Origin of the sequence: Tomitella biformata AHU 1821 (assembly GCF_000524475.1) — a bacterium.
GTDB classification, from domain to species: domain Bacteria; phylum Actinomycetota; class Actinomycetes; order Mycobacteriales; family Mycobacteriaceae; genus Tomitella; species Tomitella biformata.
Window position 1 is genome coordinate 113,416 of the sequence record NZ_BAVQ01000080.1, and the last position, 57,671, is coordinate 171,086.

Sequence of the window (57,671 nt, forward strand, 5' to 3'; positions counted from 1 at the left end):
GCCGACCCTGGCCCACCACATCGCCAATCGCGCCGAGCTCGAATGGCGGGCCGGCGAGATCCTCCAGTCCATCGCGGCGGGAGCCCTGCACGTCCGCGTCGGCGCCGCCTACCCGTTAGAGCAGGCGAGCCAGGCGCACATCGACCTGGAAGGCCGACGCACGACTGGCTCGATAGTCCTGGTGCCGCGGTGATCTAGAACAGCGGTGATCTAGAGCAGGTCCGCCACCGTCGTCATATTCAGCACGGAGTCCAGCGCCAGCGCCAGGAAGAGCGCGGCGAGGTAGTTGTTGGACATGATGAACAGCTTCAGCGGCTTGACCTCGGCGCCGTTGCGCACGCCGATGTGTAGCCGAATCGCCATGGTGAGGAACCAGGCGCCGATCAGCACCGAGCTGATCGCGTAGATCAACCCGGTGGCGGGGATCAGGGCGAAGGACGTGACGACCATCGCGATCGTGTAGAGCACGATCCGGTGCGTCACCACCTGCGGCTCGGCCACCACGGGCAGCATCGGCACGCCGGCGGCCTTGTAGTCGTCGCGGTACTTCATGCCCAGCGCCCAGGTGTGCGGCGGCGTCCAGAAGAAGATGATCAGGAACATGACCACGGCCGGCCAGCCGATGGTCCCGGTGACCGCGGACCAGCCGATCATCACGGGCATGCAGCCCGCGGCCCCGCCCCACACGACGTTCTGAGAAGTCCTGCGCTTCAGCAGCTTGGTGTACACCAGCACATAGAAGGCGATCGTGATGACGATCAGGATGCCGGAGAGCCAGTTCACCATCAGGCTCAGCCACAGGAACGACGCCACCCCGGTGACGAGCCCGAAGATCAGGGCCTGCTTGGTGGACACGGCGTCGCTGACCAGCGGCCGGTTGAGGGTCCGCTTCATGACCTTGTCGATGTCGGCGTCGATCACGCAGTTGAGCGTGTTGGCGCTCGCCGCACCGAGCCAGCCACCGAACAGCGTGCTCAGAACCAGCAGCGCCAACGCGCCAGCGCTCTTCGGATCGGCAAGGGTGCGGTTGGCCAGCAGCATCGCGGGGATCGTCGCCACCAACAGCAGCTCGATCACGCGGGGTTTGGTGAGCGCGAGGTAGGCGCCCGCGGTCTTCCCGACTCGGCCCAGCAGTCCCAGCTCAGCCTTCGGGGTCGGCTCGGCTGACGGTTCAGCCGAGTCCCCTGTGACCACCGCCTGCCCACCCAGACCATGCCCACTCACTCCGTGCCCACCCAGACCATGACCGTGCGCCTGCTCCACAATCCGCACCAATTCTCCTAGCGAAACTCGGCCGTGACGCACACTTCCGGCGCCAACGAATACGTCGCGATCACGCCGCGGGCAATACACCCGCAGGTTGCCCTGCCACCCAGACTGGATGGCAAAAGGCCAACGACTGACACAACTACTACAGAGCATGGTAGTGGTTTCCGCCGCCAATCGAAACCGGCCTGGCGGTTGGAGCGCTAGATCACAGGGCCTGACGATGCGCCGCCCGCAGACTGAACAGGAAATATGGGGCGCTGTTCTCACGTTCCGGCCCGCGACCACTAGGCTGAGAATACAGCCGTGTTGCCGTCAGCGCACTTGCCGTCAGCGCGCTGGACGCCCCTGCACTTCAGCACCCGAGAGCTCAGGAGATTTCCGCCAGTGTCGGTCACAGACGAGATTCGCTCCCTCACAGTCCCCGCCCTGCCCGACGATTGGTCCGCGCTGGACGCAAAAGCCGTCGACACCTCCCGCGTTTTGGCAATTGACGCTGTTCAGAAGGTCGGCAACGGCCATCCGGGCACCGCGATGAGCCTGGCGCCGCTGGCCTACTCGCTCTATCAGCGGATCATGCGCCATGATCCCAGCGACGCCGCGTGGGTCGGCCGCGACCGCTTCGTGTTGTCCTGCGGGCACTCCAGCCTGACGCAGTACGTGCAGCTGTTCCTGTCCGGCTACGGCCTGGAGCTCGCCGACCTCGAGGCGCTGCGCACCTGGGGCAGCCTCACCCCCGGCCACCCCGAGCACGGGCACACCACCGGCGTCGAGATCACCACCGGCCCGCTGGGCCAGGGCCTCGCATCCGCCGTCGGCATGGCCATGGCGGCCCGCCGCGAGCGTGGACTCTTCGACCCCGAGTCCCCCGCCGGCGACAGCCCCTTCGACCACCACGTCTATGTCATCGCGTCCGATGGCGACTTCCAGGAGGGTGTCACCGCTGAGGCGTCGTCGCTCGCGGGCCACCAGGAGCTCGGCAACCTCATCGTCTTCTACGACGACAATGAGATCTCTATCGAGGACGACACCAACATCGCGTTCAGCGAGGATGTCGGCAAGCGCTATGAGGCGTACGGCTGGCACGTGCAGCGCGTCGTCGGCGGCGAGAACGTCGTCGGCCTGCTCGCGGCCGCCGAGGCAGCCCGCGCGGTCACCGACAAGCCGTCGATCATCATCGTGCGCACCATCATCGGCTACCCGGCTCCGAACAAGATGAACAGCGGCGGCATCCACGGGGCGGCGCTCGGCGCCGACGAGGTCGCGGCCACCAAGGAGATCCTCGGCTTCGACCCGGCGAAGAGCTTCGACGTCGACGCGGAGGTGCTGGCCCACGCCCGCCAGACCCGCGACCGCGGGCAGGCCGCCCACGCGCAGTGGCAGGTCGGCTTCGACGCCTGGGCCGCGCGCGAGCCCGAGCGCAAGGCGCTCTTCGACCGCCTGCAGGCCGGCGAGTTCCCCGCCGGCTGGACCGACGGGCTGCCCAGCTGGGACGCCGACGAGTCCGGAGTCGCGACCCGAAAGGCCTCCGAGAAGGTCCTCGCCGCGCTCGCGCCGATCATGCCCGAGCTGTGGGGCGGTTCCGCCGACCTCGCCGGCTCCAACAACACCACGATGCCGAACGCCGACTCCTTCGGCCCGCCGTCGTCCACCACCCGCGAGTACACGACGCACCCGTACGGCCGCACGTTGCACTTCGGCGTCCGCGAGCATGCGATGGGCTCGATCCTCAACGGCATCGCGCTGCACGGGCCCACCCGCCCGTACGGCGGCACGTTCATGGTCTTCAGCGACTACATGCGCCCGGCCGTCCGGCTCGCCGCGCTGATGAACCTGCCCGTCACCTACGTGTGGACGCACGACTCCATCGGCCTGGGCGAGGACGGCCCGACGCACCAGCCCATCGAGCACCTCGCGGCGCTGCGTGCGATCCCGAACCTCTCGGTGCTGCGCCCCGGCGACGCGAATGAGACCACCCACGCCTGGCGCACCGCGCTCGAGCACAAGACCGGCCCCGCGGCCCTCGCATTGACCCGGCAGAACATCCCGGTCCTCGAGGGCACCAAGGAACGCGCCGCGGCGGGCGTCGAGCGGGGCGGTTACACCCTGGTGGACGGCACTGGCCGAGGCACCGCGGCGGAGGCGCCGCAGGTCATCTTGATCGGCACCGGCTCCGAGCTCCAGCTGGCGGTCGGAGCCGCGAAGCTGCTCGAGGCCGACGGCATCGCGACCCGTGTCGTCTCCATGCCGTGCCTTGACTGGTTCGAGCAGCAGGACAAGACGTACCGCGACTCGGTGCTCCCCCCAGCCGTCCGCGCCCGGGTCAGCGTCGAGGCCGGCATCGCGATGCCGTGGCACCGCCACATCGGCAACGCGGGTATCGCGGTCTCGCTGGAGCACTTCGGCGCGTCCGCCGACTACCAGACGCTATTCCGCGAGTTCGGTGTCACCATCGAGGCGGTCGTGGCCGCGGCCCACAGCTCCATCGATAACGCCAAGGCCTGACCACCACAGCTTAAGGAGTACTGCAATGACCACCAATGCGAATCTAGCGGCGCTGAGCGCGGCGGGGGTGTCCGTCTGGCTGGACGACCTCTCCCGCACGCGCATCACCAGTGGGAACCTGGCCGAGCTGGCCGCCACCCGCAGCGTCGTCGGCGTCACGACCAACCCGACGATCTTCGCCGGGGCCCTCACCAAGGGGACGGAGTACGACGCGCAGGTCGCCGAGATCGCCCACCGCGGCGGCGACGCGCACGAGGCGATCCGGCTGATCACCACCGATGATGTCCGCAGCGCCTGCGACGTGCTGCGCCCGCAGTACGAGGCCAGCGGCGGCGTCGACGGCCGCGTGTCGATCGAGGTCGACCCGACGCTGTCCGGCGACACCGCGCAGACGAGCGCCCAGGCCGTCGACCTGTGGCAGACCGTCGACCGGCCGAACCTGTTCATCAAGATCCCGGCGACGGTCCCGAGCCTGCCGGCGATCACGGCGACCATCGCCGAGGGCATCAGCGTGAACGTGACGCTGATCTTCTCGGTCGACCGCCACCGCAAGGTCATCGAGGCCTACCTGGCGGGTCTCGAGAAGGCTGCCGCCGCTGGCCACAAGCTGTCGAAGATCTACTCCGTCGCATCGTTCTTCGTCTCGCGCGTCGACTCGGAGATCGACGCACGGCTGACGGAGATCGGCACCGACGCGGCTCTCGCGCTCAAGGGCAAGGCAGGCTTGGCCAACGCGCGTCTGGCCTACGCCGCCTACGTCGAGGTCTTCGGCGGCGGCGGTGTGGAGCCGAGCGAGCGCTGGCAGGAGCTGGCGGCGAAGGGCGCGAACGTGCAGCGCCCCCTGTGGGCCTCGACGGGCGTCAAGGACCCCGCATACCCCGACACGCTCTACATCACCGAGCTCGTCGCGCCGCACACGGTGAACACCATGCCGGAGAAGACGATGGAGGCTGTCGCCGACCACGGTGTGGTCACCGGCGACACGATCAGCGGCACCGCCGCGGCCTCACAGCAGGTCTTCGACAGCTTGGTGGAGGCCGGCATCGACCTCGGCGACGTTTTCGCGGTGCTCGAGACCGAGGGCGTCGAGAAGTTCGAGGTCTCGTGGTCTGAGCTGGCGGACGCCATCACCGCCCAGCTCGCCGCAGCGCAGGCCGACTCCACTCGAACGGCGGACTGAACAGTGCCGACCGCCGCGACTGGCGGCCAGCGCGGCGTGTCGGGATATTCCCAGAAGACTGCCCGCAAGCCCTCTGGGAACCCCTTGCGGGACCCCCGGGACAAGCGGCTCCCGAGGATTGCCGGGCCTTGCAGCCTGGTGATCTTCGGGGCCACGGGCGACCTCGCCCGCAAGAAGCTGCTGCCCGCCATCTTCGACCTCGCCGCGGCGGGCCTGCTGCCGCCCAGCTTCGGCCTGGTCGGCTTCGCCCGCCGAGACTGGACCGATGAGCAGTTCCGAGAGTTCGTCCTCGACTCGGTGAAGGGCCACACCCGCACCCCGTTCCGGGCCGCCGTGTGGGAGCGGTTGGCCGAGGGCATCCGCTTCGTGCAGGGCTCGTTCGACGAGAGTCCCGCCTTCGACCGGCTCGCGACCACGCTCGCCGAGCTGGACCGGGAGCGCGGCACCGCCGGCAACCACGCGTTCTATCTGGCCATCCCCCCAGACTCCTTCCCCACCGTGTGCACCCGGCTCCACGAGCACGGCCTGGCCGAGCAACTGCGCAAACGCTGGCGCCGCGTGGTCATCGAGAAGCCCTTCGGCCACGACTTGGAGAGCGCCCAGGAGCTCAACAGCGCCGTGAACGAGGTCTTCCCGGAGGACAACGTCTTCCGCATCGACCATTACCTCGGCAAGGAGACGGTCCAGAACATCCTGGCTCTGCGCTTCGCGAACCAGCTCTTCGACCCGATCTGGAACGCCCACTACGTGGACCATGTGCAGATCACCATGGCGGAGGACATCGGGCTCGGCGGTCGCGCCGGCTACTACGACGGGATCGGCGCCGCGCGCGACGTCATCCAGAACCACCTCCTCCAGCTGCTGGCGCTGACTGCCATGGAGGAGCCGATCAGCTTCGAGCCCAGCGAGATCCAGTCCGAAAAGGTCAAGGTGCTCTCGGCCACGCGGCTCGCAGAGCCGATCGCCGAGACCAGCGCCCGCGGGCAGTACACCGACGGCTGGCAGGGCTCCGAGCACGTGTGCGGGCTGCAGGACGAGGAGGGGTTCGTCACCGGCTCCACCACGGAGACCTTCGCGGCAATCACCCTCGAGGTGGACACCCGCCGCTGGGCGGGAGTGCCGTTCTACCTGCGCACCGGCAAGCGCCTGGGCCGACGGGTCACCGAGATCGCCGTCGTGTTCAAACGCGCACCGCACCTGCCGTTCGACGCGACCATGACCGAGGAGTTGGGGCAGAACGCGCTTGTCATCAGGATCCAGCCCGACGAGGGCATCACCATGCGATTCGGCTCCAAGGTGCCGGGCTCGAGCATGCAGGTGCGCGATGTCAACATGGACTTCAGCTACGGGCAGGCCTTCACCGTGTCCTCGCCCGAGGCATATGAGCGGCTGATCCTCGACGTGATGCTCGGTGAGCCCTCCCTGTTCCCATCCAACGCAGAGGTCGAGCTCTCCTGGGCCATCCTGGACCCCGCGCTGCGCGAGTGGGCCGAGGCCGGCACTCCGGACCCGTATGAATCCGGCACCTGGGGTCCCGCCTCCGCGGACCAACTGTTGGCTCGCAGCGGCCGGGAATGGCGGCGACCATGATCATCGACCTGCCCGACACCTCCACCGCCATCGTGATCCGGCGCCTCTATGAGATCCGCGAGGCTGGCGGCGCCGTGACGCTCGGCCGCGTGCTCACTCTCGTTGTGGGAGTCGACGACGGCTGGTCCACGGAGGAGTCCATCGAGGCCGCCAACGAGGCCAGCCGCGAGCACCCGTGCCGCGTCATCGTGGTGACCATGTCTCCTCCCGACGCTGCGCCGTCCCGCTTGGACGCCCAGATCCGGGTGGGCGCAGACGCCGGGGCCTCCGAGGTCATTCTGCTGCACCTGAGCGGACCGCTGGCCGAGCACAGCGACAGCGTCGTGCTGCCCTTCCTGCTGCCGGACACCCCGGTGGTGACCTGGTGGCCGGGCACCGGCCCCGACCGGCCGGCGGATGCCCCACTCGGCCGGCTGGCCAAGCGGCGCATCACCGGACCTACCCTCGGCGATCCCCGCGCGGTCCTGCGGCGCCGCCAGATCGGCTATAGCGCCGGCGACACGGACCTTGCCTGGTCCAACGTGACGCAGTGGCGGGCCCTGCTGGCCTCCGCCATCGAGCATCCCCGCTTCGGTCCGATCGATAGCGCCGTGGTCAGTGGCCCCGTCACCGACGCGTCCACGGAGTTGGTCGCCGGCTGGCTCGCCGCCACGCTCCGCGTCCCCGTGACCCGGAGGGTGGGGACCGAGCGAATCGAGCTGACGGCCGCCGGCGAATCGGTGGCGATCGCCCGGCTCAGCGACCACCTCGCGGTGCTCTCGCGGCCAGGCGAGCATGACAGCCGGGTGGCCCTGGGCCGCCGGGCCATCTGGGATTGCCTCGCGGAGGAGATGCGCCGCCTGGACCCAGACGAAATTTACGAAAATGCGCTAGCCGGTCTGTCGCAGGTCCTCTACGAGGAAGCCCCCGATGGGGACAGTCACGACGGGCCCTTGGAGACGAGGGATCTCACACCATGACCCACACCGAATTACTCCGCTTCCCCGATCAGGGAGCGCTCGTCGCCGACGCCGCGCAGCGGCTGACGACGGCCATCGCGGAGGCCCAGGACCAGCGCGGGATCGCCCGCATCGTGCTGACTGGGGGCGGCGCGGGCATCGCGCTCCTGGCGGCGCTGCGCGAGTCCGCCGCGGACATCGACTGGCAGCACATCGAGTTCTATTGGGGAGACGAGCGCTTCCTGCCTCCGTCCGACCCCGAGCGCAACGAGGTCCAAGCCCGCAAGGCGCTGCTCAACCATGTGCCTGTCGACCATATGAAGGTGCACCCGATGCCCACCGACTCTGGCCAGTTCGCCGGTGACGTGGACGCGGCCGCCGAGTTCTACCGGCTGCACCTGCCCACCGCGGTGGACTCGGAGGGCGTCCTCTCGCCCCTCTTCGACGTGCATCTCCTGGGCATGGGCGGGGAGGGCCACGTGAATTCGATCTTCCCCGACTCCCCCGCCGTGCATGAGGCCGAGGCGACCGTGGTGCCCGTCCGCAATTGCCCGAAGCCCCCGCCGACGCGCATCACCATGACCTTGCCCCTGGTCCGCCGCAGCGCGCAGGTGTGGCTGCTGGTCGCCGGCGCGGAGAAGGCCGTGGCGGCCGCCGCCGCGATCAACGGCGCGAGCCCCGTCGACATCCCGTCGGCCGGCGCGCTCGGCGTGGAGCAGACCCTGTGGTTCCTGGACGAGGCGGCGGCAGCGGACCTCTGACGCAGAACGCCCCCGTTTTATTGGTTCGCCGCGCTTACAAGTGCGGTAAACCAATAAAACGGGGGCGAACTCGTTTATGCGGGCTGCTACTGGTACTTGACCACGAGGCCGATGCCCACGATCGCGATGAACCAGATCACGGCGGTCAGGACGGTGAACCGGTTGAGGTTCTTCTCAGCCACAGTCGAGCCAGACAGGTTCGAGGCCATGCCGCCGCCGAACAGCGTGGACAGGCCACCGCCCTTGGCGCGGTGCAGCAGGACAAGCGCGATCATCAGCAAACTGGTGACAACGACCAGGATTTGGAGAAACAGTTCCATGGCGGTTCTGTGCTGCCCTTCTAGCTGTGGGTGGTGGTCTGGACATGCTACCGCGTGCCGGCCCGCAGGCCGACACGCAGCACCAACATCACGGCAGCGGGCCGCCGGCCGCAATCGCGGACAGAGTCGCGAACTCATCGGCCTTGAGGGATGCCCCGCCGACGAGCGCGCCGTCGACATCCGTCTGCGCCACGATCTCGGCCACGTTCTTCGAGCTGACCGAGCCGCCATAGAGAATCCGAATCCCGGCGGCAACCTCCGCGTTCGCGATCTCGCCGATCACCTCGCGGATGGCCGCGCACACCTCCTGCGCGTCGTCGGGGGTGGCCACGCGACCGGTGCCAATGGCCCAGACTGGCTCATAGGCGATGACGCTGGCCGCGATCTGCTCCGCACTCAGGCCCGCGAGCGAGCCGCGGATCTGCGCGACGCAGTGCGCGACGTGCGCACCCTTCTCGCGGACCTCGAGGCCCTCCCCGACGCAGACGATCGGCGTCATCGAGTGCTCCAGCGCGACGGCGGCCTTCTTGGCCACCAGCGCGTCATCCTCGCCGTGCATCTCGCGACGCTCGGAGTGGCCGACAATCACATAGGTGCAGCCGAGCTTCGCCAGCATCGCGCCGTTGATCTCGCCGGTGTACGCGCCGGACGCGTGCGCCGAGACGTCCTGGGCGCCATAGGTGAGCAAGAGCTTGTCGCCCTCGATCAACGTCTGGACGCTGCGGATGTCCGTGAACGGCGGGATCACCGCAACGTCCACCTTCTCGAAATACTTGTCCGGCAGGGAGAAGGAGACCTTCTGCACCAGTGCGATGGCCTCAAAGTGGTTGAGGTTCATCTTCCAGTTGCCGGCGATCAGCGGCTTTCGCGCCATGAGACGTGCCTACCCTTCAGTCGATTCGGAGGCCGAGGCCTCCAGGACGGCCAAGCCGGGCAATTCCTTGCCCTCCAGGTACTCCAGGGATGCGCCGCCGCCGGTGGAGATGTGGCTGAAGCCGTCCTCCGGCAGGCCGAGCGCGCGCACGGCCGCCGCGGAGTCGCCGCCGCCGACAACGCTGAACGCGCCCTTGGCGGTGGCCTCCACGATCGCCTCCGCGACGCCGCGGGTGCCCGCCTCGAAGGCCGCGAACTCGAACACGCCCATCGGGCCGTTCCAGAACACGGTCTTCGCCGCCTTGAGCACCGCCGCGAACCGGTCGACGGACTTTGGGCCGATATCCAGACCCATCCAGCCGTCGGGAATCTGGCTGGCGCTGACGGTCTGGGTGTTCGCGTCGGCGGCGAAGCCGTCCGCGACCACGATGTCCGCCGGCAGGTGGATCACGTCGGCGTACCGCTCGAGGAGGTCCTTGCAGGTGTCGATCATCTCCTCCTGCAGCAGCGAGGTGCCCACCCCGAGGCCCTGTGCGGCGAGGAACGTGAAGCACATGCCGCCGCCGATGACGAGGGTGTCGACCTTCGGCGCGAGCGCCTCGATCACCGCCAGCTTGTCGGAGACCTTGGAGCCGCCGAGCACGACGGCGTTGGGCCGGTCCGTGTCGCTGGTCAGGCGCAGCAGCACCTCGACCTCGTCGGCGACCAGGCCGCCGGCGTAGCACGGGAGCAGCTTCGCGATGTCGTAGACCGAGGCTTGCGCGCGGTGCACGACCCCGAAGCCGTCGGACACGAACGCGCCGTCCTCGCCGGTCAGCGTCGCCAGTTCGCGGGCGAGCCCGGTGCGCTCCGCATCGTCCTTGCTGGTCTCGCGGGGGTCGAAGCGGATGTTCTCGAGGAGCATCACGTCACCCTCTGTGAGGCCCTCGGCGCGCGCCTGCGCGTCGATGCCGACCACGTCGGAGGCGAGCTGGACGTAGCGGTCCAACTCCTCGCCCAGCGCCGCCGCGACGGGCTCGAGGGAGAGCGCGGAGTCGACCTTGCCGCCGGGGCGACCCAGGTGCGCCATGACGATCACCTTCGCGCCGGCGTCGGCCAACGCGGCAATCGTCGGGGCGGAGGCGATGATCCGACCGCGGTCGGTGATCGAGGAACCTGTAAGCGGCACATTGAGGTCGGAGCGCACCAGAACGGTGCGCCCCGACACTCCGGCCGCCAGCAGGTCCTGCAGCGTCTGCACAGCCATATCTATTTCAGACCTGTCTTACTCAGAGGGACTTGCCGACGAGGTCGGTCAGGTCGACGAGACGGTTCGAGTAGCCCCACTCGTTGTCGTACCAGCTCACGATCTTGATCTGGTCGCCGATGACCTTGGTCAGGGGCGCGTCGTAGACGCTGGAGTGCGGGTCCGTGACGATGTCCGAGGACACGATCGGGTCCGTGTTGTACTTCAGGATGCCCTTCATGGGGCCCTCGGCGGCGGCCTTCATGACCGCGTTGACCTCTTCGAGGGTCGCGGACTTGCGGACGTTGACCGTGAGGTCGACAACCGAGCCGGTGGGGATCGGGACCCGGAGCGCATACCCGTCGAGCTTGCCGAGCAGCTGCGGGAGGACCAGGCCGATGGCCTTGGCGGCGCCCGTGCCGGTCGGAACGATGTTCAGGGCGGCGGCGCGCGCGCGACGCAGGTCGCTGTGGGGGGCGTCCTGCAGGTTCTGGTCCTGGGTGTAGGCGTGGACCGTGGTCATCAGGCCCTGCACGATGCCGAAGTTGTCATCGAGCACCTTGGCGATGGGGCCGAGGCAGTTCGTGGTGCACGAGGCGTTGGAGATGATGGTCTGGCTGCCGTCGTACTGGTCGTCGTTGACGCCCATGACCACGGTCAGGTCCTCGCCCTTGGCCGGCGCGGAGATGATGACCTTCTTCGGGCCGGACTGGAGGTGGCCCTTGGCCTTCTCCGCGTCCGTGAAGATGCCGGTCGACTCGATGACGACGTCGACGTTGAGATCGCCCCACGGAATCGCGGCGGGGCCTTCCTTGATGGCGAAGGCCTTGATGCGCTGCTCACCGACGACGATCTCGTCGCCCTCGAGGGTGACCTCGGCCGGGAAGCGTCCCAGGATCGAGTCGTACTTGAGCAGGTGCGCCAGTGCCGCGGGATCGGTGAGGTCGTTGACCGCCACGATCTCGATCTCGGTCTGTCCCAAGGCGCGCTGCGCCTCGACCGCTCGGAAGAAGTTACGGCCAATACGACCAAATCCGTTGATGCCTACCCGGATCGTCACAGTTCGCTCCTTTTACGCCAGTTTTTCCGCGTGGAGTGTGCACGCAGAACTTTTATGCAGTCTTATGCAGAGCCAGCCATGTCAGGCTTGGCAATGCGCAGACTCGGGTCGACCATCGTCCTGTCGACCACTTGGATTCACGTGTTCAGGTCTTGCCAGTATCCCTCGGAAACATCTTAGTCGGTCGTCCCACGTCGACTGAGCCACCCTACAACCCGGCTGTGGCGCAGATCATGAAAAGGGGGACCTGGTCATGTCCCTGCCAGGGTGTATCGCCTGCCGGCTCGGCTCATTCGTCGTCCAGTAGCTCGGCGGTGACCGCCGACTCCGTGTCCGGGATCCCCACCTGCTGGGCCTTGCGGTCCGCCATCGAGAGCAGGCGGCGGATCCGGCCGGCGACGGCGTCCTTAGTCATCTGCGGATCGGCCAGCTGGCCCAGCTCCTCGAGCGAGGCCTGCCTGTGCGCAATCCGCAGCTCGCCCGCCGCGGCGAGGTGGTCCGGCACCTCCGGGCCGAGGATCTCGAGAGCCCGCCTGACCCGGGCGGCAGCGGCCACGGCGGCGCGTGCGGAGCGGCGCAGGTTCGCGTCGTCGAAGTTCGCGAGGCGATTCGCGGTGGCCCGCACCTCGCGCCGCAGACGGCGCTCCTCCCAGATCAGCCGCACATCTCGAGCCCCCATCCGCGTGAGCAGCTCCCCGATCGCCTCGCCGTCGCGGATCACGACCCGGTCCGCGCCCCGCACCTCGCGTGCCTTCGCTGCCACGCCGAGCCGGCGGGCAGCGCCGACGAGCGCCAGTGCGGCCTCTGGTCCGGGGCAGCTGATCTCCATTGCGGAGGAGCGACCGGGTTCGGTGAGCGAGCCGTGCGCAAGGAACGCCCCCCGCCACGCGGCCTCGGAGTCCATGATGCTGCCGCCCACCACCTGGGTCGGGAGTCCGCGCACGGGCCGGCCGCGGGCGTCGATCAAGCCCGTCTGGCGGGCGAGCGCCTCCCCGTCCTTGGCGACCCGCACAAGATAGCGCGCCTTCTTACGGAGTCCGCTGGCCCCGACGACATGGATCTCGCTGGGGTATCCGTAGAGCTCGTGGATCTCCTTGCGGAGCCGTCGGGCCGTGGCGCCCAAATCCACCTCAGCCTCCACAACGACTCGGCTGGCGACTATGTGGAGCCCACCCGCGAATCGCAGCAGCGCGGCGACCTCCGCGCGGCGCGCGCTGGTCTGGGTCACCACGAACCTGCTCAGCTCGTCCTTGACCTCGGCTGTCAACGCCACGTTTGTGAGTCCTCTCCATTGACGCCCCTGAGTGTCTCCCTCGCGGGCGATCCAGCGGCAAGCATATCCACGGGCGTGCGGGCCCCGCCCAACTTCGCGAGCACGGCCGCCAACTTCACGGGGTCGTGGATGCAGGTGCCGGCCACCGCGACGTCCGCGTATTCGACCCTGGCGCCGAAGCGCAGCGCCGCCCGCTCCACAGTGGCGCGCTCGCTGGCGGCGCCCACCGCGCCGGCGTCCACCACCACGGAGTCGACCGCAAAATCCGGCGCGTGCTGTGAGAGCACATGCAGGTGGCGTTCGGCGGAGAAGCCGGCCGTCTCCCCTGGCTCCGCCGCGAGATTCAGGACGAGGACCTTGTGGCCTGTCGCCGACTGCAGCGCCGTATACAGCTCCGGCACGAGCAGGTGCGGGATGACACTGGTGAACCAGGACCCCGGCCCCAACACCACCATGTCCGCCGCGTGCACTGCGGCCACCGCCTCGGCCGCGGCGGGCGGGTTCGCCGGCTCCAGACGCACCCGGCGGACCTGGCCCGGAGTCGTCGCGACGGCAACCTGGCCACGGATGCCCCGCACCACCCTGGGGTCCTGCTCGAGGCCCGCGACGTCAGCCTCGATAGTCAGCGGCACCCGCGACATCGGCAGCACCATCCCGGGCGCTCCGAGCAGGTTGCCGACCATGGCCAGGGCCTGCACGGGGTCGCCCACCACCTCGGTCAGCCCGGCCAAGATCAGGTTTCCCACGGAGTGCCCGGCCAGTGCGCCGGTGCCACCGAAGCGGTGTTGGAGGACGTCGGCCCACACGCAATGCTCGGGGTCCTGAGCGGCCAACGCGACCAGCGCCATGCGGAGATCCCCGGGCGGGATGACGCCCAGTTCGGAACGCAGCCGGCCCGAGGAGCCCCCGTCGTCGCCGACTGTGACGATGGCCGTGACGGCGGGAGTCAGCTGGCGGACGGCGCTCAGGGTCGCGTACAGGCCGTGGCCGCCGCCCAGCGCGACAATCGCGGGCCCACTCCGCACCACCTCCGGGCCCGAGGTCACTCGCGCCCCAGATCTCGGTGCACGACGCCGACCGACAGTGCCGGGTCCTCCGACAGCTGGCTCGCCAACGCCTCCGTCATCGCGACGCTGCGATGCTTGCCACCGGTGCAGCCGATCGCGAGGGTCACATACCGCTTGCCCTCCCGCAGATAGCCCCCGATGATGAGGCTGACCAACTGGCGGTAGCTGTCGAGGAACTGCTCCGCGCCGGGCTGGCCCAGCACATAGTCCCGCACCCCGGCGTCCTGCCCGGTGTGCTTCTGCAGCTCCGGCACCCAGTGCGGGTTCGGGAGAAAGCGCACGTCCGCGACCATGTCCGCATCGGTGGGCAGTCCGTATTTGAAGCCGAAGGACTGCACGGTCACCCGCACGGTGCCGGTGTCCGGGTCGCCGAATGCGTTCTCGATGCGCTCCCGCAGCCGCTGCACCGTCAACGAGGTGGTGTCGATCACGAGGTCCGCGGCCTGCCGCAGCGGGGCCAGCATCTCGCGCTCCGCGGCGATGGCCTCCGACAGCGTGCCCTCCAGCTGGAGCGGATGTCCGCGCCGGACCTGTTCGAACCGGCGGACGAGCACATAGTCCGACGCGTCGAGGAAGAGCACCCGGGGCACGCCGCCGCGCTCGCGGATGGCCGCGGCCACCGAGGCGAGGTCCCCGCTGAACGTGCGGCTGCGCACGTCCACGACCACCGCGAGCCGATGGATCCGGGTGGCCTCCGCCAGGCCATAGTCCACAAGCGTCGGGACGAGCTGCGGGGGCAGGTTGTCCGCCACATACCAGCCCAGGTCCTCCAGCACCTTCGCGGCGGCGCTGCGGCCGGCGCCGGACTGGCCGGTCACCAATAACACCTCGATGGCGGGCGCCTCGGCCCTATCCTGACTGACGTTCACTGTGGTGTCTCACCTGTCTGTTCGGTAATGGGTTGCGCAAGGCTCTCCAAAATCGACCGGGCAGTCATCTCCCCAATGCCCGGCACCTCGGTCATCTCACTGACGCTAGCCTGCCGCAACCGGGCCAGCGACCCGAAGTGCTTGACCAGCGCGGTCCGGCGCACCTCGCCCAAGCCCGGGATGCCGTCCAACGCGGAGGCGGTCATCCGGCGTGAGCGCTTGCTGCGGTGGAACGTGATCGCGAACCGGTGCGCCTCGTCGCGGACCCGCTGCAGCAGATACAGCGCATCGCTGTTGCGGGGCAGGATCACCGGGTCTTCCTCCCCGGGGACCCACACCTCCTCCAGCCGCTTCGCCAGGCCGATCACCGCGACATCCGTGATCCCCAGGTCGGCCAGCACCGCCGAGGCGGCGGCGACCTGCGGGGCGCCGCCGTCGACGATGTAGAGGTTCGGCGGGTAGGCGAACCTGCGCGGCCGGCCGGTCGCGGGATCGATCCCGGCCTCCGGCGCGAGGTCGCCGCCGTCCCCGGCCAGCGCGTCCAACTCCTCGGGTGTGGGCGGCTTGGCCTGCACCCCGCTCGCCTGTAGCGCCTCGACGCTGGCCTTGTGGCGCAGGAAGCGACGGCGGGTGACCTCGGCGATGCTCGCCACGTCGTCGGAGTGCCCGTCCCCCGCGGCCTCCTTGATGGCGAAGTGCCGATAGTCCGACTTGCGAGCGAGGCCGTCCTCGAAGACCACCAGAGACGCCACCACGTCGGTGCCCTGGATGTGGCTGATATCCACGCACTCGATCCGCAGCGGCGCGGTGTCCAGGCCCAACATGTCTTGGATACCCTGCAGTGCCACGCTGCGCGTGGTGAGGTCCCCGGCCCGCTTGAGCTTGTGCAATTGCAGCGACTGCACGGCGTTGCGGTGCACCGTCTCGGCGAGATCCTTCTTGTCGCCGCGCTGGGGCGTGCGGACGCTCACCGCGCTGCCCCGCAGGGCCGACAGCCACTTCTGCAACTCAGGGGCGTTCGCGGGCATCGCCGGCACCAGCACCTCACGCGGCACCGCGGTCGCCGTCGCCTCCTCCGCGGCGGCGCCCGCACGCTCCGCCAGGTCGATCTCGCCGCCATAGAACTGGGTCAGGAACTGCTCCACCAGGTCCGGCAGCTCGGCCGCCTCCACCCTCTCGACCACCCAGCCGCGCTGGCCGCGCACCCGGCCGCCGCGCACGTGGAAGATCTGCACCGCCACCTCGAGGTCGTCAAACTCGATGGCGACGACGTCCGCGTCGGTGCCGTCCCCCAGCACCACGGACTGCTTCTCGAGGGCCTTCCGCAGCGCGGACAGGTCATCCCGCAGCCGCGCGGCGCGCTCGAAGTCGAGCTCCGCGGACGCGTCGAGCATCTTGCGCTCGACGTCCCGGATCAGCTTGTCGGTGCGGCCGGCGAGAAAGTCGCAAAAGTCGTCCACGATGTCGCGGTGCTCCGCGGCGCTGACGCGGCCGACGCACGGCGCCGAGCACTTCCCGATATACCCGAGCAGACAGGGCCGGCCCAGCTGCTGGTGGCGTTTGAACACCCCGGACGAGCAGGTTCGGGCCGGGAACACGCGGAGGAGCTGGTCGAGGGTGTCGCGGATGGCCCAGGCGTGCGAGTACGGGCCGAAGTAGCGGACACCCTTGCGCCGGGGTCCGCGGTAGACGAACAGTCGCGGGTACTCCTCGCCGATGCTGACGGCGAGCACCGGATAGGTTTTGTCGTCGCGGTAGCGGACGTTGAACCGCGGGTCGAACTCCTTGATCCAGCTGTACTCGAGCTGCAGCGCCTCGACCTCGGTGCCGACCACCGTCCACTCCACGGAGCTCGCGGTGGTGACCATCTGCTGCGTGCGGGTGTGCAGCGACCCGAGGTCCGCGAAATAGGAGTTCAGCCGGCTGCGGAGATTCTTGGCCTTGCCGACGTAGATGACGCGCCCGTGCGGGTCGCGGAATTTATATACCCCGGGGTCGGTCGGAATCGATCCCGGGGCAGGGCGGTACGACGCTGGATCTGACACCCGTCCAGGCTATCGACCGCCGGGAACCGGGCCGCGCCCAGCCTGCCAGCGGGTGCCGACAGGCTGGGGTGGCGACTCGGGCTGGGGCTAGACCTGGGGCTCGACGGCGGCCGGCGCGTACTTCGCGTGGATCGCCCGGAAGTCGCGCACCGCGTCGACGGCCCGACCGCGGTCATAGATCTGGATGGCCAGCACCGGGGCGTACTCCTCGTCAGGCAGCTCGAGGCGAGCCCATGCGGCACCCTCCGGGAACGTCAGCGCCTCGACCAGATCCCATTCGACGAGCTTGTCGCCGAACAGGTTCCGCACGCTGACACCGCGGGCTCCGGCCCGGAGACGGGGCCGGGTGAACAGCAGGAACGCCATGGCGATGAGCACGCCGATGAACGCGACTGCCAACTGGTCCCACACCCGGAAGTACACGCCGGTGTCGGTGATCCGCAGCAGGCCCGCGAGCACCCCGAACACGACGACGATCATGATGGCCAACAGCCAGGCGACGATCTTGACCCGCCGCGGCTTGACCTCAAGCTCCCAGTCAGGCAATTGCTTCTCGGTCATGCCCGCGCCCGCAGTGCTCGGAGGGTGGTCGCGGTGTCGAGCGCGGCCGTCGTGGCCTGCTCCCCCTTGTCCTCGGCGGAGCCGGGCAAGCCCGCGCGGTCAAGGGCCTGGGCTTCCGTGTCCGTGGTGAGCACGCCGTTGCCGACTGGCGTGGACTCGTCGAGCGCCACCCGCGTCAGCCCCGCCGTCACCGCGTCGCAGACGTAGTCGAAGTGGGGGGTGCCGCCGCGGATCACGACGCCCAACGCCACCACCGCGTCGTGGGTGCGGGCCAACTGCTGGGCGACGACGGGCAACTCCACCGCGCCGGCCACGCGGACCACGGTCACCGAGGCCACGCCGTGCGCCTGCGCGGTGCGCTCCGCGCTGGCGAGCATCGCGTCGCTGATCGTCCGGTGCCACTGGCCGGCCACGATCGCCAGTGTCAGGCCGGGCTCGATGGTCGCCGAAACCTCGGGCTTGCCGTCCCCGCTCACAGCGTGCCACCCGTCTGGGCCGAGGCGCTTTGCGTCGGGTCGTCCTGCGTCGGGTCGAAATCGTCCAGGCCGACGAGGTCGTGGCCCATCCTGTCCCGCTTGGTGCGCAGGTAGCGCAGGTTCTCGGCGTTGGCGCGCACAGGCATCCGCACGCGATCGGTAATCGTGAGCCCATAGCCGTCCAGGCCCACCCGCTTAGCCGGGTTGTTGGTGAGCAGCCGCATCGACTCCACGCCGAGGTCCACGAGGATCTGCGCGCCCAGGCCGTAGTCCCGCGAGTCGGCGGGCAGGCCGAGGTCGAGGTTGGCGTCGACGGTGTCGCGGCCCGAGTCCTGCAGCTGGTAGGCCTGCAGCTTGTGCATCAGGCCGATGCCGCGGCCCTCGTGCCCGCGCATATAGAGCACGATGCCCCGGCCCTCGTCCGCGACGAGGCCCATTGCCGCGTCCAGTTGGGGGCCGCAGTCGCAGCGCAGGGAGCCGAACACGTCGCCGGTGAGGCATTCGGAGTGCACGCGCACCAGGACGTCCTTGCCGTCGCCGATGTCGCCGCGCACCAGCGCGACATGCTCGACATCGTCGTGGACGCTGGTATAGCCGACGGCCTTGAACTCGCCGTGGTCGGTGGGGATGCGGGCCTCGGCGACGCGCACCACGTGCTTCTCATGCCGGCGACGCCAGCTGATGAGGTCCGCGATGGAGATCATCGCGAGGTCGTGCTCGTCCGCGAACACGCGCAGCTCGTCGGTGCGGGCCATATCGCCCTCGTCCTTTTGGCTGACGATCTCGCAGATGACACCGGCCGGGCGCAGGCCCGCCAGGCTCGCGAGGTCCACGGCGGCCTCCGTGTGCCCGGGGCGACGCAGGACACCGCCCTCCTTGGCGCGCAGCGGCACCACATGGCCGGGGCGGGTGAAATCGTGGGCACCCGTGTCGGGGTCCGCCAGCAGCTTCATCGTGCGCGCGCGGTCCGCAGCCGAGATCCCGGTCCCAATGCCCTCGCGGGCGTCGACGGTGACCGTGTAGGCGGTCCCGTGCTTGTCTTGGTTGGTGGAGTACATCGGAGGCAGGCCGAGGCGCTCGCAGTCCTCGCCGACGAGCGGCACGCACAGGTAGCCGGACGTGTAGCGGACCATGAAGGCCACCAACTCCGGGGTGGCCATCTCGGCCGCGAAAATCAGGTCGCCCTCATTCTCACGGTCCTCGTCATCGACCACGACAACCGCTTTGCCGGCCGCGATGTCGGCCACCGCACGCTCAATACTGTCGAATCTCATGACGTGCTCATCGCTCCCATGGGTACTGTAAGGATCCAGGACGGCCCCCGTGCGTTCTCGGGGGCTCCGGCTTTAAGGGTGTGCTCTAGCTTTTAGAGCGGGCTCTGCCTAGAGGGTATTCCCTAGGCGACTGTGGGGTTCGATCCGGTGCTCAGCAGCCGCTCCACATATTTGGCGATGATGTCCACCTCGAGGTTGACCCGGGTGCCCACGACCGCCCCGCCAAGGGTGGTCGCCGCGAGGGTGGTGGGGATCAGCGAGATCTCGAAGTGCTGGTCCCCGCCGTCCTTTTCCGCCCTGTTCTCCGCCATGCCCAGTGCGCTCACTGTCAGCGACACGCCGTCGACGGTGATCGAGCCCTTCTCCACCACGTAGCGAGCAATCTGCGCCGGCAGGGAGATCCGCACCACCTCCCAGTTCTCGGACGGGGTGCGGGTGAGCACGACGCCAACGTCGTCGACGTGCCCCTGCACGATGTGGCCGCCAAGGCGGCTGTTCACCGCGGCCGCCCGCTCGAGGTTGACCGCGCTGCCCACGTCGAGCCCGCCGAGGCTGGAACGGGAGAGGGTCTCATGCATCACGTCGGCAGTGAAGGATCCATCGGCGAGCAGATCGACCACCGTCAGACACACCCCGTTGACCGCGATCGAGTCCCCATGTCCCGCATCACTCGTCACCAGCGGGCCGCGGACTGTGAACCGTGCGGAGTCCGCCAGGTCCTCCTTGCCGGTGACCTCGCCCAACTCCTCGACTATTCCTGTGAACACTGGCTGTTCTCCCTGTCTGTCTTCAGCTCATCTGCACTCATCAGCGTGCCTGTCTACTCGGGGCTGGCGATCAGTCGCTCGAAGACCATCAAGACATCTGGACCGAGGACCTCGATCGACTTCCGGCGCCAGCGCAGCGCCTCACCAATTGTGCCGACCCCGGCCGCCTCGATCGCGGTCTTGCCCGCGCCGAGGATCACCGGCGCCTGATACATCTGTACCCGATCCACCAGGCCCGCTGCTAAAAAGCGTCCGGCCAGCAGTGGTCCGCCCTCCACCTGCACGTCACAAGCCCGGTCCGCGATGGTGGCGAGTACCTCCGCCAGATCGTGGGAGCGCACGTGCAACATCTCGGCGGCCCCGTCCCGCACCTGCGCAGCACGCGGAATCTCCCGCTGCCCGACGACCACTCGGAGCGGTTGGTGTGCGCGCAGGCTGCCGTCGGGGTGGCGCGCGGTCAGCGACGGGTTGTCCGCCAGCACCGTCCCCGTGCCGATGACAATCGCGTCGATCTTCGCGCGCTCCTCGTGCACCCGCGCTCGCGCTGCCTGGCCGGTGATCCACTGGCTGGTGCCGTCGGCGGCGGCGGCACGGCCATCCAGACTCGCGGCGAACTTCAGAGTCACGCGGGGGCGGCCATTGCGCTGTCGGAACAGCCACGCGCCGAGCGGGCCCGTCTCCGCCTCGTCGGCCAGCAGTCCCCCGCTCACCGCGATTCCGGCCGCACGCAGACTGTCCGCGCCGCCGGCCGCTGTCGGGTTGGGGTCCGCCACCGCGAAGTGCACCGCGGCGACGCCGGCCGCCGCCAATGCCGTCGCGCAGGGGCCCGTCCGGCCCTGGTGCGCGCACGGCTCCAGGGTGACGACAGCGGTCCCGCCGCGTGCGGCGATGCCAGCCTGGCGCAGGGCGACAACCTCCGCGTGTGGTCCGCCGGGCGGCGTCGTCGCGCCAATGCCGACCTGTCGGCCCTGTGCGTCCAAGATCACCGCGCCGACGGCCGGGTTGGGACTCGTGAGCCCGCGCGCGGTGTCCGAGTGCGCGATCGCCAGCCGCATCGCGGCCTCAATCGTCAGGAGAGCCATGTCCTAGTGCGGCAGGTGCAGGTGGGGCGATGCCGTCGCGGCCTTCTCACGCAGCGCGCGCACCGCCCCCGCGGGGTCGTGCGCCCCGTAGACCGCGGAGCCGGCCACGAAGCAGTCGACCCCGGCCGCCGCGGCCTGTTCGATCGTGTCCATGCTGATCCCGCCGTCGATCTCGACCAGCAGGGTCAGCTCCCCCGAGTCCACGAGGCGGCGGACTGTCGCGGCCTTGTGCAGCACGTCCGCGATAAAGGACTGGCCCCCGAAGCCGGGCTCCACGCTCATCACCAGCAGGGTGTCGAAGTCCTTCAGGATCTCCAGGTAGTCCTCGATGTCCGTTCCCGGCTTGACCGCCAGGCCCGCCTTCGCCCCGGCCGCGCGGATATCCCTAGCGACCGCCGACGGATTGTCTGTCGCCTCCGCGTGGATCGTCACGTTGTGCGCGCCGGCCTCTGCGTACGGCGGCGCCCAGCGGCCCGGATCCGCAATCATCAGGTGGCAGTCCAGTGGGATGTCAGTGGCCTTGAGCAGGCTCTCGACGATGGGCAGGCCGAGCGTGAGGTTCGGCACGAAGTGCGCGTCCATCACGTCCACATGCAGCCAGTCCGCACCGCCGTCACCGGCCACGATGGCGGCCTCATCCGCCAAGCGCGCGAAGTCCGCGGAGAGGATCGAAGGGGCAATCATCGGCTGGGTCAGACGCGTGCGGGCCATGCCGGACAGTCTAGGCAAGGACCGCCCCGATGCCCCAAACGGGACGAGGCGGTCCAGTGCTCTAGTCTCCCCACGGCCTACTTGCGCAGCGCGGCGATGAACATCGCGTCGGTCCCGTGCCGGTGCGGCCAGAGCTGCACGTGCGGGCCGTCGCCGAGCTGCGGCATCGCCGGCACCAGGTCGCGAGAGTCGAGCTGGGTGAGGCCGAAACGCCGCACGGCGTCGGCCACGATCCCCACCGTCTCGGCGATGTGCGGGGAGCAGGTCGAGTACACGATGACGCCGCCCTCGCGCGTCAGCTCCACTGCCGCGGCGAGCAGCTGGCGCTGCAACGTCACCAGCTCGTTGACGTCCGACGGCTGCCGGCGCCAGCGGGCCTCGGGCCGACGGCGCAGCGCGCCCAGCCCCGTGCACGGCGCGTCGACGAGGACCCGGTCGTAGCCCGCCTCGAGTCCGGTTTCCCTGCCATCGACCACATGCACCGTCACGGGCAGCTCCCGCACGGCCTTGCGGACGAGCTCCGCCCGATGCTCCTGGGGCTCGACGGCGTCCAGCGTGGCGCCGTCGATCGCGGCGATCGCCCCGAGCAGCGCGGCCTTGCCGCCGGGTCCGGCGCACAGGTCCAGCCACCGACCGCCGTCGTCCCCGACCAGCTCCGCCTCCGCGACGGCCCGGGCCACGATCTGGCTGCCCTCGTCTTGAACTCCGGCCAATCCGTCACGCACCGGCTCCAACTTGCCCGGATCCCCGCCCTCCAGGTACACGGCGTAGGGCGAGTACTTGCCCTCCTCCCCTCCGGTGACCAGGGCCAGCTCCTCTGCGGTGATCACGCCGGGCCGCGCCACGAGGTGGACCTGGGGGCTGACGTTGTCCGCGGCCAACGCGTCGGCCAGCTCGCCGGCGTCCGCACCCAGCGCATCGGTGAACGCACGTGCGATCCACACGGGATGGTTATGCCGGAACGCCAAGTGGCCCAAGGCATCCTGGTCGGCGGGCGGCGCCAGGCGGGTGATCCACTCAGCCTCCTCGCGCTCCGAGGCCCGGCGCAGCACCGCGTTCACGAAGCCCGCGGCGCCCTTGCCTTGTTCGTCGGTGACCAGGTCCACGGTGGTCGAGAGCGCGGCGTGCGCGGCAACGCGCGTGCGCAGGAGCTGATAGACACCGAGCCGGAGCGAATCCAGCAGCAGCGGGTCGATTTCCTCCAGCGGCCGGCCCGCGCAGTCCGCAATGACCGCGTCGAGCAGGCCGCGGGTGCGGCAGGCGCCATAGGTCAGCTCGGTCGCCAGCGCGGCGTCCCGGCCCTCTAGACGGCGGTCACGCAGCATCTTGGGCAGCACCAGGTTGGCGTACGCATCGCGCTCCCGCACGGCCCGCAGCACGTCGCGCACGACGGCGCGCACCGGATCGACGCTGACCCGCTGGCCGCTCGCGCGACGCTCACCACCCTGTTTGGCGCCGGGCTTCTCGCTGCCGGGCTTCTGGGTGCCGGGCTTCTGGGTTCTGGGCTTCTGGGTGCCGCCAGTCTTGCCCGGCCCCTGCCGGTTCGGCCGACCGCCGCGCTGGCCCTGCCCGGAGCTGCCCTGCCCGGAATTGTCCTGTGGAGTACTCACAGCGCCCTCGCTTCATTGGTCAAACGTGCCCCGCGCGCCCAGTCGGCGGCGGGCATCGGCTTCTTGCCGGGGGGTTGAACATCGCCTAGACGCACCGTGACGCTGGCGGTGCCAACGTGCACCGCGCGCTTACTCACCTCTATCTGACCTGGGTCGAGAGTGATCTCCGGATCAATCTGAACTGGTCCGAGCTTGACGCGGACATCGTCGATCATCGTCCACGCGCCGGGCTCCGGGGTGACCGCCCGAATGTGGCGGTGCACCGCCAGTGCCGGGACCGTCCAGCGCACACGCGCCGCGTCGACCGTGATCTTCTCCGCGTAGGAGACACCATCGGCCGACTGGGGCACGGCGTTGAGAGCCCCGTCCTCGATGCCGTCCATCGTCGATGCCAGCAGGAGCGCACCCGACTCCGCGAGCCGCGCCAGCAGGTCGCCCGAAGTGTCGGTGTCCTGGATACGCTCGGTGACCAGGCCGAACACCGGCCCGGTGTCGAGGGCCCGCTCAATCTGGAAGGTGGCCGCGCCCGTCATCTCATCGCCCGCGCGGATGGCCGCCTGCACGGGTGCCGCGCCGCGCCAGGCGGGCAGCAGCGAGAAGTGCAGGTTGACCCAGCCGAACCGCGGGATGTCCAGGACCTCTTGGGGCAGCAGGTTGCCGTAGGCCACCACCGGGGCGCAGTCCGGTTCCAGCTCACGCAGCCGCGCGGTGAAGTCTGGATCGTCGGCGCGCGCAGGAGTGAGGACCTCGATGCCGTGCGCGTCCGCCAGCTCCGCGACCGGGGACCGATTGACGCGTCGCCCCCGGCCGGAGACCGCGTCGGGCCGCGTCACCACAGCCACCACCTCGTGGCGAGGGGAGTTGATGAGGCCGAGCAGAGACGGCAGCGCCGGCTCTGGTGTCCCCGCGAAAATCAGTCGCACGTTCAGCAATCCTTCCGGTGGGCCAGGCCCAGCTCGCCGGGGTGACGAACGGGTATGCCACCGCACAGCTTAGAGTCCTGCCGGGCCGCCCCCGACTACCGCAGCCGACCAGTGGCGATGAAGGTCACAGCCGCTGTCGCCCACGAGCACCGAGCGGGCGCTCAGGAATTGCTGACGATCATCAGCTCGAGCATGCCCGTGCCGAGTGGCACCTGCTGACAGACCGGTTCTGGCGCAGACGGATCCAGCGTCTGGATGATCAGATCCTGGGTGAATGCGTCATACGGCAAGCTCATGTGGCCGATGAGGTTGGCCGGGCACTGGTCCTGGATAACGAGGTTCGTGGCTCCGGGACCGCGGAGGAGCTGATTTTGGTAGGGCTGGATCATCTCGTCGTACCGAGTCGAGATTGTGGTGTAGTCCACCCCGCGCCCGGTGTCGCCGCCGGCGTTGAGCCGCGTCAGGAATTCCGAGCCGACGATCAGCTCCGGGAGCGCTGGCCCGAGCGCAGCGCCGATCAACGCGGAGCCGCGTGGCTCTGCCGCGACCGCGGCACCGACGCCGTAGAACGTGCCGCCATAGGTCGGCGAGGCCAGCCCCACCCACTTATCCACGTGCTCGTCCCCGCCCAGAATATTCACGTAGTACCGCGTCACCGCCGCGCCCTGGGAGAAGCCCACCAAATCGACGTTCTCCGCCCCGGTCTGGTCCAGCACCTGACCGACCACCGCCGCCAGCTGGGCCGAGCTCTCCGCGATGGGGATCTGAGCATTGCCCACCCCCTCGACCTGACCGTAATTGAGCGCAAACACGCAGAGCCCCCGCTCGCGCAGTCGAGGCGAGAGCCCCGCCCAGTCGAGATAGGCGGTGCTGTCGCTGCCGTGCACCAGGACTACGGGATTGGGGTGCTCAATGGTGGGCTGGCAATCCGCCTTATTCGCGCCGGGCGGGGCCAGGGAGTTATCCCCCATGCCGACCGTCTTCGCTTCGGCCGCCGTGCGGCTCGTCGGCCCGGCGATCGACGGCAGATCGTCAGCCATCGAGATCCCCGGCCGCACCAGTGCTACTGCTAGGACTACGAATAGTCCTGCCCGCCAACGCAATTTCCACATGTGAGGCCCCGATCGCTCCGGCATCGTGCGCTGCCGACCTTACTCCAAGTTTCAACTAAACTTAGCAAGGTCGACTGCACCGTGACGACACCGCAACCACGATCGGCGCTATCCCACCCGAATCGGGTCGACCTGTACGCGGATCGCACCAGGAAGCCGTCTCGCACTGCGCTGGGCTAAGCCCTCCCGCAAGGCGGCGGAGAGCGCAGCGCCATCCCGTCGGCGCACCCGCAGGATCACCCGCTCCGCATCGGCAGGCTCGCTGTCTGAGCCCGCGGGACCCCGCATCCCCGCCGGCATCGGCACCGGCCCCAGCACCTCGCAGCCCGCTGGGAGGTGGAGCACCTCGAGAAAACCCGCGAGCGCGTCTGGGCTGCCGTCAACCGCCGCGACATGCACGGCAGGCGGAAACCCCACCTCGCGGCGAGACTCGAGCTCGGTGTGTGCATGCCCCACCGGGTCCCAGCGGATCAGCGCCTGCACCACCGGTATGCCCGCCTCGGCGACCACCACCACGCGTCCGCCATCCGGGCCGGGGCGCACCAGCGCGGCGGCCGCCATCCAGCGGCGCAGAGTCTCCTCCCCCGCGCGGAGATCGGCCCGGGAGAGCAACGCCCACCCGTCGAGCAGCAGCGCCGCCCCATAGCCGCCCGCTGCGACCGGCTCCGCGCCCACGGTGGCCACCACGACGCTGGCCACGCCCGGGACAGCGTCCCGCACGTCCTCGCCACTAGAGCTGATGATCGGCACACCGCGGAAGGCCCTGCCGAACTCCTCGGCCGTGCGCCCCGCGCCGGTCACCCTGGCCCGCAGCGCACGCGAGCCGCACTTTCCGCAGCGGTGGGCCCGCTCTGCGTTGCCACACCATCGGCAGGTTGGCGCAGCGGCTCCGTCCTCCCCCATCTGCGCGGGACTGTTGGGCCCCCCACCGACCCCTGGCATCGGGAGGCCCAACGGTCCCGCGCAGCGTCTGCATCGCGCGGGCTCTCGGCACTTGGCACAGCCCACCGCCGGGACATAGCCGCCGCGCGGCACCTGCACCAGCACCGGCAAGTCCGCGGCTAGCGCGCCGCGTGCGGCCTCGAACGCGATCCCGGGCAGCCGGGCCGAGCGGGCGCCCGGGTCCCGCGCCAAAGCCTCGTCGCTGTCCGCCAGGGCCTTGATCAACGGCGCGGATTGTCGCAACACCTCGCGGCTCGCAATGAGGTCATGCGCCCAGCCGTTCTCCACCAGAGCCTGAGCCTCCGCAGTGCGCGCGTGCCCGCCCACCAGCAGGGCGCTGCTTCCGTGCTGGGCACGCAGCAACGCGACCTCGCGGGCGTGCGGATACGGCGAGCGCGGCTCGGCGAGGTTGTCGTCGCCGTCGTCCCACACGGCAATCAGCCCGAGGTCTTGGACCGGCACAAACGCGGTGCTACGGGGGCCGACGACGATGGCCGGTCCGCCGCTGTGCGCCAGCAGCCACCGGCGATAGCGGGCCGCAGGGCCTAGCCCGGCCGAGAGCGCCACCACCGCTGCCGCCCCAACCAGTGCCGTGGCCGCCGCGACCACACGATCCATGTCGCGTCGGTCCGGGACGACGACCACCGCGCTGCGCCCAGCCGTGACACAGGTGGCCGCGGCCTCCGCGAGGCGTGCGGGCCAGTCATCCCCCGGCAGTGCCTGCCAGACGGCCCGTGCGCCCCGGCCCTCGGCAAGCGCCGCGAGATACGCGCCGCCATGGACGTATCGCTCCCACCCCGCCGGGTCGATTCCCACAGCCGCCGTTGCAGAGGGTTGCTTCTCACCTGCGAGAACTGCGGCCTCCGCACGGGCGTGCCGGGGCGGGATGGCCATGCGGAGGACATCCGCGCGGGTACCGGCATAGCGAGCGGCGACTGCCTCGCAGAGGACTGCCAGCTCCGGTGTAAGGACCTGGATCGGCGAGATCACACGCTCGAGGAACCCCAGTTTTCCCACGTGCTCACTGCGCTCGACCCGATCAAGGATGTAACCGTCCACCAACCGGCCGGAAAAACGCACACGGACCCGCACACCGACCTGCGCCGTCGCGTCCATATCTGCTGGCACCAGATAGTCGAACACCCGGTCCAAATGCGCCGGTTGAACAACAGGCAGCACTCGAGCGACCGGCAAGGCGTCGGCGGGCTTCACAGTGGCGGTCACGGTAGTCGTTCTATCACGCGCGGCAGACAGTGCTGGGACGGCATGATCGGCTCGCCTCCATGTCTCGATGGGACTGATCCAAGCCGTGATAGGGGGTGCGACAAGTTTGGGCCCGTGCCAGAATCAGCCGAAGGCACGGGCCCAAACTCAAGAACTGTATCTACAGGCCGGCGAGTGCCCGCAGTTCCTCAGCCTTGTCGGTGCGCTCCCACGGCAGGTCCACGTCGGTGCGGCCGAAGTGGCCGTACGCGGCGGTCTGCGCGTAGATGGGACGCAGCAGGTCGAGGTCGCGGACGATCGCGCCGGGGCGCAGGTCGAACACATCGCTGATCAGCGCCTGGATCTTGGTGGGATCGAGCTGCTCAGTGCCGAAGGTCTCGACGAACAGGCCCACGGGCGCGGCCTTGCCGATGGCGTAGGCCACCTGCACCTCGATGCGCTCGGCCAGGCCCGCTGCCACCGCGTTCTTGGCGACCCAGCGCATCGCGTACGCACCGCTGCGGTCCACCTTGGACGGGTCCTTGCCAGAGAACGCGCCGCCGCCGTGGCGGGCCATGCCGCCATAGGTGTCGACGATGATCTTGCGGCCAGTCAGGCCCGCATCGCCCATCGGGCCACCGAGGACGAACTTGCCGGTGGGGTTTACCAGCAGGCGCACGTCGGAGATGTCCAGACTGGTCTCACCGAGGTCGGCCAACACGCTGTCGAGGACCTTCGAGCGGATATCCGGCGCGAGCATGTTGTCGAGATCGATGTCCGCGGCATGCTGCGTCGAGATCACGACGGTGTCGAGACGCACGGGCTTGTCGTCGGCGTACTCGATGGTCACCTGGGTCTTGCCATCGGGACGCAGATACGGCAGCACCTGGTCCTTGCGCACGGCGGTGAGCCTGCGAGAGAGCCTGTGTGCCAACGCGATCGGCATCGGCATGAGCTCAGGCGTGTCCTTGCATGCGTAGCCGAACATCAGGCCCTGGTCGCCGGCGCCCTGGCGGTCGATCGCGTCATCCGATAGGCCCAGGCGGGCCTCATAGGCGCTGTCCACGCCCTGCGCGATGTCCGGGGACTGCGCGCCGATGGCGATGTTCACGCCGCACGAGTGGCCGTCGAAGCCCTTGGACGACGAGTCGTACCCGATCTCGAGGACCTTGTCGCGGACGATCTTGGGGATGTCGACGTAGGCGGAGGTGGTTACCTCGCCGACGACATGCACCTGTCCGGTGGTAACCAGCGTCTCGACCGCGACGCGGCTGGTCGGATCCGAAGCCAGCATGGCGTCCAGGATTGAATCGCTGATCGCGTCGCAGATCTTATCCGGGTGCCCCTCGGTGACTGACTCGCTGGTGAACAAACGATGGCCCGACTGGTCCATGGTTATTCCTCTCCCACTGTTCTCTCGCTGCGCCGTTCTCACGCGATGCCGGAGCACCGCAGAACGATGAATGATTACGTCAACTGGAAAGTCCGCCAACTGGCAACGAGAAATTTGGCTGCCGGGGGCTCCCGGACGGACATCGTTCGGCTTCGAGACTAATACCCCGCCCGCCGCAGCCGAATGCGGCGGGTCTGTGCTGCTGTGCCCGACGTCAGGTACTACAGGCTCCGTCGCCCAGCAGCGCAGTGATCGCGTCGAGAATTCTACTGGACATCAGGGATTTGGAGCCATGCTCGATGGCGGCCTCGGAGCCGTCGGCACTCAGCAGCCAGCCCGCGTTGCTGTCCATCTCGAAGGCTTTACCGTCACCGACCGCATTGACAACGAGCAGGTCGCAGCCCTTGCGGGCGAGCTTCGCGCGGGCGTGGAAGAGCACGTCGCCCGACGCGTCCCCGGTCTCCGCGGCGAAGCCGACGATGATCTTGGCCTGCGGCAAGGAACCATCAGCACGACGGCGGACAAGTCCGGCGAGGATGTCGGGGTTCCGGGTGAGCTCAATCAGCGAGGGCTCTGTGGGGCCCTTCTTAATCTTGGCGTCGACGAACGTCGTGGGTCGAAAGTCCGCCACGGCAGCGGCCATGATGACCACATCGTGCTCCGGGGCGGCAGCGTTGACCGCGGCCTCGAGCTCGGCGGCGGTCCCGGCGTGCTGCAGAGCGACGGCGGGCGGGGGCGGCAGATGCACGCCGGCGCCGGAGATGAGGGTGACGTCCGCGCCGCGCTGAGCGGCGAGACGGGCCAGGGCGTACCCCTGTTTCCCAGAACTGCGGTTGCCCAGGAACCGGACTGGGTCCAAGGGTTCGCGGGTGCCGCCGGCGGTCACGAGGACGCGCACGCCCTCGAGGTCGCGCGGGATGGCGTCGGACCGCTCCAGGACTAGATCGCCGAGCGCCGAGATCTCCTCGGGCTCAGGCAGTCGACCGGCACCGGTGTCGGTGCCCGTGAGCCGGCCGGAGGCTGGCTCGATGACAATATTTCCGCGCTCGCGCAACGTCGCAACGTTCGCGACGGTGGCGGGGTGCTCCCACATCTCGGTGTGCATCGCGGGCACGAAGATCACCGGGCAGCGCGCGGTCAGCAGCGTCGCGGTCAGCAAGTCGTCTGCCCGGCCCGAGGCCGAGCGCGACATCAGGTCGGCAGTGGCCGGCGCGATGATCACCAGGTCGGCCTCCTGGCCGAGCCGGACATGCTGAACAGACGGCACGTCGGCGAACACGCCGGTGTCGACGGGATTACCCGAGAGCGCCTCGAAGGTGGCGGCGCCGATGAAGTTCAGCGCCGACGCCGTCGGAATCACACGGACATGATGGCCACGCTCGGTGAAGTGTCGGATAACCGAGCAGACCTTATAGGCCGCAATCCCGCCCCCGACACCGACGATGATCCGCTTCGGCGCGGATCCGCTAGTACTCACTCGCCTTCAGTGTGCTCAAGCAGGTCGGCGTGGATCTCGCGCAGCGCGATGGAGAGCGGCTTCTCCTGGAGGCCCGGCTCGACCAGCGGGCCGACGTACTCGAGGATTCCGTCGCTGAGCTGGTTGTAGTAGTCGTTGATCTGACGCGCGCGCTTGGCGGCGAAGATTACCAGCGCGTACTTCGACGAGGCCCGCTCGAGCAGCTCATCGATGGGCGGGTTGGTGATGCCGAGAGGGGTGTCGTAGGCCGGCACAGCTCCCGCTAGTGCGGATTCGTTGGCGTCGACCTGGATGTTGCTCACTGAGGCTGCTCCTGAATTGCTCTCGGTTGCTAAATCTGATGGTGCTGCTAAATCTGGTGCCGCATAATCTGGCGATACAAGCTCAATATCAGCCGCTACGCGCGCCAAAGCGCACGGGCTAAGGCCCATAGTACCGGTAACGCCCGGCAGTGCCTGCTAGGCGGTGCCGGCCAGCAAGGATACCAACTCGTCCGTGGCCTGCTCCACCTGGTGGTTGACGATGATGTGGTCGAACTCAGACTGCGCCGCCAGCTCCACGCGGGCGGTCTCGAGCCGTCGCGCCACCACGGCGTCGTCCTCGGTGCCGCGACCGGTGAGCCGGGAGACCAGGTCGTCCCAGCTCGGGGGCGCGAGAAAGGCGAAGATCGCGTCGGGCATGTTCTCGCGGACCTGCCGGACGCCGGCAAGGTCGACCTCGACCAAGACGGGATGGCCGGCGGCCAGGGCGCTCTTCAGCGGGGCCACCGGGGTCCCAGAGCGTTGCAGGCCGCCGTGGATGTCTGCCCACTCGAGCAGTTCGCCAGCGTCGATCATCCGCTGGAACTCGGCCCAATCGATGAAGCGGTAGTCCACCCCGTCGACCTCGCCGGGGCGCGGGTCACGGGTGGTGACCGACACGCTGAAGACGAGCTCGGGCATACGGGCCTTCAGCTCTCGCACCACGGTGGACTTCCCGACGGCCGAAGGGCCGGCTAGTACTACCAGCCGACCCTCCGGTGCCGAATCCGAGCCCGTGGTGCGGGTCTCGTTGGCAATCACGCTTTTTCGTCGACCTCGAAATCGAACTTGGTCAGCAGCGCGCGCTTCTGACGATCGCCGAGCCCGCGCAGACGGCGGGTGGGGGCGATCTCGAGCTCCGTCATGATTTCCTGCGCCTTGACCTTGCCAACCTTCGGCAGGGCCTCCAGCAATGCCGAGACCTTCATCTTGCCAAGGATCTCGTTGTCTTCTGCGTCCTTCAGGACCTGCTTGAGGTCGGTACCACCACGCTTGAGGCGCTCCTTGAGCTCCGCCCTGGCCTTGCGGGCGGCAGCCGCCTTCACCAGAGCAGCAGCGCGCTGCTCATCAGTTAACTGGGGAAGGGCCACGGTTCCTCCGTCTCGTCGTGTGCATTTGAACAACTCCACTGGTGTACCAGCGGCGATAGCGACCGTACTCACGCTGCGCGGGGATTGCTAACCGACCCCCCACACCGGGTTGCCAATTCTGGTGGGTTAGAGGCCCACCACCACCGCCAGCGAAAACCAGATGAACGGCCGTCAGAACCTCCAACAGGGAAGCCCTCTCTGCATGAAATGCTTTGTGCTGCAACAGTTTACAGAATCCCATGAGTTCTCTGCCTGCCGTTGTCGAGAGGGACCAAAAAAGGCGTCCTCGCAGGTCCACGGGGGTGGAAAATATTTATTGCGGAATATTTCGCCTCCTCGCGTGTCGGGCCACCGCCGGGCCCCGAAACCCGCGAGATCACCCAGCCTCCACGCGTCCCGAGGAGACCACGGTCGCGGAGAAAACACGGTCTGCGCGGAGACGTATCCCCACGCAGACCGTGTGCTAACTCTCAATCTGGGCGTCGGCTACCGCGCCAACGCGTGCTCGATCTCATCCCGCACCTGCTCGGCCGCGGCGCGCAAGGCCGCCACATCGGGTCCCTGCGCCAGGATGCCGCGGGAGCTGTTCGGCAGGAGCAGCCCGGTGTTGCCAGCGAAGATCTCGGCGAGGTCTGCCGCGCTCGCCCCCTGCGCGCCCAGGCCGGGAGCCAGGATGGGTCCGTCGAAGCGCGAGAGGTCCAGGCCGTGGTCACGGGTGGCGCCAACGACGAGTCCGACGGTCCCGCGGCCGTCCGCGTTGGCGGCCACCGCGTCGTCGACCATCGACTGCGCGACGCTCACACCCGCGCTGACAGAGCGCTGCACGTGGCCGCCCTCGGGGTTCGAGGTCCGGGCCAGCACGAAGATGCCGCGGCCGTGCTGCCGTGCCAACTCCAGCGCCGGGGACAGCGCACCGAAGCCGAGATAGGGCGAGACCGTCACGGAGTCCGTGGCTAGGGGGGACTCCCCCAGCCACGCGTTCGCGTAGGCGTCCATGGTCGAGCCAATGTCGCCACGCTTGGCGTCCGCCACCACCAGGGTGCCCGACGCGCGCAGCCCCGCGAGGGTCCGCTCCAGCGCGGCGAAGCCAGCGCTGCCATGGGCCTCGAAGAACGCCACCTGCGGCTTGACTACCGCCACGGTCCCGCCGAACGCCTCGACGCAGATGTCGGCGAACTCGCCGAGCCCCGCGGCGGTGCGTGGCAGGCCCCACTGGTCGAGCAGGCCGGGGTGCGGGTCGATGCCGACGCACAGCCGCCCCCGGTCCGCGATGGCGGACCGGAGGCGGCTGCCCCAGCTAGGCGTGCCGGTCACGAGATCACAGATGCCGGGGTGGAGCGCAGGTTGGCATGCAGCACCTGCAGCGACTGCACCCCGATGTCCCCGCGAATGCCGGCCTCGATGCCCTGGACAGCCGCGGCCGCGCCCTGCACCGTGGTGATGCAGGCGGTGGACGAGGCGATGGCGGCCGCGCGGATCTCATAGCCGTCCACGCGCGGGCCGGAGGTGCCGAACGGGGTGTTGATCACCATGTCGACCTTCCCCGCCTTGAGCAGTTCGACGATCGAGTGGTTGTCGGCTTCGCGGTCGTCCGAGTACTTGCCGATCTGGTCGCACTCGATGCCGTTGCGTCGCAGCATCTCGGCGGTGCCCTCGGTGGCGAGGATGCGGAAGCCAAGATCCGCGAGCCGCTTGACCGGGAACACCATGGCGCGCTTATCGCGGTTGGCCACCGAGACGAACACGGTGCCCGACGTCGGCAGCGGGCTGTAGGCCGCGGTCTGGCTCTTGGAGAACGCCCGGCCGAAGTCGGAGTCGATACCCATGACCTCGCCGGTGGACTTCATCTCCGGGCCGAGCAGGGAGTCGACGCCGGTGCCGTCCGACTTGCGGAAGCGGTTGAACGGCAGCACGGCCTCCTTGACGGCGACCGGCGCGGAAACGGGGACGGTGCCCCCGTCGCCGGTGGCCGGCAGCAGCCCGGACGCGCGCAGCTCCGCGATGGTCTCGCCGAGCATGATGCGCGCGGCCGCCTTCGCGAGCGGGACGGCCGTGGCCTTCGACACGAACGGCACCGTGCGGCTGGCACGGGGGTTCGCCTCGATGACGTAGAGCACGTCGTCCTTGAGCGCGTACTGGACGTTCATCAGTCCGCGGACGCCGATCCCGTGGGCCAGGGCCTCGGTGGAGCGGCGCACGGCCTCGATGTCCTGGCGGCCGAGGGTGATCGGGGGCAGGGCGCACGCCGAGTCGCCGGAGTGGATGCCGGCCTCCTCGATGTGCTCCATGACGCCGCCGAGATAGACCTCGTGGCCGTCGCACAGGGCGTCGACGTCGATCTCGATGGCATCTTCCAGGAAGCGGTCGACCAGCACCGGGTGGTCGTTCGACAGCTCGGTGGAGCGGGAGATGTAGTCCTCCAGTGAGGGCTCGTCGTAGACGATCTCCATGCCGCGGCCGCCGAGCACGTAGGACGGTCGCACCAGCACGGGATAGCCGATCTCGGCCGCCACGTCCTTGGTCTCCTCGAAGCTGGTGGCGATGCCGAACTTCGGCGCCGGCAGCTTGGCGGCGCTGAGCACCTTGCCGAACTCGCCGCGATCCTCGGCGAGGTCGATCGCGGCGGGGGTGGTGCCGACGATCGGCACGCCCGCGGCCTCCAGGCGCGCTGCCAGGCTCAGCGGGGTCTGGCCGCCGAGCTGGACGATGACGCCGGCGACGGTGCCGGAGGCGCGCTCCGCGTCGTAGACCTCGAGCACGTCCTCGAACGTGAGCGGCTCGAAATAGAGGCGGTCCGCGGTGTCGTAGTCCGTGGAGACCGTCTCCGGGTTGCAGTTGATCATGACCGTCTCGTAGCCGGCCTCCGACAGCGTCGTCGCGGCGTGCACGCACGAGTAGTCGAACTCGATGCCCTGTCCAATGCGGTTCGGCCCGGAGCCCAGGATCAGCACCTTCGGTCGCTCGGTCTGCGGGGCGACCTCGGACTCGGCCTCGGGGTCCAGCTCATACGTCGAGTAGTGGTACGGCGTCTTGGCCTCGAACTCGGCGGCACAGGTGTCGACGGTCTTGAACACCGGACGCACGCCGAGGCGGTGGCGCAGCGTGCGCACGCCGTCCTCCCCTGCCAGCTCGGGGCGCAGAGCCGCGACCTGGGCGTCAGACAGCCCAGCGTGCTTGGCCCGGCGGAGCAGTCCGCCGTCGACCACCGGCGCGTCCAGGATCTCCTGGCGCAGCCCGACGAGCCACGCCACCTCGGCGATGAACCAGGGATCGATGCTGGAGGCCTCGTGGACCTCCTCGATGGAGGCGCCGAGGCGTAGCGCCAACTCCACGTCGTAGATGCGGCCCTCGGTGGGCACGCGCAGATCCGCGAGGACCTGCGTCACGTCACCCTCGAAGGCGGCATCGTCGGGCTGCGTCCAGAAGCCCGCGGACTTGGTCTCCAACGAGCGGAGCACCTTGCCGAGCGCCTCGGGGAAGCTGCGGCCGATCGACATGGCCTCGCCCACCGACTTCATGGTGGTGGTCAGTGTGCCGTCGGCGCCCGGGAACTTCTCGAACGCGAAACGCGGCGCCTTGACGACGACGTAGTCCAGCGTCGGCTCAAAGCACGCGGGGGTCTCGCCGGTGATGTCGTTGACGATCTCGTCGAGCGTGTAGCCGATGGCCAGCTTCGCCGCGATCTTCGCGATCGGGAAGCCGGTGGCCTTCGAGGCCAACGCGCTCGAGCGTGAGACGCGCGGGTTCATCTCGATCACGATGAGGCGGCCGTCGGCGGGGTCCACCGCGAACTGGATGTTGCAGCCGCCGGTCTCGACGCCCACGGCGCGCAGGATCTCGATGCCGAGCGTGCGCATCTTCTGGTACTCGAGGTCGGTCAGCGTCATGGCCGGGGCCACCGTCATGGAGTCGCCGGTATGCACACCCATGGCGTCGATGTTCTCGATGGAGCACACGATGACCACGTTGTCGCGGCTATCGCGCATGAGCTCGAGCTCGTACTCCTTCCACCCGAGGATGGACTCCTCGATGAGCACGTTGGCCGTCGGCGACGCCGAGAGGCCGCCGCCGGCGATGCGCTCGAGGTCCTCGGTGGTGTACGCCATGCCGGAGCCGAGCCCGCCCATGGTGAAGCTGGGGCGCACGACGACGGGCAGGCCGAGCTCGGCGACGGTCGCGTGGACCTCGGCCATCGTGTGGCAGACGCTGGAGCGGGCGCTCTCGCCGCCGACGGACGCCACGATGTCCTTGAACATCTGGCGGTCCTCGCCGCGCTGGATGGCGGGGATGTCCGCGCCGATCAGCTCCACGTTGTACTTGACCAGCGTGCCGCGGGCGTCCAGGTCCATCGCCGTGTTCAGCGCGGTCTGGCCGCCGAGGGTCGCGAGCACCGCGTCGATCGGGTGCCCAAGCTCCTTCTCGCGGATGATGACCTTTTCCACGAACTCCGCCGTGATTGGCTCCACATAGGTGGAGTCGGCATATTCGGGGTCGGTCATGATGGTCGCCGGGTTGGAGTTGATCAGGGAGACCCGCAGGCCCTCCTCGCGCAACACGCGGCAGGCCTGGGTCCCGGAGTAGTCGAACTCGCAGGCCTGGCCGATGACGATCGGGCCGGACCCGATGACCAGGATGTGCTTGATATCAGTGCGGCGAGGCATTAGTTGCGGCCTGCTTTCTTCTGGCTGTCCATCAAGGCGGTGAAACGGTCGAACAGGTAGCGCGCGTCCTCGGGGCCGGCGGCGGCCTCGGGGTGGTACTGCACGGAGAACGCCATGCCGTCCGCCAGCTCGACGCCCTCGACGGTGCCGTCGTTGGCGCAGATGTGGCTGACGCGGGCCCGGCCGAAGGGGGTGTCGAACTCCTCGCCCCGCTCGCCCTCGAGGGCGAAGCCGTGGTTCTGGGAGGTGATCGAGACGCGGCCGGTGGACTCCTCGATCACGGGGATGTTCATCCCGCGGTGGCCGAAGCGCATCTTGTATGTGCCGCGGCCGAGTGCCCGGCCCAGGATCTGGTTGCCGAAGCAGATACCGAACATCGGCACGCCCTGGCTGATGACGCTGCGCGTCAGATGCACGGTCGAGTCCGCGGTGGCGGGGTCGCCCGGGCCGTTCGAGAGGAAGAAGCCCGTCGGGTTGAGCGCCAGGACCTGCTCCAGCGTCGCGTTCGCCGGCAGCACGTGCACGCGCACCCCGCGCTCCGAGAGCTGCGTGGGGATGCTGGCCTTCATGCCGAGGTCGATGGCGACGACGGTGTACGCCGGGGCATCACCCGCGTGCAGGTTCTTGGCCTCGATGAGGTAACCGCTGTCGCTGCTGACCTCCTTGGCGAGATCCGCACCCAGCATCGACGGCTGTGCCTGCACGATGCGCAGCAGCGCGTCGACGGGCGCCATGGAGCTGCCGGAGAAGATCCCGGCGCGCATCGCGCCGCGGTCGCGCAAGTGGCGGACCACCGAGCGCGTGTCCAGGCCGGAGATGCCGACGATGCCCTGCGTGACCAGCTCGTCCTCGAGCGTGCCCTCGGCGCGCCAGTTGGACACGCGGCGGGAGGGCTCGCGGACCGCGTAGCCGGCCACCCAGATCTTGCCGCTGACGTTGCCTTCGTTGTCGCGGGACTCACTGTCCTCGCTGTTCCAACCGGTGTTACCGATCTGCGGGGCCGTGGCCACCACAATCTGACGGTGGTAGCTCGGGTCGGTGAGCGTCTCCTGGTAACCGGTCATGCCGGTTGTGAACACGGCCTCGCCGAGGGTCTGCCCCTCCGCGCCGAAACCGAAACCCCGGAAAACCCGGCCGTCCTCGAGCACGAGAATCGCGTCGCTCACTCGCTTGCCTTTCTGCCCTGTGCATTGCTGCTGTCGAATTCTTGGATCCAGCGGGGGTACACGGCCTTGTCGTCGCCGCGAAAGCCGGAGTCGATCTGGATGGTCTCGTCATTCGAGCCCGGCGGATGCCAGCGGATAACCAGCAGGCCGTCCTCCGTCATCGCCTTGCCCGCCAGACGCCGGTCGGTGCGCACCTCGATGATGGCCGTCCGGGGAATCCACAGCGGCTCGGATCCGTCGCGCTCGAGGACCACGCCGTCCGGATAGCCGACGAGGGTCGCGTTGGCGCGGGCGCCGAGGCCCGATGCGGCCACCCGTGCCTGCCAGTTCTCCGCGAAGGCGGTGCCGATGTACAGGCCCGTGGCCTGCTCGACGCGCGGCGTGCCGAGCTTCTTAGGCACTGCCGGCAGCTCGCCGATCCAGGCCTGCTGGTTCGCGCTCTTGCGCTTCCAGCCCCTGTACATCGCGAACGCGATCAGCCCCCACATCACAATGAAGAATGCGACGACCGCAACGTTGGACGCGGTTGATTCCATTTAGAGCGGCCTTACCTTTCCGTTGACCACGGTCAGGCGTCCGCGCAAGATCGTCGCGCGCACCTGGCCGGGCAGTTCCAGCCCCTCGAACGGGGTGTTGTCGGACACGCTCGCCAGCTCCGGGCCGGATACGGTCCAGGTGGCGGAGGGATCGATGAGGGTGAGGTTCGCCAGCTCGCCCTCGGCAATCGGTTGGCCCTGGTCGGGCAGGCCCGTGATCTCCGCGGGCCGCTCGCTCATGACCTTCGCCACCCCGCGCCAGTCCAGCAGGCCCGGGTTGACCATTGTCTCCACGATCACCGACAGCGCGGTCTCGAGGCCGAGCATGCCGGGCCGCGCCTGGGAGAACTCGCAGCACTTGTCCTGCTCGGCGTGCGGCGCGTGGTCGGTTGCCACGCAGTCGATGACGCCCTCTGCCAGTGCCGCTCGCAGAGCCTGCGCGTCGGAGGCCTCCCGCAGCGGCGGGTTGACGCGGTTGACGCCGTCATAAGTCTCCAGCCTCGAGTCGTCGAGGAGCAGGTGGTGCGGTGTGACCTCGGCGGTGATCGAGATCCCCTGGTTCTTGGCCCAGCGGATCAGCTCCACAGAGCCTGCGGTCGACGCATGGCAGATATGCACGCGGGCGCCGGCGTCGCGGGCGAGCAGCGCGTCGCGGATGACGATGGACTCCTCCGCGGCGCGAGGCCAGCCGGCCAGGCCCAGGCGGGCCGCCGTCGGACCGTCGTGCGCGACAGCGCCCTCGGTCAGGCGGGGCTCCTCCGCATGCTGGGCGATGAGCACGCCCAGGCCCGTCGCGTACTCGAGCGCGCGCTTCATCAGCAGGGGGTCCGCGACGCAGTGGCCGTCGTCCGAGAACAGCCGGACCGCACCCGTGGAGGCGGCCATGACGCCCATCTCCGCGAGCTCAGTCCCCTTGAGCCCCTTGGTGATCGCGCCGACCGGGTGCACGTCGACGAGGCCGACCTCCTGGCCACGGGCCCACACGTGGTCGGTGACGACCGCGTTGTCAGCCACCGGGTCGGTGTTGGCCATCGCGAACACCGCGGTGTAGCCGCCGCGGGCCGCGGCCGCCGAGCCGGAGTCGATGGTCTCGGTGTCCTCGCGGCCGGGCTCGCGCAGGTGCGTGTGCATGTCGACGAAGCCGGGCAGTAGTACGGTGCCGGCCGCCTCGACCAGCTCCACTCCCCCCGTGTCGGCCTGCTCGATCGTGCCAGCGGGCGCGATCCGCAGGATCTGCTGATCGCCGATCAGCACATCGACCGGGTCACCCTCGCCGTATAGGCGGGTGCCCGTGATCAGGACCGTCACCGCGGAGCTCTCCTCTTGTGTGTTTATGGAGTTCATCGAATATCGCCGCCCATCAAATGTCCCCCGTGCCGACCAGCAGGCGGAACAGCACGGCCATCCGCACATGCACGCCGTTGCGGACCTGCTGGAGCACCGCCATCGACTCCGAGTCCGCGACCTTGGACGCGATCTCCATGCCGCGCAGCATCGGGCCGGGGTGCAGGATCGCGGCATGCTTCGGGAGCATCGCCTGGCGCTTCTCGTTGAGGCCATAGCGGATCGAGTACTCGCGGGCCGTTGGGAAGAACCCGCCCTGCATGCGCTCGGCCTGCACTCTCAGCATCATCACCGCGTCGAGCGTGGGCAGCTCCGCGTCGAGGCTGTTCGCCACAGTCGCTACTGCCCACTCGCGCACGCCGGTGGGCAGCAGCGTCGGCGGGGCGATCAGCACGACCTCCGCGCCAAGCATGCTGAGCAGCAACGCATTCGAGCGCGCGACCCGGCTATGCAGGATATCGCCGACAATGCCGATCCGGCGGCCTTCGATCCCCCCGAGCCGCTCCCGCAGCGTCAGCGCGTCCAGCAGCGCCTGCGTGGGGTGCTCGTGGGTGCCGTCGCCAGCGTTGATCACCGCGGGGCCGGGCCCGTCGATCGACATCTCGGCGGTCCAGCGGGCGACCTGCTGGGCCGCGCCCGACGCCGGATGCCGGACCACGATCGCGTCGGCGCCGATCGAGTGGAGCGTCGCCGCGGTGTCCCGCAGCGACTCGCCCTTCGCCACCGAGGAGCCAGAGGCACTGATGTTGATGACATCGGCGCTCATCCACTTGCCCGCGACCTCGAACGAGGCGCGGGTGCGGGTGGAATTCTCGTAGAACATCGTCATGATGGTGCGGCCGCGCAGCGTCGGCAGCTTGCGGACCTCGCGGCCCAGCAGCGCCTGCTGGAAGCGCTCGGCCTCATCTAGAAGGCTGTTCGCGGAGTCCGCGGTGAGGTCCGAGATGGAGAGCAGGTGCTTCATCTAGCTCACCTCCGGGGGCACTGAGCCCTGGCTGGCGGGCGCCTGGCTGATCAGCACGGCATCGACGCCGTCGTGCTCTGCGAGCTGGACCGAGACGACCTCCGTGCGGGCGGTCGGGATGTTCTTGCCGACATAGTCGGCGCGCAGCGGCAATTCCCGATGGCCGCGGTCGACTAGCACCGCGAGCTGCACGGCGCGCGGGCGTCCGAGGTCGCGCAGCGCGTCGAGCGCCGCGCGGACGGTGCGGCCGGAGAACAGGACGTCGTCAACCAGCACCACCGTCGCGTCGTCGACTCCACCCACGGGGATCGAGGTGCGCTCGAGAGGACGGTGCGGCTTGCCACGCAGGTCGTCGCGGTAGAGCGTGATGTCCAAGGTGCCCACGGGCACCTGCACGCCACTGAACTCCGCGATCTTCGCCGCCAGCCGCGAGGCGAGCGGGGCGCCGCGGGTCGGCACTCCGATGAGTACGACGTGCGGACCACCCGACAAGCCCCCGCCAGCCTCATGGGGTGCGTCGAGCGCGGTCTTCTCGATGATCTGATGCGCGATCCGCGCGATCGTCCGCCCGACATCAGAGGCGGACATGATCTCCCGCGGGGCGGGCGCGGCGCCTACCGGCGGCACGGGCTCAGACGCGGAATCATCAAACTGAGGTGTATCAACATGTTCGGGCACGGCAAGCCGCGACCTCCTTCTCCGCCTCACTGGACGGATCGTTAAAGGATGTCTTGCAGTTCGATTTCTTGCGTCTGAACACTATCAGTGTGGCGCTAGTTTTCCGGCCTCGAGTGATCGATCACATGCTCGGCCTCGCCGTCAGCCCCGTCGTCAACCTGCGGAGCCTCGACCACAGCGTCCTCGACCACGGAGTCCACGACAACCGCAGCGGTCGCCGCGGCGGCGGCCCGCACCTGCGGCGCCACCGTCACGATGCGGCCGAGCACGCCGTTGATGAACGAGGGCGAATCATCGGTCGAGAGCAGCTTCGCCAACTCCACGGCCTCGTCCACCGCGACCACCGGCGGCACGTCGGTGTGGAAGAGCTCCCACACCGCGATCCGCAGAATCGCGCGATCCACCGCGGGCAGCCGCTCCAGGCTCCACTCCTGCAGATGGTCGGCGATCACGGCGTCGATTCGGTCCAGGTTCTCCGCCACCCCGGTCAGCATCTCGGTGGTGAACTCGTTGACGGGGGCGATCGACTCGTCGGTGGCGGACATCGCCACCCGCTCCGCGGCGAGGGCCACGGGATCGACCCCGCGCGCCTCGGCCTCGAACAACATGTCGACGCCACGCTTGCGCGCCTTGTGGCGCGCTCCAAACTTCTTATAGGACTTACTCACGTCAGTCGTTCACACGGCTCAGGTAGCTGCCGTCGCGGGTGTCGACGTGGAGCTTGTCACCGGTGTTGATGAACAGCGGCACGGCGATCTCCGCGCCCGTCTCCATCGTGGCGGGCTTGGTGCCGCCGGTGGAGCGGTCACCCTGCAGGCCGGGATCGGTGTGCTTGACGATCAGGTTCACGGCGACGGGCAGCTCGACATACAGCGGCAGGCCCTCGTGCATCGCGATCTGCACGCGCATGTTCTCGAGCATGAACTTGGCGTTGTCGCCGACAAGGTCCGCGCCGATCTGCAGCTGCTCATAGTTCTCGTCGTCCATGAACACGAAGTCCGCGCCATCTTTGTACAGGTAAGTCATGTCGCGACGGTCGACCGTCGCGGTCTCGACCTTGACACCGGCATTGAACGTCTTGTCCACCGTCTTGCTCGAGACCACGTTCTTCAACTTGGTGCGCACAAAGGCCGGCCCCTTGCCGGGCTTGACGTGCTGGAACTCCACGATCTGCCAGAGGCTGTCGTCAATCTTCAGCACTAGGCCGTTCTTAAAATCACTGGTGGAAGCCACAGCGTCTACCCTTCTGGTAATTCACTCGTCTGGTCTGTCTACATCTGCATTGCGGCGCATCCGCCCCAGAGCACTGCGCCTACTATCTAGAGCACCAGCAACTCTTTGGTCGTCACCGTGAGAATCTCCGGGCCGCCCTCGCGCACGATGACGGTGTCCTCGATTCGGACCCCGCCGCGGCGCGCGTGGTACACACCGGGCTCGACAGTGACCGCCGCACCGCAGGGAAGTGTACCGGTGGCGCTCGACCCGATTCCCGGCGCTTCATGGATCTGCAGCCCGACCCCGTGTCCCAGGCCGTGCGCGAACAACTCGCCGACCCCCGCCGCGGCGATCACCGACCGGGCGGCGGCGTCCACGTCCGCCGCCAACGCCCCGGGGACGACGGCGTCCAGGCCCGCCTGTTGGGCGCTCGCGACCAGGTCATAGGTGTCACGCTGCCACTGCGCGCACGAGCCGAGCGTGAACGTCCGCGTCATATCCGAGTGGTAGCCGCCGTACTGCGCGCCAAAGTCCAGCTTCACCAAATCCCCCTCGGCCAGCACTGCGCTGGTCGGACGATGGTGCGGCACAGCGGAATTGGCTCCAGCCGCGACGATCGTCTCGAAGCCGATGCCGTCCGCGCCCCCCTCGTACATGAGCCACTCCAGATCCCGGGCCACCTGGCGCTCGGTGCGGCCGGGCCGGATGCCCTCCCGCTCGAGAAGGATCGCCAACGCCTCGTCCGCGATGGCGCAGGCCCGCCGCAGCAGGCCCACCTCATGCTCATCCTTGACGATCCGCAGGCCCTCGACCAGGCCGGTGGTGGCCTGCAGCGCCAGTCCCGGCGCCCGCCGCCGAATATCGGCATGGACGGCGACGCTGAGCTGGGTCGCCTCGAATCCGACGGGGCCGACGTCCACAGCGGCGGAATTCGCAGCGGCGCAGTTCTCGGCCGCTGTCAGCAGTGGGGCCAGCGCATCCCGCGAGATCTCCGCGACCAGGTCCGGAACCTGCTCGGCCGCCTGCTCCACGTAGCGCCCGTCGGTGCTGAACACCGGGGCCCTACCGGGCTCTGCCCAGACCAGGAGCGCCGCGTTGGACCCGGTGAATCCGGTGAGATATCTGACATTTACCAGATCGGTCACGAGCAGTGCGGATAATTGCTGGGCCTGCAGCATCGTGGCGAGCGCCACACGTCGAGCGGCATGATTGGCGGACATATCCCCACGCTACGGCACACCCGGATGTGGGTCAGGACACATGCGTCAGCATTCACCGGTTACTATTTCGGCATGATCAGTTGGGGAGTGCGATCGATCGGCATGACTGCGGTGCACGTCATCGCCAGGGTAATTCTGGGCATCATCATCACGGCGGCGCCGCTGCAGGGGGTGCTCTCGCGCAATGTGGCGGTCGGCATCGTGATCATCATCGCGTTGGTGTGGGCCGGCCTCGACGGGGTGGTGGACGCGCGCCAGCACTCGCTGGTCGAGGACCGCTCGGACCTGATCATGCGGTGGATCATCACCGGCCTGATCACGGGTGTCGCGGCGGGACTCATCTGCCACATCCTGGAGAAGCTGGGCGCGGACGGCGTGGGCTCGCAGAGCCTGCTCTTCGACCTCACGTCTGGCGCCGCGGGCACCGCATTGATGATCATCGTGCCGGCAGCCATCGGGATCGCCCTCGGCCGCTGGATCGGCAAGTCCGAGCCGAACCCGGACGACGAGGCCGAACTCCAACGCCAGCGCCGCCACGATATCGCGGTGGGCAAACAGGTCGTGTAGCTGCCGGAACCCAACTCCGAGACCAAAAGCGCGGCCCGCACTCTCCAGTGCGGGCCGCGCTCTCGTCGTCTGTACCGCCAGCTAGCGGTCCGCCAGGTGCCGGATGGCCAGCAGGTAGCCGTCCACGCCGAGACCCACGATCACGCCGCTGGCGATCGCGCTCAGGTAGGAGTGGTGGCGGAAGCCCTCGCGGGCGTGCACGTTGGAGATGTGCACCTCGATGAAGGTCCCCAGCTCGGCGCACGCGTCGCGCAGCGCCACCGAGGTGTGGGTGAGCGCGCCGGCGTTGATGATCACGGGCTCCCCCGCGTCCGCGGCGTCATGCACCCAACCGAGTAGCTCGCCCTCATGGTCGGTCTGCCGGACAACGACGTCGACGCCGAGCTCGCGGCCGAGTGCCGCGCACATCCCGACGAGGTCGGCATGCGTCGTCGCCCCGTAGACCTCGGGCTGACGCTTGCCCAGTCGGCCCAGGTTCGGTCCGTTGAGGACCACGATGGTCCGGCCTTCTGTCACAGCATGATCCTGGTCGTGCCCGAGGTGTCCTCGCGGGCGATCACCGAGTACGCGCCGGCGAGCAGCGTGGGGTCTGGGGCCTCGAGGCGGCCCGGCTTGGCCAGCCCGTCCAGGACCACGAAGCGGAGCAGGCCGGAGCGGTTCTTCTTGTCGGTCTGCATGCCCTTGAGCAGGGCTTGGAATGCGTCCGCGTCGTAGGTGGTGGGCAGCCCGACGCTGGCGAGGATGCTGGCGTGCCGGTCGGCGGTCGCGTCGTCGAGCCGGCCTGCGAGGCGGCCCAGCTCGGCGGCGAAGACCAGGCCGACGGACACCGCCGCGCCGTGGCGCCAGCGGTACTGCTCGCGGCGCTCGATGGCATGGGCGAGGGTGTGGCCGTAGTTCAGGATCTCGCGCAGATCGGACTCGCGCAGGTCGGAGGCGACGACGTTGGCTTTGACCTCGATAGCTCGGCGGACGAGTTCGGGCAGCACGTCGCCGGCGGGGTCGAGCGCGGCCTCCGGGTCAGCCTCGATGAGGTCGAGGATCACGGGGTCGGCGATGAAGCCGGCCTTGATGATCTCGGCCATCCCGGAGATGATCTCGTTCTTGGGCACGGTCGCGAGGGTGGCGAGGTCCACCAGCACGGCGGCCGGCTCGTGGAAGGAGCCGACGAGGTTCTTGCCGGCGTCGGTGTTGATGCCCGTCTTGCCGCCCACGGCCGCGTCGACCATGGCCAGCAGGGTTGTCGGCACGTGCACCACGCGGACGCCGCGCATCCACGTCGCGGCGACGAAGCCGGCGAGGTCGGTCGCGGCGCCGCCGCCGAGGCTCACCACGGCGTCCTGGCGGGCAAGGCCGATGCGACCGAGGACGTCCCAGCAGAACTCGGCGACCTTGAGGTCCTTGCCGTCCTCCGCGTCGGGGATCTCGATGCGGTGTGCGTCGATGCCGACGTCGGCGAGCGACTGGCGCACCACCTCCGCGGTCTCGACGAGGGTCGGCTGGTGGAAGATCGCCACGGTGCGGGTGCCACGCAGCTCCTCGGTGAGGTCGCCCAGCAGTCCCCTGCCGATGATCACCGGATAGGGCGATTCGCTATTAACCTGCAACCGCACCGGCTCGCCGGCACCCACTACCTGATCAGCCACGGAGATCTCCTCGTCCAGTCCTGTCCTGCACGCCGTCGTCAGCGAACAGATCCGTCAATTCTCGCACCACTTTGCTGGGGCTGCGCCGGTCGGAGCGCACCACGATGGTGGACACCTCCCGATACAGCGGGCGGCGGGTGTTGAACAGCGTCCGATACCGGCCAGCCGGGTCCGGGCCCTCGAGCAGTGGTCGGGAGCCGTCCTTCGGATGCGGCGCATGCCCCTCGGAGACCCGCGCGGTGATGCCCGTGCGCAGCAGCCCCTCGCCGACACTGATGTCCAGGTACACCACGGTGTGCCCGGCGAGCGCCTTCCGCGTCTCGGCCGACAAGATCGCGCCCCCGCCCAGGGAGACGATCCCCGTCTGGGTGCTCAGCGCCTCGAGGACCACGGCCTTCTCAAGCTCGCGGAACGCGGGCTCGCCATCCGCGGCGAAGATCTCCGGGATCGCCTTGCCCGCCCGCACCTCGATCTCGGCGTCGGTGTCGCAGAAGTCGACGTCCAAGGCCGCCGCAAGCCTTCTGCCGATCGTCGACTTGCCCGCGCCCGGAGCGCCGATCAGCACCGCACGCGGAGCCATCAGTGCCGGAGCCGTTCCCGCACCGCATCGAGGTAGGACTCGACATTGCGGCGGGTCTCGACGATCGAGTCGCCACCGAACTTCTCCAGCGCGGCCTGCGCCACGACCAAGGCCACCATCGACTCGGCGACGATCGCCGCGGCCGGGACCGCGCACACGTCGGAGCGCTGGTGGATCGCCACGGCCTCCTCGCCGGTGGACATATCCACTGTGGCGAGGGCGCGGGGCACAGTGGAGATCGGCTTCATCGCGGCACGCACGCGCAGCGGCTCGCCGTTGGTCATGCCGCCCTCGACACCGCCGGCGCGGTTGGTGGAGCGCAGGACGCCGTCGGAGCCGGGACGCATCTCGTCGTGCGCGGCGCTGCCGCGGCGGCGGGCCGTCTCGAAGCCGTCGCCGATCTCAACGCCCTTGATCGCCTGGATGCCCATGAGTGCGGCGGCCAGTCGCGCGTCGAGCTTGCGGTCGCCAGCGGTGAAGGAGCCGAGCCCGACGGGCAGGCCGTGCACGACGACCTCGACGACGCCGCCGAGGGTGTCGCCGGCGCGCTTGGCCGCGTCGATCTCCGCCACCATGAGCGCCGAGGCCTCTTCGCTGTTGGCCCGCACGGGGCTCGCGTCGATGCGGTCGCGGTCGACACAGTCCGGCACGCCCGGCTCGTCCACACCGGCGCCGCCGATGGACACGACGTGCGAGAGGACCTCCACGCCGAGAGCCTGGCGCAGGAAGGCCCGCGCGATGGTGCCGGCGGCGACCCGGGCCGCGGTCTCGCGGGCGCTCGCGCGCTCGAGGACCGGGCGGGCGTCGTCAAAGCCATATTTGAGCATGCCGGCGTAGTCGGCATGTCCGGGGCGCGGCCGGGTGAGCGGGGCATTGCGCGCCTGGTCCTCAAGCTCTTCGAGATTGATGGGGTCGGCGGACATCACCTGCTCCCACTTCGGCCACTCGCTATTCGCGACCTCGACGGCGATCGGCCCGCCGAGCGTCTTACCGTGGCGGACACCGCCAATCAGCGTCACGACGTCGGCCTCGAACTTCATTCGCGCGCCTCGGCCGTAGCCCAGGCGACGGCGAGCGAGCTCGACGCCAATCTCGGTTGTGGTTACCTCGACACCAGCGACCATGCCTTCCAGCAAAGCCACCAGCGCGGGTCCATGGGATTCTCCAGCAGTAGTCCAACGCAGCACCCGGCCATCATCCCACGAGGACCCCGGTAATCTCCTAACCGGCCGCCCATTCGCGCCGCAAGTGGTGGCGGGCCGTTATCCCAAGGCCGCCAACGTGATCAGCGACGCCACGCACATCGAGGGGCCGTGCGGAACCGGAATGCCAGCGCGGCGGGCGCGACAACCTCGCCACAGGCCCGCAACCGCCGTCAGAATCAAAGCCCCCACGGCCGACCAGAGCCACACCTGGCCGCCGGCCATCGCCGTGACGCCGCCGAGCCCGACGGCCAGCTTCACGTCTCCCCCGCCGAAGCCCGCGCCGGCCAGCCGCCCCAGCAGATATGCCCCCGCCAAGAGCCCCGCGCCGAGCGCTGCCGCCTCCCAGCGGTCGGCGGCCACCGCGAACGCTCCGATCACCGCGGCGCCGGTGACCGTCAGGGAGTTCGGCAGCCGCCGGATGCGCAGGTCGATCAAGCTCAGGCACACACACCACAGGACGAGGGCGACGGCGGCCATTGCCACCGGACCAGACACCCGCAGCGCCGCAAGGCCGCAGCCCGCCGCACACAGGGCGGACACCTGCCAGCGGGGCACTGCGGCATAGCGCGCCACCACGAGATGGATCCCCAGCCCTGCAATCCCGCCCGCACAAGCCCCACCGATAACAGTCCACGCCCCCGCTGCCCCCATGCGGCCGAGTGTGGCAGGGCGACCACCCCGGCCAGGTCTTCCAACCGGGCTTTCCCAGCGGCCTGTGAACTCCCGACCAGCTGTGGAGAACCGATCTCAGTCCAGCGCCCGCGCCATCTCCACACGCGGGGCGGGCCGGCCGGTGAACTGCTCCACCTGGCCGTATGCTTGGTTGAGCAGCATCGACAAGCCGCCGACGACCGCGCCGCCGGCGCCCTCGACGGCCACTGCCAGTGGTGTCGGCCAGGGGTCGTAGATGACGTCGAGGAGCTTTCTCGCCCCCGCGATGGATTCGGTGTGCGGCGCCGCTGCCTCCGCCGGGACAGTGCTGATCACCACAGAGGCCCCGGCACATGCGGCGGCCAGCGGAGTTGCCGCGAAGTCGATCCAGCGGGCCGCGAGCCCGGCTTGCCCGGCGCACTCGAGCGCGCCCTGGGCCCGATCCCGGTCGCGCGAGACGATCACGACCTCCTCGGCACCCAGCTCCGCGAGCGCGGCCAGCGCGGGGCGGGCCGTGCCGCCCGCGCCGATGACGACAGGTGGTCCGGCCACGAAGCCGGTCACGCCCAGCTCGCGCAGGGATCCGGTGACTCCGTCAATGTCGGTGCAGTCTGCCCGCCAGCCGCCGTCAACCCGGACGAGCGTGTTCGCGGAGCCGACGAGCTCCGCCCGGCGGGTGCGCTCGGTCGCGAATTCCAGGGCCGCGAACTTGCCGGGCATGGTCACGGACAGCCCCACCCAGTCGGCGGACAGAGCCGACACCAGAGCGGGCAACTGGTCCGCGTCGCACTCGATGCGCTCATACGTCCAGCCGCTCAGCCCGAGCGCCGCATAGGCGGCCCGGTGCAGCAGCGGGGATTTGGAATGCGCGATGGGCTTGCCGAGGACACCTGCATGCCGGATTCCGGTGCTGCTACCGCCCACTGTCTAGCACTCCGTTCGCCCGGGCCGTGACGATGCTCGCCTCGTGGTCCTCGAACTTGGACGTGAAGACGGTGGTGCCGTTCTTGTCCACGGTGACGAAGTACAGCCAGTCGCCGTCCGCAGGGTGTTCTGCCGCCTGGATCGCGCCCTCGCCCGGCGTGGAGATCGGCGTGGCGGGCAACCCGTGCATCGCGTAGGTGTTCCACGGGGTGACGCGAGCCCGGTCCTCGTCGGTGGTGGCGACCTCTTGGCTGACCAGTGCGTAGTTGACCGTCGAGTCGAACTGCAACTGCTGGTCCACGGCCAGGCGGTTGATGATCACCCGGGCCACCTTCGGGAAGTCCTGCGGCTGCGCCTCCCGCTCGATGAGGGACGCGGCGATCAGCGTGTCATAGGGGCTCAGACCCGTCGTGTCCTTCGTCTCCGCAAGGCCCATCGCGTTGAACGAGGCGGTGCTCTGGGTGAACAGGTGGGTCAGCATCTCCCCGGCCGTCCAGTCCGGATCGAGGTCCCAGCTGCCGGCCTGGATCAGCCCCTCATAGCGGCGCAGGGGGTCCGGCACCGCCTTGACCCTGTCCACCGCCCAATCCGCGACGCCGAACTGCTCGGGCCCCGTCCCGATCAGCGCGTCCTGCAGCTCCCCGGGCTCCACACAGGTGAGGCGCTCATCGCGATCCACGCAGCTGGCCTCGGAGATGAGCCTGATGATGCCGGGGGTGACGTGACCGTCGACCGTCGTGATGTCTGCGAGCTGGCGGCCCTCGGGGATCACCAGCGCGCCGACGCGGGCGTTGGCCTCGGTCAGCTTCGCCACCGCGTCCGCGCCGGAGATCTCCGTGCGCATTTTGTAGTAGCCGGGATGGATGGAGTCGATGGCGGCATTGCCCTTGGCGGCCGACAGGAACGCGCCCGTGCTCGCGACGACGCCCTCGTCCAGCATGGTGCTGGCGATATCCGTGGTGGTCTGGCCGGAGACGACCTGCACCACGACGTCGGCGGTGCCCGGCCCGGCAAAGTCTGCATCGGTGGAGCCGACGAGGTACTTATAGCTCACGACGCCGATACCCGCGAGGAGGACCACCAGGAAGACCAGGACCAGGACGCCGCGGCGTCGACGGCGACGTAATTCCGCCCGCCGCACCCGGCCCCGGTCCCGGCGCGATAACCGCGACGACTTCTCGGGCTCCGCGCCCGGCACATACAGCGGGGCGGCGACATCGCGACGCCAGCCCTCGTTCGCCGGGGGGATGTACCCGCCGGTTGTGCGATCCGGCTCATACGAGCCATGGCCACCGTCGGTCACTATTGCTCCTCATGTTCGTTGGCGGAGTACGTCCGCTCATCAAGCCAGGCCTGCAAGATCGCGACTGCGGCGGCCTGATCGATAACGTCGCGCTGGTCCCGCGCGCGAACGCCGCTGCCCCGCAGCGAGTTCTGCGCGACCACCGTGCTGAATCTCTCGTCCGCGAAATGCACCGGGACGGGGCTGATGCGCCGCTCCAGGACGCGGGCGAACCCGCGCACTAGTGCTGTCGCCTTGCCGTCCTCGCCGCGCAGGGTCCGGGGCAGGCCGACGATGACCTCCACCGCCTCATACTCGGCAACGAGGTCCATGATCCGGCGCACGTCGGAGTCGTCGCGCTTGGTCTGGGCACGCGCGACCGTCTCCACCGGGGTCGCCAGGATGCCGTCGGGATCGCTGCTGGCCACGCCGATCCGGACGCTGCCCACGTCGATCCCGAGCCGGCGGCCCCGGCCCGCGGTCGGCATCTCTAGCTCAGCTTTCCGGATCCGGCGAGTTGGCGTAGCAGCGCGTCGATCGCCGCGGGTATACCGCTGGCGTCGGTGCCCGAGCCCTGCGCGAGATCCGGCTTGCCGCCTCCGCGGCCGCCGATCGCGCTAGCGAAGGACTTCACGAGGTCGCCGGCCTTGATGCCCTTCTCGCGCGCGCCCGCGCTGGTCGCGACGACGAACGGCACGGCGCCGTCGACATCGCCGAAGAGCGCCACCACCACGTCATCCTGGCCGTGCTGGCCCAGACGGCCGCGCACGTCGGAGGCCAGCGTCCGCAAGTCTCCGCCGCCGACGCCCGCGGGCGCCGCCACCGCGACCACGAGCAGGTCGCCGACGTGCTGCGCCGAGTCGGCGATGCTGCCCGCGGATGCCAATACCGCCGCGACCTTCGCCTTCTCCACCTCGCGCTCGGCGACCTTGAGGCGCTCGATCAGGTTCTCGACCCGGCCGGGGGCCTCCTCGCTAGGCACCTTGAGCAGGCTCGAGACGCCGGCGAGCAGCGCGCGCTCCTTCGCGAGGTGGCGCATGGAGTCGAGGCCGACGAAGGCCTCGATACGGCGCACGCCGGAGCCGACGGAGGCCTCGCCGAGAACGGTCACGGGGCCGATCTGCGAGGAGTGCGAGACGTGCGTGCCGCCACACAGCTCCATCGAGAACGGCCCGCCGATCTCGACTACGCGGACCTCGTCCCCGTAGTTCTCGCCGAATAGCGCGAGCGCGCCCATCGACTTGGCCTTGTCGATGTCGGTGACCATGGTGTTGACCTGGTAGTCGGCGGCCACGGCCGCGTTGGACACATCCTCGACCTCCTGGCGCACAGCCTCGGAGAGCCCGCCCTGCCAGTGAAAGTCGAAGCGCAGGTAGCCGGGCTTGTTCAGCGATCCGGCCTGCACGGCGTTGGGGCCGAGCACCTGGCGCAGGGCGGCGTGCACGAGGTGCGTGCCGGAGTGGCCCTGGGTGGAGCCGCTGCGGTGCGCGCGGTCAACCTGCGCGAGCACATCCGCACCCTCGGCGAGCACTCCCGCGTCGACGGTCACCTTGTGCACCCACAGCTGCTTCGCGATCTTCTGCACGTCGCGGACGGTGACTGTCAGATCCTTGCCGGTCAGCATGCCGGTATCCGCGAGCTGGCCGCCCGACTCCGCGTAGAGGGGGCTGCGGTCGAGGATGACCTCGACGTCCTCGCCGGCTGATGCGGCGGGTACCCGCACGCCGTCCTTGATGATCGCCAGGACCTTGGCCTCGGTGGTCAGCTCGGCGAAGCCGGTGAACTCGGTCGCGCCGCCATCGAGGAGCTCACGGTAGACCGTGAGGTCGGCGTGCGCGTGCTTGCGGGACTGCGCGTCGGCCTTCGCCCGCTGGCGTTGCTCCCCCATCAGCTCGCGGAAGCCGGCCTCGTCGACCTGCAGGCCCGCCTCGGACGCCATCTCCAGGGTGAGGTCGATGGGGAAGCCATAGGTGTCGTGCAGCGCGAACGCCTGGGAGCCGCCGATGACTGTCTTGCCGGACTCGCGGACCTCGTCGGCAGCCGACTCGAAGAGCTTCTCGCCGGAGCTGAGGGTCTTGAGGAACGCGGTCTCCTCGCCGACGGCGACGTTGAGCACCCGGGTGAAGTCGGTGCTTAGCGCCGGGTAGGACGGGGCCATGGTGTCGCGCACGACGGCCATGAACTCGCCCATCGTCAACTGCTCGGCGCCCAGCAGCTTGGCCGAGCGCACGATGCGGCGCAGCAGGCGGCGCAGGACGTAGCCGCGGCCGTCGTTGCCGGGGTTGACGCCGTCGACGATCAGCATCGCGGCGGTGCGCGCGTGGTCGGCGATCACTCGGAACCGAATATCAGCAGCGGATTCGACACCATATTTGCGGCCGGTGAGCTCCTCGGCCTTGGTGATCACGGGCCGGACGAGGTCGGTCTCATAGACGTTGTCGACGTCCTGGAGCAGGAACGCGACGCGTTCGACGCCCATGCCGGTGTCGATGTTCTGCTTCGGCAGCGGGCCCAGGATCTCGAAGTCGCCCTTGCCGAGGCCCTCACCGCGCTCGTTCTGCATGAACACGAGGTTCCAGATCTCGAGGTAGCGGTCCTCGTCGGCCTCGGGGCCGCCCTCGATGCCGTAGTCGGGGCCGCGGTCGTAGTAGATCTCCGAGCATGGTCCGCACGGGCCGGGAATGCCCATCGACCAGTAGTTGTCCTCCATGCCGCGGCGCTGGATGCGCTCCTCCGGGATGTCCGCGATCTCGCGCCACAGGTCGCGGGCCTCGTCGTCGTCGAGGTAGACGGTCACCCACAGCCGCTCGGGGTCGAAGCCGTAGCCGCCGTCCTCGATGGAGTTGGTCAGCAGCGACCAGGCGAACGTGATCGCCTCGCGCTTGAAGTAGTCGCCGAACGAGAAGTTGCCGGCCATCTGGAAGAACGTGTTGTGGCGGGTGGTCACGCCGACGTTCTCGATGTCGAGGGTGCGCACGCACTTCTGCACGCTGGTCGCACGGGTGTAGGGCGGCGTCTGCTGGCCCAGGAAGAACGGCACGAACGGCACCATGCCGGCGTTGACGAACAGCAGGTTCGGGTCATCGAGCAGGAGCGAGGCACTGGGCACTTCGGTGTGACCGGCCTTGACGAAATGGTCAAGGTAGCGCTGCCTGATCTCGTGGGTCTGCACTGAACTGTCCTTCTGTAGGCACACTGTCGGTTGAGCTTGCTTTCCCGCACGGCGGATTGCGCAGGTGGGTGCGACAAATCGCCCCTAGGCGAGGCTGCCGTGTGGTTCGTCTGGGACAAGATTACCGGCCGGAGGGCGTGGGCCGTCGGGCACATGCTTTCCCGGTGCGTAATCAGCGTGTCCGGGAGATGCCACGGATGATTTTGCGCAGTCTGGACACGCGCACCTCGAGATCGCGTTCGGCGCCGCGGGTGGTCGGCTTGTAGTAGTCGACGCCCACGAGTTCGTCCGGCGCGTACTGCTGGGCGAGGACGCCGTCGGGATGATCGTGCGGGTATTTATAGCCGATGGCGTTGCCCAGTCCCTTGGCCCCCGAGTAGTGCCCGTCCCGCAGGTGCGGGGGCACCATCCCGGCCTTGCCCGCGGCGATATCGCCCATCGCGGCGCCCAGCGCGGCGGTGACCGAGCCGGACTTCGCCGCCGAGGCCAGGTGAATCGTGGCCTGGCTCAGAGTCAGCTGCGCCTCCGGCATCCCGATCAGCTGCACCGCCTGGGCGGCCGCCACCGCGATCGGCAGGGAGGTCGGGTCCGCCATGCCGATGTCCTCGCTCGCCGAGATCACGAGCCGACGGGCCACAAACCGCGGGTCCTCGCCAGCCGTCAGCATCCGGGCCAGGTAATGCATCGCGGCGTCCACATCAGAGCCGCGGATGGACTTGATGAAGGCGCTGGCCACGTCGTAGTGCTGATCGCCGTCGCGGTCGTAGCGGACTGCGGCCTTGTTGACCGACGCCTCCACCATCGACAGGTCGACCAGGCCGGGCGCCGCCGAGCTGGCCCCGGGGTTGGCGCTCAATGCGGTCTCGGACACCGCCTCGAGCGCCGTCAGCGCGCGCCGGGCGTCGCCGCCCGCGATCTGCAGCAGGTGCTCCTCGGCGTCTTCGGCGAGGGTGAGCGCGCCGCCCAGTCCGCGTTCGTCGGCCAAGGCCCGCCGCACCAACTCCCGGATGTCCGACGGCGAGAGCGGCTGCAACTGGAGCACCAAGGAGCGGGAGAGCAGCGGGGAGACGACGGAGAACGACGGGTTCTCGGTGGTCGCCGCGACGAGCAGCACGATGCGGTTCTCCACCGCAGACAGCAGCGCGTCCTGCTGGGTCTTTGAGAACCGGTGCACCTCATCGATAAACAGCACCGTCTGCCCGCCCAGCACCATGCGCTTGCGTGCGAGGTCGATGATGGCCCGGACCTCTTTGACACCGGCGGACAGCGCGGAGAGCGACTCGAAGTGCCGCCCGGTGGCGCTGGAGATCAGGGAGGCGAGGGTGGTCTTGCCGGTGCCGGGAGGACCGTAGAGGATCACGGAGCTCGCGCCGGAGCCCTCCACCAGCCGGCGCAGAGGCGCGCCCTGGCCCAGCAGGTGGTCCTGGCCGAGCACCTCTGCCAGTGTCGTCGGGCGCATGCGCACCGCCAGCGGCGCGCCCATGCTCACCGCGGCGGGCAGAGCTCCAGCGTCGGCGGGCTCGGACTCGGGCCCGCCGAAGAGCACCGGAGCGTCGCCGCCGTCCGCGCCGTCGAATTCAGACACGATCACTCCTGCAGCGCCGCCAGCACTTCGAGGGCGTGCTCCTCGAGCCGCTCGGCGTCGAGGCTGTCCGCGAAGTTCGCCAGCACCCGCCACCGGCGGCGCAGCGCCTCCCGGCTATTCACCGACAGCGCATGCGATCCTGGCTGCTCCTTGTCCAGGTGCAGCCACGTGCTCAGCCACAGCCACACAAGGAGCTCCTCGAGGAGCCTGGAGTAGAGCAGGGAGTCATCGCGCAGCTGGGGGAAGACCCCCACCACCTCGGCGCGCCAGGACTCCACCATCGCCTCGACCTGCAGCTGGCTTAGATCCAGCGCGCACCGGCAGCCGGGGAACGATGCGAGGGCATAGCTGATGTCCAAGGTGGCGTCCCGAAAACCGCCCCACTCGTAGTCGAGGAACTGCACGCCTTCCTCGTTGACGAGGATGTTGTCCGGGCACAGGTCCGCGGTGCTGAACGCCCGAAAACCGCCCTCGCCGAACACCCGGCCGGCGGCGGCGACAGTCATCACGATCTCCGGGAGCACCGTGACCCCGAGCCGGTCTAGCAGCAGTTGCGGCAGCTCCGCGAGGGCCTGGTCGACCTGGCCGAACAGCGGATCCGCGCCGCCAGATCCGGACGCCCGGTGCAGCAACGCGCCGAAATCATCCTCCCGGCCGTACGTGTTCGAGTGCATCTGGCCCAGCGCCTGGGTCAGCGCCATCAGCGAATGGGTGACGTCCTTCTCGTCCTTGCGGGCGAGCAGCTCCCCCATCGCGGGGGCATCGCCCAGATCGGAGAGCACCAGCAACCGCGCGTCCAGGTCATGTGCGATCAACTCTGGCCCGGGGCGGTTCGCCGCTGTCAGCGACGTCGCGAACTGGTAAGACACCACCTCTCGCCGAAATCCCTCGTTCCCATTGAGGGATTCCTCCCGAACTTGCTTGAGCACCAGGGTCCGGGGCAGGGAGAACGGATTCTCCGCCACCCGCACACGAAGCACCACCGAGCTGCCGGAACCGCCCAGATCGACCGCGTCGACCAGAGTCACGGCGGCGCCGGTCCGGCGCTTCAATAATTGTTCAGCTGCCTCAACAACCTCGTCCACAGGGCTCGTCCATCCATCCCAAATGCGGTCTACCAACGTTGTGGTCATCAATTACCAACCTACCTGGCACGGAACGCCGGGCACTCAGAAACGTAGTCGCCGCGCGTAACGATCCGGTCGCGCAGAGCGATTATTCGCCAGCGACTACGCCTCCCCATGCCTGGTTAGTCCGTCTCGGCAGCCTTCACTTCCTTCACAGCCTTGTCTTCCTTACGCTCGGGCTTGGCGTCGATGCCGGACTCCTTGCGCTGCTGCGGGGTGATCGGCGCGGGCGCGTCGGTCAGCGGGTCGATGCCGCCGCCCGTCTTCGGGAACGCGATGACCTCGCGGATGGAGTCCACGCCGGCCAGCAGCGCGGTGATGCGGTCCCAGCCCATGGCGAAGCCGCCGTGCGGCGGGGCGCCGTAGGAGAACGCGTCGAGCAGGAAGCCGAACTTCTCCTGGGCCTCCTCCTCGCCGATGCCCATGACGCCGAACACCCGCTCCTGGATGTCCTTGCGGTGGATGCGAAGGCTGCCGCCGCCGATCTCGTTGCCGTTGCAGACGATGTCGTACGCGTAGGCCAGCGCGGAGCCGGGATCGGTGTCAAAGGTGTCCATGAACTCGGGCTTGGGCGAGGTGAACGCGTGGTGCACCGCGGTCCACGCCGAGGAGCCGAGAGCGACATCGCCGCTGGCGACAGCGTCGCCGGTGGGCTCGAACATCGGGGCGTCGACGATCCACACGAACGCCCAGGCGGCGGGGTCGATGAGGTCCTGCTTGCGGGCGATCTCGCCGCGGGCGGCGCCGAGCAGCGCGCGCATCGGCTTGATCGCGCCGGCCGCGAAGAACACGCAGTCGCCGGGCTTCGCACCGACGTGGGCGGCGAGGCCCTCGCGCTCGGCGTCCGAGAGGTTCTTGGCGACGGGGCCCGCGAGGGTACCGTCCTCGGTGACCGTGACGTACGCCAGGCCCTTGGCCCCGCGCTGCTTGGCCCACTCCTGCCAGGCGTCGAACTGGCGCCGCGGCTGGCTCGCTCCGCCGGGCATGACCACGGCGCCGACGTACTCGGACTGGAACACGCGGAACGGCGTGTCGGCGAAGTACTCGGTGCACTCGACCAGCTCGAGGCCGAAGCGCAGGTCCGGCTTGTCGGAGCCGTAGCGGCGCATGGCCTCCGCATAGGTCATGCGCGGGATCGGGGTGGTGATCTCGTGGCCGATCAGGCGCCACAGCGCGGTCAAGACCTCTTCGCCGAGGGCGATGATGTCGTCCTGGTCGACAAAGCTCATCTCGACGTCGAGCTGCGTGAACTCGGGCT

The 57,671-nt window shown here is 69.0% G+C and carries 52 protein-coding genes and 1 pseudogene (2 of these 53 only partly in view); 7 read left to right on the forward strand and 46 right to left on the reverse strand.

Features of this window, described 5'->3' with window-relative positions; genetic code table 11:
* Positions 1–193, forward strand: partial view of a quinone oxidoreductase family protein gene (locus TBIF_RS19545; RefSeq protein WP_024796428.1) — the final stretch only. The gene continues 776 nt to the left of window position 1, outside the view; only the last 193 of its 969 coding nucleotides appear in the window; its start codon lies off the left edge, out of view; its stop codon occupies positions 191–193.
* Positions 194–210: 17 nt separating this feature from the next.
* Here TBIF_RS19545 and TBIF_RS19550 read toward each other — a convergent pair whose 3' ends face one another.
* Entirely contained in the window at positions 211–1,272 is a 1,062-nt protein-coding gene (locus TBIF_RS19550) for a heme o synthase (protein ID WP_372435139.1), read from the reverse strand.
* A 381-nt stretch (positions 1,273–1,653) separates the two neighbouring features.
* On the opposite strand from TBIF_RS19550, the gene tkt reads away from it, so the two are divergent.
* Genes tkt through pgl form a run of 5 tightly spaced genes read left to right on the forward strand, consistent with a single transcriptional unit; the run spans position 1,654 to position 8,240 of the window.
* Positions 1,654–3,771 carry a transketolase gene (tkt, locus tag TBIF_RS19555; protein ID WP_024796430.1) on the forward strand — a complete coding sequence of 706 codons (2,118 nt, stop codon included), beginning with the start codon at positions 1,654–1,656 and terminating at the stop codon, positions 3,769–3,771.
* A gap of 25 nt (positions 3,772–3,796) precedes the next feature.
* Entirely contained in the window at positions 3,797–4,951 is a 1,155-nt protein-coding gene (gene tal, locus TBIF_RS19560) for a transaldolase (RefSeq protein ID WP_024796431.1), read from the forward strand.
* A 36-nt stretch (positions 4,952–4,987) separates the two neighbouring features.
* On the forward strand, positions 4,988–6,541 hold the full coding sequence (gene zwf / locus TBIF_RS19565) for a glucose-6-phosphate dehydrogenase (protein ID WP_024796432.1): 1,554 nt from the start codon (positions 4,988–4,990) through the stop codon (positions 6,539–6,541).
* Positions 6,538–7,500: a glucose-6-phosphate dehydrogenase assembly protein OpcA gene (locus TBIF_RS19570; protein WP_024796433.1), complete on the forward strand. Its 963-nt coding sequence runs from the start codon at positions 6,538–6,540 to the stop codon at positions 7,498–7,500. Before zwf ends, TBIF_RS19570 begins: the two co-directional genes overlap by 4 nt.
* A complete protein-coding gene (pgl, locus tag TBIF_RS19575; RefSeq protein ID WP_024796434.1) occupies positions 7,497–8,240 on the forward strand; it encodes a 6-phosphogluconolactonase in 744 nt (247 codons plus the stop codon). Before TBIF_RS19570 ends, pgl begins: the two co-directional genes overlap by 4 nt.
* Positions 8,241–8,326: 86 nt before the next feature.
* On the opposite strand, the gene secG is transcribed toward pgl, so the two are convergent.
* The 33 genes and pseudogenes from secG to TBIF_RS19740 all read right to left on the reverse strand — a co-directional run bounded on the left by secG (position 8,327) and on the right by TBIF_RS19740 (position 43,677).
* Complete coding sequence (secG, locus tag TBIF_RS19580) at positions 8,327–8,560, reverse strand: preprotein translocase subunit SecG (protein ID WP_024796435.1); 234 nt, start codon at positions 8,558–8,560, stop codon at positions 8,327–8,329.
* Positions 8,561–8,648: 88 nt separating this feature from the next.
* Positions 8,649–9,434 (reverse strand): triose-phosphate isomerase, encoded by a 786-nt coding sequence (gene tpiA, locus TBIF_RS19585; protein ID WP_024796436.1) that lies wholly within the window; start codon positions 9,432–9,434, stop codon positions 8,649–8,651.
* Between the two features lie 9 nt (positions 9,435–9,443).
* Positions 9,444–10,679: a phosphoglycerate kinase gene (locus tag TBIF_RS19590; protein ID WP_024796437.1), complete on the reverse strand. Its 1,236-nt coding sequence runs from the start codon at positions 10,677–10,679 to the stop codon at positions 9,444–9,446.
* A gap of 22 nt (positions 10,680–10,701) precedes the next feature.
* The gene (gap, locus tag TBIF_RS19595) at positions 10,702–11,718 is read right to left on the reverse strand and encodes a type I glyceraldehyde-3-phosphate dehydrogenase (RefSeq protein ID WP_024796438.1); all 1,017 of its coding nucleotides are present in this window, start codon (positions 11,716–11,718) and stop codon (positions 10,702–10,704) included.
* Positions 11,719–12,007: 289 nt separating this feature from the next.
* Positions 12,008–12,991, reverse strand: coding sequence for a DNA-binding protein WhiA (gene whiA, locus TBIF_RS19600; RefSeq protein WP_024796439.1), 984 nt, complete (start codon positions 12,989–12,991; stop codon positions 12,008–12,010).
* Complete coding sequence (locus TBIF_RS19605; RefSeq protein WP_024796440.1) at positions 12,982–14,037, reverse strand: gluconeogenesis factor YvcK family protein; 1,056 nt, start codon at positions 14,035–14,037, stop codon at positions 12,982–12,984. Before TBIF_RS19605 ends, whiA begins: the two co-directional genes overlap by 10 nt.
* Positions 14,034–14,927: an RNase adapter RapZ gene (gene rapZ / locus TBIF_RS19610; protein WP_024796441.1), complete on the reverse strand. Its 894-nt coding sequence runs from the start codon at positions 14,925–14,927 to the stop codon at positions 14,034–14,036. The genes TBIF_RS19605 and rapZ overlap by 4 nt, the downstream gene beginning before the upstream one ends.
* Positions 14,924–16,972 carry an excinuclease ABC subunit UvrC gene (gene uvrC / locus TBIF_RS19615; protein WP_024796442.1) on the reverse strand — a complete coding sequence of 683 codons (2,049 nt, stop codon included), beginning with the start codon at positions 16,970–16,972 and terminating at the stop codon, positions 14,924–14,926. The genes rapZ and uvrC overlap by 4 nt, the downstream gene beginning before the upstream one ends.
* Positions 16,973–17,059: 87 nt before the next feature.
* Positions 17,060–17,533, reverse strand: a complete 474-nt coding sequence (locus TBIF_RS19620; RefSeq protein ID WP_024796443.1) for a PH domain-containing protein — start codon at positions 17,531–17,533, stop codon at positions 17,060–17,062.
* Positions 17,530–18,009: a 6,7-dimethyl-8-ribityllumazine synthase gene (gene ribH / locus TBIF_RS19625; RefSeq protein ID WP_024796444.1), complete on the reverse strand. Its 480-nt coding sequence runs from the start codon at positions 18,007–18,009 to the stop codon at positions 17,530–17,532. The genes TBIF_RS19620 and ribH overlap by 4 nt, the downstream gene beginning before the upstream one ends.
* On the reverse strand, positions 18,006–19,283 hold the full coding sequence (locus tag TBIF_RS19630; RefSeq protein ID WP_024796445.1) for a bifunctional 3,4-dihydroxy-2-butanone-4-phosphate synthase/GTP cyclohydrolase II: 1,278 nt from the start codon (positions 19,281–19,283) through the stop codon (positions 18,006–18,008). Before TBIF_RS19630 ends, ribH begins: the two co-directional genes overlap by 4 nt.
* Before the next feature lie 122 nt (positions 19,284–19,405).
* Positions 19,406–20,050, reverse strand: coding sequence for a riboflavin synthase (locus TBIF_RS19635; RefSeq protein WP_024796446.1), 645 nt, complete (start codon positions 20,048–20,050; stop codon positions 19,406–19,408).
* Positions 20,051–20,103: 53 nt separating this feature from the next.
* Entirely contained in the window at positions 20,104–21,132 is a 1,029-nt protein-coding gene (gene ribD, locus TBIF_RS19640) for a bifunctional diaminohydroxyphosphoribosylaminopyrimidine deaminase/5-amino-6-(5-phosphoribosylamino)uracil reductase RibD (protein ID WP_024796447.1), read from the reverse strand.
* 3 nt (positions 21,133–21,135) lie between these two features.
* Positions 21,136–21,828: a ribulose-phosphate 3-epimerase gene (gene rpe / locus TBIF_RS19645; protein ID WP_148302343.1), complete on the reverse strand. Its 693-nt coding sequence runs from the start codon at positions 21,826–21,828 to the stop codon at positions 21,136–21,138.
* Between the two features lie 92 nt (positions 21,829–21,920).
* On the reverse strand, positions 21,921–23,453 hold the full coding sequence (locus tag TBIF_RS19650; RefSeq protein WP_024796449.1) for an RsmB/NOP family class I SAM-dependent RNA methyltransferase: 1,533 nt from the start codon (positions 23,451–23,453) through the stop codon (positions 21,921–21,923).
* Positions 23,450–24,376 carry a methionyl-tRNA formyltransferase gene (gene fmt, locus TBIF_RS19655; RefSeq protein ID WP_024796450.1) on the reverse strand — a complete coding sequence of 309 codons (927 nt, stop codon included), beginning with the start codon at positions 24,374–24,376 and terminating at the stop codon, positions 23,450–23,452. The genes TBIF_RS19650 and fmt overlap by 4 nt, the downstream gene beginning before the upstream one ends.
* Positions 24,377–24,537: 161 nt before the next feature.
* A complete protein-coding gene (locus TBIF_RS19660) occupies positions 24,538–25,416 on the reverse strand; it encodes an esterase/lipase family protein (protein WP_235174886.1) in 879 nt (292 codons plus the stop codon).
* 180 nt (positions 25,417–25,596) lie between these two features.
* Complete coding sequence (locus TBIF_RS19665) at positions 25,597–27,654, reverse strand: primosomal protein N' (RefSeq protein WP_024796452.1); 2,058 nt, start codon at positions 27,652–27,654, stop codon at positions 25,597–25,599.
* Between the two features lie 160 nt (positions 27,655–27,814).
* Positions 27,815–29,026, reverse strand: coding sequence for a methionine adenosyltransferase (metK, locus tag TBIF_RS19670; RefSeq protein WP_024796453.1), 1,212 nt, complete (start codon positions 29,024–29,026; stop codon positions 27,815–27,817).
* A gap of 214 nt (positions 29,027–29,240) precedes the next feature.
* Positions 29,241–30,503, reverse strand: coding sequence for a bifunctional phosphopantothenoylcysteine decarboxylase/phosphopantothenate--cysteine ligase CoaBC (gene coaBC / locus TBIF_RS19675; RefSeq protein WP_024796454.1), 1,263 nt, complete (start codon positions 30,501–30,503; stop codon positions 29,241–29,243).
* A complete protein-coding gene (gene rpoZ, locus TBIF_RS19680) occupies positions 30,500–30,805 on the reverse strand; it encodes a DNA-directed RNA polymerase subunit omega (RefSeq protein ID WP_024796455.1) in 306 nt (101 codons plus the stop codon). The genes coaBC and rpoZ overlap by 4 nt, the downstream gene beginning before the upstream one ends.
* A 156-nt stretch (positions 30,806–30,961) precedes the next feature.
* Positions 30,962–31,564 (reverse strand): guanylate kinase, encoded by a 603-nt coding sequence (gene gmk / locus TBIF_RS19685; protein WP_024796456.1) that lies wholly within the window; start codon positions 31,562–31,564, stop codon positions 30,962–30,964.
* Positions 31,561–31,893: an integration host factor, actinobacterial type gene (gene mihF, locus TBIF_RS19690; RefSeq protein ID WP_024796457.1), complete on the reverse strand. Its 333-nt coding sequence runs from the start codon at positions 31,891–31,893 to the stop codon at positions 31,561–31,563. Before mihF ends, gmk begins: the two co-directional genes overlap by 4 nt.
* Positions 31,894–32,379: 486 nt before the next feature.
* Positions 32,380–33,207: an orotidine-5'-phosphate decarboxylase gene (gene pyrF / locus TBIF_RS19695; RefSeq protein WP_024796458.1), complete on the reverse strand. Its 828-nt coding sequence runs from the start codon at positions 33,205–33,207 to the stop codon at positions 32,380–32,382.
* Positions 33,204–36,554, reverse strand: coding sequence for a carbamoyl-phosphate synthase large subunit (gene carB, locus TBIF_RS19700; protein ID WP_024796459.1), 3,351 nt, complete (start codon positions 36,552–36,554; stop codon positions 33,204–33,206). Before carB ends, pyrF begins: the two co-directional genes overlap by 4 nt.
* Entirely contained in the window at positions 36,554–37,720 is a 1,167-nt protein-coding gene (gene carA / locus TBIF_RS19705; protein WP_024796460.1) for a glutamine-hydrolyzing carbamoyl-phosphate synthase small subunit, read from the reverse strand. Before carA ends, carB begins: the two co-directional genes overlap by 1 nt.
* Positions 37,717–38,256, reverse strand: coding sequence for a PH-like domain-containing protein (locus TBIF_RS19710; RefSeq protein WP_024796461.1), 540 nt, complete (start codon positions 38,254–38,256; stop codon positions 37,717–37,719). The genes carA and TBIF_RS19710 overlap by 4 nt, the downstream gene beginning before the upstream one ends.
* Entirely contained in the window at positions 38,257–39,600 is a 1,344-nt protein-coding gene (locus TBIF_RS19715) for a dihydroorotase (protein WP_024796462.1), read from the reverse strand.
* Between the two features lie 16 nt (positions 39,601–39,616).
* A complete protein-coding gene (locus tag TBIF_RS19720; RefSeq protein ID WP_024796463.1) occupies positions 39,617–40,564 on the reverse strand; it encodes an aspartate carbamoyltransferase catalytic subunit in 948 nt (315 codons plus the stop codon).
* Positions 40,565–41,191: a bifunctional pyr operon transcriptional regulator/uracil phosphoribosyltransferase PyrR gene (pyrR, locus tag TBIF_RS19725; RefSeq protein ID WP_024796464.1), complete on the reverse strand. Its 627-nt coding sequence runs from the start codon at positions 41,189–41,191 to the stop codon at positions 40,565–40,567. It lies immediately after the preceding gene.
* Between the two features lie 260 nt (positions 41,192–41,451).
* Positions 41,452–41,910, reverse strand: a pseudogene (gene nusB / locus TBIF_RS19730) (transcription antitermination factor NusB); the annotation flags it as partial.
* Between the two features lies 1 nt (position 41,911).
* Positions 41,912–42,475, reverse strand: a complete 564-nt coding sequence (gene efp / locus TBIF_RS19735; protein WP_024796466.1) for an elongation factor P — start codon at positions 42,473–42,475, stop codon at positions 41,912–41,914.
* 86 nt (positions 42,476–42,561) lie between these two features.
* Positions 42,562–43,677: a M24 family metallopeptidase gene (locus tag TBIF_RS19740; protein WP_024796467.1), complete on the reverse strand. Its 1,116-nt coding sequence runs from the start codon at positions 43,675–43,677 to the stop codon at positions 42,562–42,564.
* Between the two features lie 72 nt (positions 43,678–43,749).
* On the opposite strand from TBIF_RS19740, the gene TBIF_RS19745 reads away from it, so the two are divergent.
* Positions 43,750–44,244 (forward strand): B-4DMT family transporter, encoded by a 495-nt coding sequence (locus TBIF_RS19745; protein ID WP_024796468.1) that lies wholly within the window; start codon positions 43,750–43,752, stop codon positions 44,242–44,244.
* Between the two features lie 81 nt (positions 44,245–44,325).
* Here the strand turns inward: TBIF_RS19745 and aroQ are convergent, their stop codons facing one another.
* From aroQ to aspS, 12 genes are all read right to left on the reverse strand, one after another.
* On the reverse strand, positions 44,326–44,760 hold the full coding sequence (aroQ, locus tag TBIF_RS19750) for a type II 3-dehydroquinate dehydratase (protein WP_024796469.1): 435 nt from the start codon (positions 44,758–44,760) through the stop codon (positions 44,326–44,328).
* The gene (aroB, locus tag TBIF_RS19755; RefSeq protein ID WP_024796470.1) at positions 44,757–45,887 is read right to left on the reverse strand and encodes a 3-dehydroquinate synthase; all 1,131 of its coding nucleotides are present in this window, start codon (positions 45,885–45,887) and stop codon (positions 44,757–44,759) included. Before aroB ends, aroQ begins: the two co-directional genes overlap by 4 nt.
* Entirely contained in the window at positions 45,880–46,467 is a 588-nt protein-coding gene (locus tag TBIF_RS19760) for a shikimate kinase (protein ID WP_024796471.1), read from the reverse strand. The genes aroB and TBIF_RS19760 overlap by 8 nt, the downstream gene beginning before the upstream one ends.
* Positions 46,467–47,654, reverse strand: a complete 1,188-nt coding sequence (aroC, locus tag TBIF_RS19765) for a chorismate synthase (RefSeq protein WP_024796472.1) — start codon at positions 47,652–47,654, stop codon at positions 46,467–46,469. The genes TBIF_RS19760 and aroC overlap by 1 nt, the downstream gene beginning before the upstream one ends.
* A gap of 75 nt (positions 47,655–47,729) precedes the next feature.
* Positions 47,730–48,248, reverse strand: a complete 519-nt coding sequence (locus TBIF_RS19770) for a prepilin peptidase (RefSeq protein WP_024796473.1) — start codon at positions 48,246–48,248, stop codon at positions 47,730–47,732.
* A 171-nt stretch (positions 48,249–48,419) separates the two neighbouring features.
* Positions 48,420–49,247 carry a shikimate dehydrogenase gene (locus tag TBIF_RS19775; RefSeq protein ID WP_024796474.1) on the reverse strand — a complete coding sequence of 276 codons (828 nt, stop codon included), beginning with the start codon at positions 49,245–49,247 and terminating at the stop codon, positions 48,420–48,422.
* Complete coding sequence (locus tag TBIF_RS19780) at positions 49,237–50,550, reverse strand: endolytic transglycosylase MltG (protein WP_024796475.1); 1,314 nt, start codon at positions 50,548–50,550, stop codon at positions 49,237–49,239. The genes TBIF_RS19775 and TBIF_RS19780 overlap by 11 nt, the downstream gene beginning before the upstream one ends.
* Positions 50,550–51,017 carry a Holliday junction resolvase RuvX gene (ruvX, locus tag TBIF_RS19785; RefSeq protein ID WP_024796476.1) on the reverse strand — a complete coding sequence of 156 codons (468 nt, stop codon included), beginning with the start codon at positions 51,015–51,017 and terminating at the stop codon, positions 50,550–50,552. The genes TBIF_RS19780 and ruvX overlap by 1 nt, the downstream gene beginning before the upstream one ends.
* A 2-nt stretch (positions 51,018–51,019) precedes the next feature.
* The gene (alaS, locus tag TBIF_RS19790) at positions 51,020–53,701 is read right to left on the reverse strand and encodes an alanine--tRNA ligase (protein WP_024796477.1); all 2,682 of its coding nucleotides are present in this window, start codon (positions 53,699–53,701) and stop codon (positions 51,020–51,022) included.
* Positions 53,702–53,873: 172 nt separating this feature from the next.
* On the reverse strand, positions 53,874–55,286 hold the full coding sequence (locus tag TBIF_RS19795; RefSeq protein WP_024796478.1) for a replication-associated recombination protein A: 1,413 nt from the start codon (positions 55,284–55,286) through the stop codon (positions 53,874–53,876).
* A 2-nt stretch (positions 55,287–55,288) separates the two neighbouring features.
* Positions 55,289–56,419, reverse strand: coding sequence for a hypothetical protein (locus tag TBIF_RS24045; protein ID WP_038172003.1), 1,131 nt, complete (start codon positions 56,417–56,419; stop codon positions 55,289–55,291).
* Positions 56,420–56,535: 116 nt separating this feature from the next.
* Positions 56,536–57,671 carry the 3' portion of an aspartate--tRNA ligase gene (gene aspS / locus TBIF_RS19805; protein ID WP_024796479.1) on the reverse strand. Its footprint extends 673 nt past the window's final position, so 1,136 of the gene's 1,809 nt are visible here — the last part of the coding sequence; the start codon falls outside the window, past its right edge; its stop codon occupies positions 56,536–56,538.

Excerpts from the sequence above, each read along its gene's own strand:
- tal (WP_024796431.1), top strand. The coding sequence starts at position 3,797 with ATGACCACCAATGCGAATCTAGCGGCGCTGAGCGCGGCGGGGGTGTCC.
- TBIF_RS19570 (WP_024796433.1), top strand. The coding sequence starts at position 6,538 with ATGATCATCGACCTGCCCGACACCTCCACCGCCATCGTGATCCGGCGC.
- pgl (WP_024796434.1), top strand. The coding sequence starts at position 7,497 with ATGACCCACACCGAATTACTCCGCTTCCCCGATCAGGGAGCGCTCGTC.
- secG (WP_024796435.1), bottom strand. The coding sequence starts at position 8,560 with ATGGAACTGTTTCTCCAAATCCTGGTCGTTGTCACCAGTTTGCTGATG.
- tpiA (WP_024796436.1), bottom strand. The coding sequence starts at position 9,434 with ATGGCGCGAAAGCCGCTGATCGCCGGCAACTGGAAGATGAACCTCAAC.
- TBIF_RS19590 (WP_024796437.1), bottom strand. The coding sequence starts at position 10,679 with ATGGCTGTGCAGACGCTGCAGGACCTGCTGGCGGCCGGAGTGTCGGGG.
- TBIF_RS19620 (WP_024796443.1), bottom strand. The coding sequence starts at position 17,533 with ATGACCGAGAAGCAATTGCCTGACTGGGAGCTTGAGGTCAAGCCGCGG.
- TBIF_RS19630 (WP_024796445.1), bottom strand. The coding sequence starts at position 19,283 with ATGAGATTCGACAGTATTGAGCGTGCGGTGGCCGACATCGCGGCCGGC.
- ribD (WP_024796447.1), bottom strand. The coding sequence starts at position 21,132 with ATGGCTCTCCTGACGATTGAGGCCGCGATGCGGCTGGCGATCGCGCAC.
- TBIF_RS19660 (WP_235174886.1), bottom strand. The coding sequence starts at position 25,416 with ATGGCTGACGATCTGCCGTCGATCGCCGGGCCGACGAGCCGCACGGCG.
- metK (WP_024796453.1), bottom strand. The coding sequence starts at position 29,026 with ATGGACCAGTCGGGCCATCGTTTGTTCACCAGCGAGTCAGTCACCGAG.
- carB (WP_024796459.1), bottom strand. The coding sequence starts at position 36,554 with ATGCCTCGCCGCACTGATATCAAGCACATCCTGGTCATCGGGTCCGGC.
- TBIF_RS19710 (WP_024796461.1), bottom strand. The coding sequence starts at position 38,256 with ATGGAATCAACCGCGTCCAACGTTGCGGTCGTCGCATTCTTCATTGTG.
- TBIF_RS19715 (WP_024796462.1), bottom strand. The coding sequence starts at position 39,600 with ATGAACTCCATAAACACACAAGAGGAGAGCTCCGCGGTGACGGTCCTG.
- TBIF_RS19720 (WP_024796463.1), bottom strand. The coding sequence starts at position 40,564 with ATGAAGCACCTGCTCTCCATCTCGGACCTCACCGCGGACTCCGCGAAC.
- TBIF_RS19740 (WP_024796467.1), bottom strand. The coding sequence starts at position 43,677 with ATGTCCGCCAATCATGCCGCTCGACGTGTGGCGCTCGCCACGATGCTG.
- TBIF_RS19745 (WP_024796468.1), top strand. The coding sequence starts at position 43,750 with ATGATCAGTTGGGGAGTGCGATCGATCGGCATGACTGCGGTGCACGTC.
- TBIF_RS19760 (WP_024796471.1), bottom strand. The coding sequence starts at position 46,467 with ATGGCTCCGCGTGCGGTGCTGATCGGCGCTCCGGGCGCGGGCAAGTCG.
- ruvX (WP_024796476.1), bottom strand. The coding sequence starts at position 51,017 with ATGCCGACCGCGGGCCGGGGCCGCCGGCTCGGGATCGACGTGGGCAGC.
- TBIF_RS24045 (WP_038172003.1), bottom strand. The coding sequence starts at position 56,419 with ATGACCACAACGTTGGTAGACCGCATTTGGGATGGATGGACGAGCCCT.